This is a genomic window from Litchfieldella qijiaojingensis, assembly GCF_014651875.1.
Taxonomy (GTDB): domain Bacteria; phylum Pseudomonadota; class Gammaproteobacteria; order Pseudomonadales; family Halomonadaceae; genus Litchfieldella; species Litchfieldella qijiaojingensis.
In genome coordinates this window covers 1-57,024 of record NZ_BMXS01000023.1, presented here as the reverse complement: position 1 = coordinate 57,024, position 57,024 = coordinate 1, and the positions used below count along the sequence as shown (strand labels likewise).

The window sequence follows — 57,024 nt, the reverse complement described above, 5'->3', positions numbered from 1 at the left end:
GTCATCTCCATATCACCCGTCACCGAGGTCGTCCCTTGTCCGATCTCTGCGTAGGTAAACTCGAAACTGCCACTAGGGCGTGCCAGCGCAATGTGGAACGGTTGACCGGTAAACTCGTTGATTATTGGTCTGCCGTTGCTCCTCATGATGCCTGGTATATCCACCCTTGCAGTTCTGAGCTCCAGGTCCGCCTCGAGATCTATCGACAGGAACAATGTCTCGCAAAATTCCGAGCATGTGGTCGCGAATACAGAGAAAAGATTGCTCAATGGTTCGCATGCGCCGCCTGAGATAATTGTTTCCAGTGCAACCCGTTGAGCTTCATCCGCACGTTCGTCGATAATGATTTGGCGTTTGCCGTTTCCCTCCTTGATTTCGCCCGGCCACTTGTACAGCGCCGCCCAATTCAGCCCCGCGAGCGGCGTATCGTTGAAATGGCCTTCAACGATGTTGCCGACGAAAGCCGACTGGCAATAGCCGTGGGTGCTTGGTAAGTTGAACTGGCAACCACAATTTACAGCGCAATTGCAGTTGTCATAGGTTTCACTCTTGAAAAGCCATTCAGCACTCATTTCGTCGATTCTCCTGACAGGATGAACACCGTGATGTTCAGCGACCATTCGCTGGAACAATGTTCTGATTGATGTGGAAGAGGTTGTCCGGATCATAGGTCGCCTTCACTACCGCGAGCCGCTCGTAGTTGGCGCCATAGTTTGCCGGCGCACGGTGATTGTCGTCGCTGGACATGAAGTTGACGTAGCCCCCATCGCCGCCCGAGTGGGGATGAATGGCGGCGTAGTAGTCCTTTACCCACTTGATGTTGGCCTCGTTGTCGGCGGGGTCCGACCAGATTCCTACAACGACCGGGGCAAAGTTCTTGTCTCGATGTCCGAAGGCGGTCTCGTCGGCGCCGACCCGTTGTGCCGCACCGTTGATCGGATGGAGATGCATGCTCGAGCTGATGTGCGGTGTCTTCTTGCCATGCTCGATGTGAGCAGCGATCGCCTCGTCGGTGAGCTCGGTGATGAAGTCTGCCTTCCAGTAATGCTGCATACCTTTCGGGACGAGACCGTCGAAGGCGCTCTGCAGAGCCGGGAACGGCATGACGCCGATCTGCTCCGCCTTCACTTCGGCAGCATCGCGTAGTGGCTTAAGTACTTTCTCGGCTTCCTCGTGGGGCCCGTTCCAGCAAGTGACCAGCACACAGAACAGATCCCCGACCCGGTCCGTGGGGATAAACGGCAGGTCGGGGGCAATCTGCCAGCCGAAAAAGCATCCGAGCGGTTCGGGCGCATCCGCAATGAATTCGCGGTAACACTCCAGGACCGCCGTGGCATCGTCGAACTCGTAGAACAGCGGGCCGCCCACGATGTCACCGACCTCGTGGAGCTGAAACACGAAGCTGGTGACGACACCGAAATTGCCGCCGCCGCCGCGCAAGGCCCAGAACAAGTCTTCGTTCTGGTAATCGCTCGCGGTGACCTGCCGGCCATCGGCGAGAACGACGTCAGCCGACAGTAGGTTATCGATGGAGAGCCCGACGCCGCGGGTCAGGTAGCCGATGCCGCCGCCCAGCGTCAGGCCACCCACCCCGGTCGTCGAGATGATCCCGCCGGGCGCTGCCAGGCCGAACGGGTAGGTCGCATGGTCGACATCACCCCAGGTCGCGCCGCTGCCGACCCGGGCGATCTTCTTGACCGGGTCGACCCGCACGTTGTTCATCCTCGACAGGTCGATGACCAGACCACCATCCACCGTGCCGAATCCGGGAACGCTGTGGCCCCCACCGCGAATGGCCAGGTCGAGGCCGGCATCGCGGCCAGCCGCGACCGCGGCCATCACGTCGGCCGAATCAACGCACCGGATGACGGCGCGGGGCTTGCGGTCGTGCATGGCATTGTAGACGGCGCGAGCGTCGTCATAGTCGGGATCGGACGGGGTGATGACGCGCCCCCGCACCGCTTCGGTCAATGCCTTGATTGTGTCGCTCATTGGGTGATCCTCCGCTCCGGGTGCTCCTTTGCACCGTCTCGCAGAGGGTGCGCCCGCAGGCGTTCCGAAAGCGTTCCCGCTTAACCGGAGTCGCTCAGAAGGCGCGTTGCTGCGCGGAACGCCGGCAGATCATGACCCGACGGAAGGGTCTCGAGGAGGTCGCCAAGTTGCTCACGCAGAGTCTCATCGGCAAATCGACTGGCGAAGGCGTGGAGCGCCCGAAGCTCCAGCCAGCCCGCCCCTTGAGCGCCGGCGATCTCAACGGCACGGCGCAAGGATGCGGCGGCGGCTTCGGTTTCCCCGGTGCGGTACGCCAGCTCACCGTCGACTCGCCACAGCTCGGCCTCGAGATAGCGCTGGTTGCAGCGGTGTGACCACGAGAGCCCCTCGCGCGTGGCGGCTCGTCCCTGACGGAACTCGCCGACCATGCCGCGAGCCCGGGCGAGGAGAAGGAGTGTGTAGGTCAGATGAAGGGTCTCCCCTTCGGCACGCGAGCGTGCCACCGACCGCACGATCTTCTCGATGCCCCCAGCCGATCCCGCGCTGACGTCCAGCCAGCCCCGAAGGGCCTCCAGGACGACCATGAGGTAGCGGTCCGAAAAACGCTTCCATAGACGGTCGGCGTCCGCGAGGAGCTCGGCGAGGCGGGCGAGATCTTCGGATTCGGCCGCGATGATCGCCGCGTAAGTGATGACGTACCCCAACGTCATCAGATGATCGAGATCGACAGCCAGCTCAAGAGCTGATCGGGCGATCTCGTCGGCCCGGCCGGCATCTCCGGTCCACAGTTCGACCCAGGCCAGCCGTACGAGGCAAATTGCCTTCGGGTCCTGGGCGTATAACGCCAGATGCTCGTCGCGATGGGACAGGTCATAGGCTTCGATAGCGCCAGCGAGATAGTGGCGGGCTCTGGCCAGATCGCCCCGCCAAAACGCGCTCACGCCGAGGAGATATCGGCCCTCTGTCCTGGCGATCGCATCATGACGCTGATCGTCGAGGAGGGCCCGGGCGAGTTCATCGCAATCGTCGAAGCGGCAGCCCTGTAGCCGGGCGAGGCCGAGACCACGGAGGATCGGCGGCTCCACGGGTCTGTGAAGCTTGCGGCAAAGCGAAAGGGCTCGCTCGTAGAGTTGGTGCGCATCCTTGGAGCCGTAGCCCTCCAGGGCAACAAGGGGGGATCCGAGGGCGATCCGGATGTCGAGTTCGAGTGCATCGCGGCCGGGTGACGGTGGCAAGTCGGCGAGCAGTGCGAGCGCGCGCCGAAACAGGGTGATCGCTTCTTCGAGAGCCGACACGGCCACCGCTTGCCCCCCCGCCACGCGGTAGGCGTCGATGGCCGGTTCGACCATGCCGGCCTGGTCGTAGTGTGCGGCCAGCTGCGGGCTGGCCACGTCGATGTCCTTGTGGCGCTCGACCGCGATCGCCTCGGCGACGGCGCGGTGGAGTTGACGTCGACGAGCCGGAGTGACCATCTCCAGGGCAACCGCCCGGAGCTTGTCGTGACTGAAATCGTACCTGAGCCCCTGCTCGCGAATGATCCGACGACGCCAGAGTTCGTCGAGATGATCAACGAGCTCGTGTTCATCGGCCCCAGTGGCCGAGACCAGCAGACCGACCGAGAAGGGCCGACCGATGACAGCCGCCATCTCGGCGAGTCGCCGAGCGCCATCAGTCAGTTGGCCCAGTCGAGCGCGCAGCACCGCCCGCATCGTTGGTGTGAGCACGGCCTGACTTCCGTCAGAGGAGATCCCGGCTCGGAGCGCTTCGATCACAAAGAGTGGATTGCCTTCGGTCTCGCGCCAGAGTCGTGCCGCCAATTCCGGATCAATCCTGTCTTTACCGCGTAGCCGAGCAGCGAGTCTCGCCGTGGTGGTTTCGTCGAGTCGGTCGAGCGACAGAGTGGTCACGACCTGGTCGTGGCCCAAGGCGTCCACGAGTCCAACGAGGGGATGATGCGGTGGGATCTCCTCCCACCGGACAGTACCGACGATGAGGACCGGTGCCGTCTGTCCGGAACGGACAACGAAACCGATCAACTCGATGGTCTCGGCGTCACACCACTGCAGATCGTCGATGATCAGCAAACGCGGGCGGTCGCCAGCCACGATGGCTCGGTTTACAGCATCGAACAGCCGATGGCGCTGAGCCACGTCGCCCGACCGTTTCGGTCCAGTTGGCCGGGAAACGTCGCGCAGTTCGGGCAGGAGACGAGCGAGCTCGGCCCTCCAGACCGTGTCGAGCGTGTCGATGTGGCTTCGGATCGCATCCGATCGGAGCAGGTCGACGACGGGCCCCCACGGCAGTCTGCCCGCCGCCTCGTAGGCGCGAGCGGATGCCACCACCTGTCCCTCGGCTCGAACGCGGCGGCCGAGTTCCAGTGCAAGACGGGTCTTGCCGATCCCCGGTTCCCCGGTCACCAAAAAGAGATGTGCCTTACCCTTCCGCGTGGTGTTCCATGCCTCATTGAGTTGCTTCCATTCAAGGTCGCGGCCGACGAAAGGCGATTCGGCAACGGCGACCAAGTGCTTGCCCTGCACTTCGTCGCGGTGGAATGTGCCGGCCCGGAGCTGTTGGTACAGGGCCCTCATCGCCTCGCTCGGTGCCACTGCGAGGTCGCGCTCAAGCACTTCTGCGCACCGGTGGTAGGTGCGCAGCGCCGCGGCTCTATCACCAAGCGCGAGAAGGGCTTCCATCTGCATTCGAACGGCGGCTTCATCGGTCGGCTCAAGGTCGATGATGCGTTGGGTATACCTGAGCGTGGCTTTGTGGTCGCCGCACCCCGCAGCCTCTTCTGTCAGCCGCACGAGGGCCCCATGCACCTGCGCTCGAAGTTTCGCTCGCTCGTCCAGGACCCAGTCGTCATAACAAGCTGGAAGGAAATCGCCCGAATAGAGGCGCGCAGCGAGCTCGAAATCACCCGCGGCCATGGCATCCTGGAACCTCAGCACGTCGACCTCGCTCGGCCCGGTCGCAATCCACCGCACAATCTCGTTGTCGATCTCGACGAACTCACCGATGTCGGGAAGGGAATGACGGAAGTCGTGGAGCAACTTTCTGAGGTTGGTGCGCGCCTGCGGTTCGTCGGAGTCGGGCCAAAGCTCGAACGCGAGTCGTGAGCGGTGCTGCGGATCTTTCCGTAACGCGATCAACACCAGAAACCGTTGCAATCGAAGAGCGTTGAAGGCGCGAAGACGCCGGCCGTCCAGGATTATCTCGACTCCACCAAGGAGTCGGACCTCCAACCGCGCTGGCGGTTGGCCACCGCCCCCGCCCGTGTCACTCGGCATACGGTTGCCCTACTGCCCTGGTTGCGGTCCAGGTCTGAAAGTCCGCTGTCTGCCTTCGACTGTGTCGATAACAAGCCGATCGGTAGGTTGGTGAGTGTCGACTCCGAGTCTCCGGGCCGGAACGTGTGGTGGTGACACCCACATGCCTAGGTATCACTGTAGCTCGTTCCCGCGACCGTTGCCGGGTCGGGGCCAGGGATCCAGCCTGTTGCGTGGACGGCGCCCATTCCACCGATCGACAGAGCGCCGACGCTGGTCCAGCCGCTAACGGTTTGTCTCACGGGCGAGTGCGACGCCCATCTCACCACGCCCACGTGAGCCAAGAACCCACCGTCTCTGCGCCTTGACGACATTCCTGCGCTTTTCCCCAAAAGCGGACATGCAGGTCTGGCTCCTCGGACGATGCGCGAATGACAACTAAGGGTCGATTTCTGCCTGTCAATCGCGGCTAAAGCCGCTCCAAGTGCGCCCGTGAAGGCGTGTACGCAGTGCGGTGAAAGTCCGCATCGGGGGTAAGCCATGGCCCCGTAGCCGAAGTGAGGAGCAAGACCCGCCGGACGGAAGGGAAGAGCCTCCGGCAGATCATCGCCGCCCTGACCCCGATCCTGCGAGACTGGTTCGGCTACTTCAAGCACGCCTATCGGACGACATTCAGATCACCGGATGGCTTCATCAGACGCCGACTGCGCGCAATTCTGCGACGCTAGGAGAAACGTCCTGGCCGTGGTAACACGCGGGCAGATACGCGACGCTGGCCAAATGCAACCTTCGCTGCTGCTGGGCTCTTCACCCTGGCAGAGGCCTGGCAGCGGGCGAGCCAATCACGATGCTGAAACCATCGACTGGAGAGCCGTGTGCGGGAGAACCGCACGCACGGTTCGGAGGGCAGGGAGGCTATGCCTTCCCGACCCCTATCCACAGTACAATCGCAAGGGTCGTGATTTCCATCAAAAACGATAGAGCAGGAAACGGCCGAGTCTTTGGAAGGCGGGAACGAATTGGCACCAGAGGATTGTCAGGCGGGTGGGCCAGGTCATTCTGATAATCTGTGCTGGATCATCGAGCCCGGATAGTTCCTTGACGAGTTTGAGCCTGGGAACTTGGCGTTCGAGTTCGCGAGGATCGTCGATACCCCAGTGCAGGGAGGCGCCGGTTGCCCTGACCGGTGGGGCGAACCTGAGCAGGCTCACGCCGAGCCGGCTGTAGCCGTCGAATGCCAGTTCGCCACTCGGGAAGTATGCGGTGAGCGTATCGAGGAGGCGGAGCACTTCGTGCTTGCGCAGATAGGGGAGGAGCCCTTCGGCGATCACCATTACCGGATGTTCCGCTGGCACATCGCGCAGCCAGTCCGGGTCGGTGACGGATGCCCCGATCAGGTGACATCCATCGCGTTCCGGGTACAAGCGGCGGCGCAGCTCGATCACCTTCGGGAAGTCGATATCGAACCAGTGCACGCTGGTGGGCGGCTCCAGCCGGAATACCCGGCTGTCCAATCCACAGCCAAGGTGCAGTACCGTCGCGATGGGGGTGTGGTCGATGAATTCACGAGTCCAGTCATCAAGGATCTTGGCCCTCAACGCCAGGCCGATCATGGGGTCGTGCGGGACATTCAGTTTCGTGAAATCGTAATCGATCCGGCGAATCGCTTCTGCAGCGAACTCGTCCTTGAGCAGCGAGCCCGGCATGCGGCTTTCCATGGCCTTGGCATAGAGCGTGATGAGGAACGTTTCCTGCTTTCCGCTCAGGGTGATCTTCTCGGCTGGCATCCGCGTCTCCCGATCCATAAGCACAGTGTAAGTAAGTGCTTACTGGGGTGACTAAGAAAAATCCGAGAAGCGTGACAAGCCTGCGGCCGTTCGGGGTAGAGGGGCGAAGTGAGGGCTCGCTCCACCTTGGAGTGATGCAAGTGCTTGGTTTCGTGGATTTTCTGTGACTTATGCGGGGGGCAGCGATCCGCTACTATGCTGACGACATGTGGCCAGAGGCGGATGTGATGGTGTTCGACGAAAGAAAGAAGAACAGGAAAATCGTGTGGGTGGGGATGCTGATGGTAGCGGCGCTGATTGCCCTGACTACGAGCGAGACACGGGCCGAGACTGAGCCTTATGTGGCGACGATCGACAGCGACGGTGTGCAACGTGTCCGCCTCGTTGGTAGGAGTTATTTCTTCGAGTCTGAGCGTATCCAGGTAAAGGCCGGGGTGCCGGTGGAACTGGTAGCCAGCATGGAGCCTGGTCTCGCACCGCACAGCCTGGTGATTCAGTCAGAGGTGATGGGGCTGGATATCAAGGAGGAACTGGAGCGCGAGGAAAAGGTCATCCGCTTTACCCCCGAGGTACCGGGTCGGTTGGTTTTCTATTGCGACAAAAAGTTGCTGTTCTTCCCTAGCCACCGCGACAGGGGAATGTACGGTGTGCTGGAGGTGGTGGAGTGAGATATGTTGCCGGAGCTCTTGCTGATGGTGTCGCTGAGCCTGGATTCCGATCCGGTGGCGGCGGCATTGGCACGCTTCGAGCTGGTCAATGCCTACCAGCTGACACTGCACAGCCGGGGCAAACGCGGCGAGGAGATTTTGCATTACACCTACCAGCGCCCGGGCTTCGTGCGCATGGACATGGTCAAGCCCTTCCGCGGCGCGGTGTTGATCTACGATCCCCATACCCATCAGGTACGCCTCTGGCCGTTCGGTTCCCCCGAGCGCCGCGCCGGAATGACGTTGAGCCCCAATAACCGTCTGGTGCGCAGCGCGCGCGGGCACCGGATCGACGAGTCGGACGTGGGTACGATGCTGCGTAACGTGCAGCGCCTGCAACAACAGGGAGAACTGCGGCACCTGGGTGAGGAGTCCCTCAATGGCCACCCGGTGCATCATCTGGAAGTGGAGGGCAACCAGGGGCAGACGGTGGGCCCAGTGGCACGCTTCGAGTTCTGGCTCGACGACCGGACGCTGTTCCCGCGCAAGGTGATCGGTTACGACCGACATGGGGACCGGGTCGAGACCGTGCTGATGGAGGACATCGTCATCGATCCCGTTCTGCCCTCCAACGTCTTTTCCCCCTGAGACGGGCGCGGGGTCAGCGGCATGGCGGAATACCGTTACGTCACCACCTGGTGGCTGCAGGCCCCTATCGATGATGTCTATCAGGCGCTCAGCCAGTCGCTGGAATGGCCGCGCTGGTGGAAGGGACTGCTCAAGGTGGAGGAACTGGCCGCCGGTGACGCGGAAGGCATTGGGCGGGTTTATCGCTACACCTGGAAGAGCCGCCTGGGCTATCGCCTGTGCTTCGATATTCGCGTGACGGACGTGCACGCCCCCCGCTTGATCGCCGGCGAGGCGAGTGGCGATGTGGAAGGCACCGGTTGCTGGCGACTGTCTCAGGAAGGCCGTGTGACGCGGGTGCGCTACGAGTGGCAGGTGCGTAGCACCCGGCGCTGGATGAATCTGCTGGCTCCCGTTGCCCGACCGTTGTTCGCTTGGAGCCACCACGACGTGATGCAGGATGGCGCCGTCGGTTTGTCGCGATGGCTGGATGCGCGCCTGCTGGGCACTGAACACCACTGAATGCCGAAACGCACGGCCGCCCCTTTCAGTCAAGCCAGGCCATCAACTCGCTCAACGCCGTGGAGGCGAGCAGATAGGCACGTTGTTGCACCTTGGCCCGGTTTCGGGCAACCCGGCCACTATGGTCTTCCCCTGACACCGAGCGTCAATCCTCCCCTGCTCGGGCTTGCCGCCACTGCGCCGGGGACATGCCCACGACCCGCTTGAAGGCACGGCTGAACGCAGCCTCCGATTGATAGCCCACTTCCTGCGCAACACCGTAGACCTTGCTGCTCCCAGCTGCCAGGCGATGCGCGGCAACCTGCATGCGCCAGCGGGTGTGGTACTGCATGGGCGGCTCGCCCACCAGGCGTGTGAAATGCTCGGCCAGGGTGGAGCGGGACGTGCCGGCTTCGCGGGCCAGTGTCTGTAGCGTCCAGGGGAAGGCCGGGCGCCGGTGCAAGAGGCTGAGGGCGCGACCGACCAGGGGATCGCGCAGCCCCGCGAGCCAGCCGCATTGCGGTTGCGGCGCGGAGACCAGGTAACGCCGGATGACTTCCACGAACATCAGCTCGCTGAGCCGCAGCAGCACGCAGCGGCCGCCTTCGCGTCCTTGTCCGGACTCGACCAGGGCGAAGTCGATCAACTGCGATAGCGGATCGCGGGTGCCGGGTGCGCGGGCAGGCAAGTGGATCATGCGCGGCAAGGCGCTCAACACCGGGTTGTAGGGGCGCACATCACAACCCAGGAATCCGCAGATGATGCGGTTGTGCACCGGTCCGGGCCCGCCCTCGACGACCAGCGGCGGCAGCTCGCCGGCGGCCATCAGGCGGAAGAATTCGATGGTGGGCGCCTCGTCCTCCGGACTGGACTGGCGCGGCTCGCTGGACATGACGTAGGCATCGCCGTGGGGCACGAGCAGAATGTCACCGCTCTCGAGCCGGACGGGCCGTTCGCCCGCCACACTGCCCCAGCAAGGGCCTTGGGTCACGATGTGATAGGAGACGATCCGCTCGGCGCCGGGCAGGATCAGGGATCCGAACAGGCGGTCGCTGGGCACGCCGCTGGCGAAGGGCCAGAAGGGTTGCCACTGGAAGAACAGCGCGCCGCGCAGCCGTACCGTCTCCAGTACATCGGAGAGCGGATCGTCGGCTGCGGACACATCGGACGCTGTGGCAGGCGATCCGGATGCCCTGTCATGGTGGCTGCTCATGCCCTCTCCCTAGACTGTTTCTACAGAGATGCGGGCGGCGCGCAAGCGCGTCGCGAGCGCTCCCCATGAGGATACCTCATGGACGGCCACCTCGGGTGCCTCATGCCACCTCCGCCGACGCGCTCTGGATCGACCTGCCCACCGAGGAGGAATCACGATGAACGAAATGGCGACCCAAAGGGTCAGCGACTCTCCCGCCGAAGTATATGAGGCGCGGTTCGTGCCCGCGCTGTTCCAGCAGTGGGGCGATGTGCTGGCCGACATGGCCGGTATCGGCCCGGGGCAACGCGTGCTCGACGTGGCATGCGGCACCGGCGTCGCTGCCCGCGCCGCCGCCGGGCGTGTCGGTCCGCGCGGGTCGGTAGTCGGTGTGGACCCCAATCCCGAGATGCTGGCGGTGGCGCGTCGGGTGTCGCCCGCTATCGACTGGCACCAGGGGCGTGCCGAGTCCCTGCCATTCCCGGAGGCTGGTTTCGATAGCGTGGTCAGCCAGTTCGGCCTGATGTTCTTCGATGACCGCGCCGCGGGGCTGCGCGAGATGCTGCGGATGTTGCGGCCGGGTGGGCGGCTCGCCGTGGCCGTCTGCGATGCCCTGGACCACTCCCCGGGATATGCCGTGTTCGCCGAACTGCTCCAACGACTCTTCGGCGCTTCGGTAGCGGACGCCTTCCGCGCGCCGTTTGTGTTGGGTGACCGGGAAACACTGCTGGAGCTGTGTGCGGCGGCGGGCATCGCCGACGCCGAGGTGACGCAGCGCGACGGCCGGGTGCGCTTTGCCTCCATCGCGGACCTGGTCGCCACCGAGCAAGCCTGTGCCTGGACCCTTGGCGGGCTGCTCGACCAGGACCAGTTCGCTCGCCTGGACCGGGAAGCCCGGGTATCGCTGCGGCCTTTCACGACGCCCAATGGCGACGTGGAGTTCAACATGCCGGCGCTGGTCATCACTGCGGTGAAGCCATGACGGACACGCCGGGGGCAGCGGGCCGCCCCCTGTACGGTACCTTGCCCTAGCCGGTTTCCCACTCGGGCTGGCGAGTCGGTGCCGCCGGCAGTGCGGTGGGTGTCCATAGCGGAGCGTGTGGGGCCGAGTTGGCTAGGGTGAAGCCGCCGACCACCTTGGCCAGGCGCAATGATTGCGCCTCGAGCTGTTCGGCGGCGACGCTCGACTCCTCGACCAGTGCTGCATTCTCCTGGGTCATGCGATCCAGGTCGGCGACCGCCACGTTGACCTGACCGATACCGTCGCTCTGCTCGACGGCGGCGGCGGTGATCTCGCCCAACACATCGGTGACGCGGGTCACGCTGGCGACGATTTCATTCATGGTCTCGCCGGCCTGGCGGACCAGTTCGGTGCCGCTACGAACCTTGGCGCCCGAGGTGTCGATCAACGCCTTGATCTCGCGAGCGGCCTCCGCCGAGCGGCTAGCCAACTGGCGCACTTCGCCGGCCACTACCGCGAAGCCACGACCCTGTTCTCCGGCACGCGCCGCTTCCACCGAGGCATTGAGTGCCAACAGGTTGGTCTGGAAGGCGATGCCGTCCATGACCGTGACGATCTCGGCGATCTGACGAGAGGAGTCGGTGATCTCGTCCATGGTGGCCACGACCTGGGAAACCACTTCGCCACCGCGTCCGGCGACCTCGGAGGCCGACAGCGACAGATCGTTGGCTTCGCGGGCCGATTGGGCGGTGTGTTCCACGGTGCTGGTGATCTCCTCCATCGAGGCAGAGGTCTGCTGCAGGCTGGCGGCGGCTGTTTCGGTGCGCCGCGACAGATCCTGCCCGCCGCTGGCGATCTCCTTGGCGGCAACGCGTACCGCCTCACTGCTCTCGCGCACGTCGAGCAGCACGTCATGGATCTTGTCGGCGAAGGCGTTGAACTGAATGGCCAGTTCGGCGGTTTCGTCGCGTCCCTTGACCGGCAGGCGCTGGGTCAGGTCGCCGTCGCCGGAGGCGATCTCGCGCATGCGCCCGGCCAACTCGCGTAGTGGCATGGCGATACCGTTGCCCACCAGCCAGATTGCCACCATGCCCAGGCCGGCCACCAGTAACCCCACCAGCCCCATGCCCAGCAGGCTCCGGTGGCGCTGGTTGTCCAGGGTGTGCTGGAGGGCCCCGAGCTCGGCCAGGACCACTTCCTGCGGCAGGCGGGTGACCAATATCCAAGGCGCTTGGTCAGCGCTGACGGAGAAGGGCCAATAGAGTTCGATCATGCCGTCGGCATTGCTGACATGTTGCATCTCGCCGCCGCGCTGGGCTTCGAGAATCCGTTGATGGATCCTGTCGCCCAGCACCTGGTCGGCTGCGCCACCGAGCGCGGCCGTGTCGGCGGTATAGGCCGCCACGCTGCCCCGGGAAGCGATCAGTGCCATCTCGCCGGCACCGTCGTAAAGCCCTTGGTTGGCTTCGGTGAGGAATTCCTGGGTGAAATCCACCGACAGGTCGACGCCGGCAATGCCGTGGAACTCACCGTCGACCACTATCGGCACGTTGAAGGAGGTGACCATGCGCATGGTGCCAGCGTAATCGTAGGCCGCGGGATCGATGATGCAGGGGGCCAGCGTGTCGCGTGGGCAGAGGTAATATTCGCCTTGGCGTAGCCCGTTGCCCAGAGGTGCCTCGCTTTCCATGTTGGTCTCGTTGAGTGGTTCCAGGCGCATGCTGCCATCGGCCTCGCGAACCCACCAGGGGCGGAAGCGGCCGCTGCCGTCGGCGAAGCCGGTAGCGCGATTGGCGTACAGCCTGTCGGCACCGAAGGCATCCGGCTCCCAGGCGATGTAGGCATCCAGCAGCTTAGGGTTCTCGACCACGGTGTGGCGTACCAGGTTGGAGACTTCATGGCGGCTCAAACGCAATTGGGGGCGTCCGTTTTCATCCTTGGTGCCCATCAGTGCGTTGGTATGTGCCAATTGGGAGGCAAGCGTCAGGGCTTGGTCCAGTTCGTTGCGGATACGGCCGGCTTCGGTCGCCGCCAGCGACGACAACCGCTCATCGATGCTGCTTTCGAGCAGGGTTTGGGTATGTTCGGCAACCACGTCCTGGGTGCGCGAGGCAGAGACCATCGAATAGCTGACCAGGGCTGCCGTCACTGCCAGGATGCAGGTGCCGGCCAGGGTGACGACGAGCAGTCGAAGGGAGCGGAATTGGAAGCGCATATCGGGGGACTCGTTATTATGAATGTATATGAGGTGTTGGTGCCCGGTCTTCCGACCGTTAGGGAAACACTGAATAAATGCCTGCGCTACTCAATCGCTGCGTTGCGCGGTGCGCGAAATCCTCACCTATACCCCATAGGCTCCGGTTTCTGTGCTCCGTGCGCCTTGCGCTTGACCATGCTCGTCGATTTATTCAGCGCTTCCTTGGGAAAAGGCGCCGGTCGGACAAAGACTGTTCGACCATAACGCCTTTCAAGGAAGGGATGAGATGGCTAAGGCGACTTAGTAGTGGTCATTTGCGTCAAAAGTGGGGGCGATACCCATACTTCTATTGCATATGGATGAACAGCTTCTCCTTGGGCCAGCGCACTTTCTTGAGACCGGCCATCCTGTCGTTGTCGGTATCGCGATAACCCAATGCCATGAGGACGACACTGCGCAGGTTGCGTTCCTTGAGCCCCAACAGCTTGTCTAGGCCGATGGAGTCGAAGCCTTCCATGGGGGAGGCATCCACCCGTTCCGTTGCAGCCGCCGCCAGCGCGGCACCCAGCGAAAGGTAGGCCTGCTTGGCCGCCCAGTGAAACTTGTCTTGCGCTGAGGCAAAGCCGTTTACCGTGCCCTTGATCGCACTTTCATATCCTTCCAGCTCTGCCAGCTCCACTCCGCGCTCTTCGGCGGTCAGACGGATGAACTCATCGACATGTCCCTCATGAACCGGGTCCCAGGCCGCAAACACCAGCAGGTGGGAGGATTCGGTGATCTGCGGCTGATTGAATGCCACAGGCCTGATCGCCTCGCGTAGCGCTTCATCTTCCACCACCAGAATGGAATAGGGCTGCAATCCGTAAGACGACGGCGCCAGGCGTGCGGCTTCCAGGATCCGCTCGAGTTTTTCCTGGGGGACTTTCTGCCCGTTCATGCGTTTCGTTGCGTAGCGCCAGTGAAGGGCTTCTGTGATGCTCATGCAATATCTCCAAATGAGGTAAGAGGGGATTGCCTTGGGGATGGGGTATCAGGCGGACGATATGTCGCCGCGAGCGGTAGCGGTGCGAGCACCGCGGTGAAAGAGGAGTGTGCCGAAGGCGACCAGCACGCCTGCCAGGCCGAGGTTGGGAGGCGGCGCCTCACCGAGTGCCAGCACCGCGATCAGTGTGCCGACCAGCGCTGCCACCGTGCCGATCTGACTCAGGTAGACAGGGCCGGCGAGTTTCTGCAGCACGAAATAAAAGAGGTAAAGCACCGAGAAGATGCCGACTTCCACCAGTAGGAGCCGGAGTGCCGCCGTGGACCCGGTGAGCTCCTGCAGCTGTCCTGGCTCGAACGACAATGCGAAAGGCAACAGCGTCAGCGAGCCTCCGAGCATCATCAGCGCGGCCAGGAATACCGGCGAGGCGCCCTCTGGCCAGCGCAAGGTGCGATAGATGTTGCCCAAGGCGATCACCAGCGGCATGGCCAGCACCAGGGCAGCCCAGCCCCAGGCGCCATCCGTGCCGCCGGCCTTGGCGGTGGCTAGCACCAGACCTCCGGCAAGCCCCAGCAGCACGCCCACCAAGCGCATTGCACGCAGACGCTCCAGGCTCAGCCATACGGCCAGCAACCAGGTGATCAGGATGGGGAAAGCGAAGCTGAGTGAGATGAAGCCCGCGCCGACATGGCGCACCGCGAGGAAGGCCAGCGCATTGGGCACGGCGAACAGCGCCCCGGCCACGGCGGCATATTCCAGGGTACGACGGTTGAGCGCCATCGGTTGGCGTTGCAGCGCCGCGATACCGACCAGCACGGCTGCGGCGCCCGCCATTGCCAGCATCAAGAAGGTCAGTCGTGGCGCTCCAGCGCCGTCGGCCAGTTTCGCCACCACCAGTGACAGCGCGAGAAAGGTGCCGACCAGCAGCAGGCAGCCAAACGCATACACCCCAGCCCGGTCGGTATGCTTGCGCGACAGTTCGGTATTCGCCATCATTCTGCTCCTATCACTTGCTATAAAGTATCTTCCTGTGAAGTATCTTTGTTAAAACTATCTTAGTATCAAGATAAATGGTTGGCAATGAATAGAGTGAAATGGGCTGTGACCCAATGGCAGCGTGAGCTGCCCGATCTCGATCTCCTGCCGATGGAGGTGGTCGGCTATCTGAAAACGACTCAACTGATCACCAAGGGCCAGTTGGACGCCTTCTTCAAGCAGCATGGCTTGCAGGCGGGGGAGTTCGACGTGCTGGCCACGCTGCGCCGCGCCGGCGAACCCTATGCGCTGGGTCCGACCCAGCTCTTCGAGGCACTGATGATTTCCTCGGGTGGTATGACCAACCGTCTGGACCGGCTGGAAAAGACTGGATTGATCGTCCGCGCACCCAATCCCGAGGATCGACGCGGGATACTGGTTTCACTGACGACAAAAGGGCGCGAACTGATCGATCGGCTCGTCCCGCTGCATGTGGAGAACGAGGCGCGCATGCTTTCCGTTCTCAGCCGGGAAGAGCAAGAGACGTTGAGCAAGTTGCTCGGCAAACTGCTTGACGGGTTGGACGAAGAGTAGGACGAGGCCCGGGTGGCGTCACAAGCCATAGCGTGCAGCGAACCGCTCGACGATCTCGCGAAGCGGTGCGTCGAGCTGCGCCATGGTTTCCTTCCTCAGCTCCTCGGGTAGTCCCCCATAGTAGGCCTCGGCGATGCCGCCAGCCATGCAGGCCATGGTGTCGGCGTCGCCGCCGAGCGAGATGGCGTTGCGGATGGCGGATTCCACATCGTCGGATTCCAGAAAGGCGATGATGGATGGTGGCACCGAGCCTTGGCAGGAGACGTCGAAGCGATAGCGCGGGCGGATGTCTGCCAGGGCTTTCTCCAGACGGTAGCCGAACAATTCCTCTATCCGGGCCTTGATGTCGGCCTTGTCGGCGCCGTGACGAGCCAGGTAGATGGCTGCGGCGATCGCTTGCGCGCCGCGAATGCCTTCGGGGTGATCGTGGGTGACCGCGGCGCTGCGCCTGGCTTCCTCCACGGCTTCGTCTAGCGATTGGGCGGCGAAGCCGACGGGGCTGACACGCATGGCGGAGCCGTTGCCCCAACTGTTGTAGGGTTCGCGGTCGCGGCTGGTGGCCCAGCCGCGAAAGTAGCCGCCGAAACCGGCATCCGGGTAGCGGTGGAAGTAGTCGTGGAAAAGGTCGACGTAGTCGCCGCCGTGCAGCAGGGCATCGGCCACCGCCACTGTCAGCACACTGTCATCGGTAAACGTGCTGGCGGCGACGAAGAGAGGAAAGTCACGGGTCTTGGTGCCGGCACCTTCATGGACGGAGCCGATGATGTCACCGGCGATGGCACCGAGCATGGCGGCCTCCTGTTATATGCCTGCATGGTGTATGCCTTCAGACTAGTCGCTATGGAGAGCGGCCGGCATCGCCTTTGTGCGATCCGGCCGCTCCGCGCACTCGGCCATCATTGCCGCAGCGCTTTACGGCGTTGTTCCCGGCGCTCCAGGATCGCCTGGGTGGCATCCACTCGTAGCGGCAGTCGTGAGGCCCATAGGATTTCCTCGCGATCGTGCCCCATGTCCTCGAGGATGTGGTCGTCGTAGTCGAGCAGGGACAGGAAGCGCCGCCGGAACCGCCAGCGGCGAACCAGAGTGCGAATTCCGTTCTCCACCGCGGTGATCAGGCCCAGTGGCGGCATGGCGGGCATGTAGAAGTCCGGCATGGGCGGGTGGGTCGGTTTTTGCCGATCGCTATCGGTGTGCGGCAAGCGTTCGGTGTGTGGCAAGCGCTGGTTGAGATTGGACATGACGACGCCTCCTCTGGGTGGCTATTGGCTGACGGTGGCCACCGAATCGGTTTCGGAAAAATGAGTAAGGGTCGCGACCTCAGGGACAAGCATGGCGGGCAAGGTTTGTTAAATCCAACGAAAAGATCTACATTTCGTTTTAAGAAAATCTGAAAGGTTGATGCCATGACACTTCCTGCCTTGTCATCTCAATCCGCCGCACTGCCGCTGCTGGATACCGATGTGCTGCGGACCTTCGTGGCAATAGCGGAAAGCGGCAGTTTCACGCGTGCGGCACGCCAAGTCTTCCGTACCCCCTCGGCCTTGAGCATGCAGATCAAACGGCTGGAGGAGACCCTCGGACATCCGTTGTTCGTGCGCGAGGCGCGTCGGGTACGGCTTACCCCGGAAGGAGAAGTGTTGCTGGGGTATGGGCGGCGCCTGCTCAAGCTCAACGAGGAGGCTGTCTCCCAGTTCCTTGCGCCGTCGCTGGAAGGGACAGTGCGTTTCGGCACACCCGACGATGTTGGTACCCGCATCCTGCCCGGTGTGCTGACGCAGTTCGCCCGTTCACACCCGGCGGTACAGGTCGATGTCGTGGTGGGGCGCAGTATCGAGATGCTGCAGCGCCTGGATGACGGTGAGCTCGATCTGGTGCTGGTGACCGCTGGCAACCAGGGCCAGGAGGCGGAGCGCGGTGAGATCGTGCATACCGAGCCGCTGGTCTGGGCGTGTCGTGAAGGCGGGGTCGCACCGCGTCGCTCTCCGCTTCCGGTGTCGCTGGCCAATCATGGCTGTGCCTGGCGCGCGATGGCGCTTACGGCTCTCGATTGTGCCGGCATTAGCTACCGTATCGCCTATACCAGCGAGCATTGCGCCGGCCAGGAGGCCGCCATGCTGGCCGATCTTGCCGTGGCACCGTTCCCCTTGAGCCTGGTGCGAGCACCGTTGCGCAAGGTGGAGCCGGATGCCGGGTTGCCGCCGCTCGGCGAATATCAGGTCGTATTGCTCCGCAGGGAAGGAATCGGCGCGGCCAGCGAGGCATTGGCTGGGCATGTGGCGGACGTGTTCCGTGATCTGCGGCACTAAGGCTTGTCAGAAAAGTGGTCGAGCGCAGGCAGTTTTCGGATCAAGCCTAAGGCTGGCGGCGGTCCACGAACAGGCAATTGCCAGGCCATTTCTTGGCCTGGGTCTTGAGTTCGGATAGTTGGCCGGCGATATCCAGCGGGTTGTAGTGTGCCCCGGCAGGGACTGGCAGGGCGGCGATCGAGAGACTGACCAGCGGGTAGAAGGTCTCGACGCCCTGGCGGTTCTCGATGCGTATGCCGCCGGCGCGACGATGCTCGAGGTCGTAAAAACTGGGGGCAAGGTGTTCGAAGGCGGTGAGGATACTTTGGCAGATGCCACGCCAGTCCTTGGAAACCAGCACCATCATGAAGTCGTCGCCGCCGATATGTCCGACGAAATCATCGCGACAGCCGATCTGCTCTTGCAGGATGCGCGACAGGGCGACGATGACCTTGTCGCCTCGGGCGTAGCCGTAGGTGTCGTTATAGGCCTTGAAGTTGTCCAGGTCGCAATAGACGGTCACGAACGGTTGGGCATCGTTCAAGCGTGCCGCCAAGGTGTCGTTGATCAGGACATTGCCGGGCAGGCCGGTCAGGGGGTTGGCGTGCCGGGCACTGCGAACCTGGATGGCGGTGATCTCGCGCAGCAGGTCCAGAAGGCGACCCATGCCTCGATAATGGCCTTGCTCGTCGACGATCACCACGTCTTCCTGCATGGTGTCGTTGGCATCGGTGATCTGCTGGCTGAGTTGCTCCAGAGGCGTGTCGTGACGCGCCATGAGCCAGCGCTTTTCGATGAGTTCTTCCACCTGGCGCTTGGCATAGAGGGAATGACTGAAGGGGTTGGTGAACAGGGTCAGGAACTCGTGACGACGGATGATCCCTACCGGCACCCGTTGTCGTACCACCGCCACGCAGCGCAGATCGGATTGGGCGCGGAAACGCTGGGCCAGGCTCAGTACCGGCGTATCGATCTCGACCGGCTCGATGGGACGGCAGATGCTGGCAGCGATTCCCGCGACCTGGCCGGCATGGGGGGTGTTGGCCGGCAACATGTGCTCGATGGCCTGGGGAGGATTCTCGCTGGGGCGCGAGAAGTAGTAGCCCTGCAGGAAACTCCAGTTGAGCCCCCACAGGCAACGATATTCCCCCGTGGTTTCGATGCCTTCGGCGATGACCTGGCAGCCTAGGTGGCGCGAGACATCGAGGATCGACTGCAGGAATTGTCGCTTGAGCGGATCCTGGTCGATGTTGTTGATGAAGTGGCGATCGATCTTGACGAAGTCGGGACGTAGTTCGGCCCAATGACGCAGCCCCGAGTAGCCGGCTCCCAGGTCGTCGAGTGCGACCAGGAAGCCCATGCGGCGATAGTGGTCGACGGCCTGGCGCATCAGGGCGTAGTCGTGGATCGGCGTATGCTCGGTCAACTCGATGACGACCCGCTCCGGCGCCAGGCCCACCTGGTCGAGATACTGCAGCGTGAGCCCTTCGCGGAAGTCGCGCTCGACGATGGTGGTGGGCAGCACGTTGAGGAACAGCCGTCCCGGCAGACCGAGGCGAGTGAAACGCTGGATCGCCAGGCGGCGGCACAGCAGGTCGAGATCGACCAGCCGGCCCAGCCTCGAGGCGGTATCGAAGAGTGTCAGCGGGGAATGCAGCGGCGAGTCGGAGGGGCCGCGTATCAAGGCCTCATAGCCGAAGATGGCTTGATTGCCGGCATCCACGATGGGCTGGAACAAGGGGGTGAGGTTCTCGGTTTCGAAGATGTCGTCCAGCCACTGCGCGTCGGTTCGCTGCATGTATCGTTATCGTTCCCTGCTGAGCGAATAGGCTCTCGTGGCGATACTGCGACAGAAATGTTGCGTTTCCATGACTCAACTCAGGCGACCGTTTTTGCCAAGTCTTGATGGATCACCGACAATTTGCGCATGATATTATGATTTGACCGATTGGTCAGTATTCGTGGTGGCAGTTCTTTATTCTTGCTGGTTGAGCATGTTGCTGATGAAAAAAACATCGTGCTGGCTGTTGTTGGGAACGCTGTTGATTAGCCTATCTGGTCTTGCCAAGGCCGAGACGCCAACGGTGGCGGCAGCTTCTTCACTGCAGTTTGCATTGTCCGAAATAACCACTCGTTTCCAGGCCGAGTCGGGCCAGCAGGTTCGCCTCAACTTCGGTTCCTCGGGCAATTTTCGTCGTCAGATCGCCCAGGGGGCACCCTTCGAAGTGTTTCTTTCCGCGGATGACATCAATGCGCTGGCCTTGCATGAGGATGGACTGACCGAAAGCGAGGGCATCGTTTATGCCTATGGGCGGCTGGTGTGGTTGCAGCGTGCCGAGCGCGATGACCTGCCAGGTGAAGGCGACCCCTTGGCGGCCGTCGAGCGGGCACTCGAAGAATATCGAGAAACCGGGCGCAGGTCGCGAATCGCCCTGGCCAATCCGGAGCATGCACCCTATGGCGTGGCCGCTCGACACGTGCTGGAGCGCGTCGGTCTGTGGGATGAGATTCAGCCGCTCAAGGTGATGGGAGAGAATGTCTCGCAGGCAGCGCAGTTCGCGCTTTCCGCCGATGCTCGTGGCGGCCTGGTGGCCTACTCCCTGGCACTGGCTCCCACGTTGGCCGAACGTAGCGACTATGTATTGATTCCCGAGGACTGGCACGCACCGCTCAACCAGCGCATGGTGTTGGTGAAAGGGGCAGGGGAGACCGCGCATCGCTTCTATGACTATCTGCAGGGGGATGAAGCTCGCGAGATATTGGCACGCTATGGATTCGGCCTGCCCGCTGAGCCACTGCAAGAGGAGCCCTGATGGACTGGACGGCGCTCGCGGTTTCGCTGCGTCTGGCGGTGTTCACCTGCCTGCTGCTGTTGCCGTTTGGCTTATGGTTGGGACGCACCCTGGCGGTGACACGCTTTCGGGGGCGGGTGCTGTGCGAGGCGTTGGTGGCGCTGCCGTTGGTGATGCCTCCCACGGTGCTGGGCTTCTACCTGATGCTGTCGTTCGGCGCCGACTCGCCATTGGGAGGGCTATGGCAGCGGCTGACCGGCGAAGGGCTCAATTTTACCTTCAGTGGTATCCTGTTGGCCTCGCTGGTGGTCAACCTGCCCTTCGCCGTGCAGCCGATTCAGCGTGCCTTCGAGAACGTACCCGCCCACTTGCGCGAAGCGGCCTGGTGCAGTGGCCTGTCGCCTTGGCAAACCTTGCTGCGCATTGAACTGCCGTTGGCCTGGCCAGGGTTGGTGTCGGCCATGGCCTTGACCTTCGCTCATACCCTGGGCGAGTTCGGAGTGATCCTGATGGTCGGCGGGTCGATCGACGGCGAGACCCGCACTTTGGCCATTTCCATCTATGACCGCGTGCAGGCCTTCGACGAAAGCGGTGCCAGCCAGATGTCGGCGATGTTGCTGCTGGTGTCGTTCGTCACCATCGGCGTGGTCTATGCCCTGGCGCGTCGAAACAGGGGGATAGGTGTCTAGCACGATGTCGATCGAGCCCGCGCTGGCCGAGCTGGCGCTGTCGCTGCATCAGGCGGGGCCGATCCCGTTGGCGGCCGATTTCCGTTGTTCCCCTGGAGAGCTGCTGGCGCTGGTGGGCCCATCCGGAAGCGGCAAGACCACCTTGCTACGGGCCATCGCCGGGCTCTATCGGCCGGCCGGTGGGCGGATTCAGTGCGCTGGTGAGACTTGGTTCGACGCCGCTGCCGGGGTGTGTCTGAGTGCCCAGCGGCGACGCATCGGCTTCGTCTTCCAGGATTATGCCCTCTTCCCGCATCTCACGGCGCTGGACAACGTAATGACTGCCATGGAGCACGTGCCGCGCGGCGAGCGTCGCGCCAGGGCGGCCGGCTGGCTATCCCGGGTGCGCTTGCAGGGGCTGGAGGATCGCTACCCTGCGCAACTGTCGGGCGGACAGCGTCAGCGGGTGGCGGTGGCTCGGGCTTTGGCGCGCGAGCCCCGTGTGCTGTTGCTCGACGAACCCTTCTCGGCGGTGGATCAGGTCACGCGCCGGCGTTTGCAGCGCGAGCTGGCCTTGCTGCGCGAGGAGATCGATATTCCCATTCTGCTGGTTACCCACGACCTGGAAGAGGCGAGTGCCCTGGCCGACCGCTTATGCGTATTGCATGGCGGGCGCACCCTGCAGAGCGGGCCGCCGGAGAGTCTGTTCCGACGGCCGGTGTCGGCGGAGGTCGCGCGCTTGCTCGACAAGCACAACGTTTTCCAAGGTCGCAAGGTGGTGGAGCATGGCGAGGCCCGGTTGGCCTGGGGGCCCTACCGGCTCGAGGTGGCCCAGGGGTTGGAAGACCTCGACAAGGGGAGCGAGGTGCACTGGTATGTGCCGCCTTCCGACGTGGTGCTGCATCGTCGCGGGCGGCCTTCGCGGGGCGAGCGTGAGAACCCGGTGACGGGAAGGGTCTGCGAGATGATCGTGCTGGGGGGGATGGCGCTGATCACCCTGTCCTTCGAACACACCGAGGATACGTTGCGTTTCGAGATCGCCACCCATGCGGCACGTCGCAATGGCCTGGCCCACGGAGCGGAAGCCAGCGTTTCGCTATTGGCGCAGGGAATCCACTTGATGTCTCGCGGAACCTGTTGAGAGTCATCGAAAAACAGGGTATGAGGAATGCCATCACATCGTCATTATGTAAATGGTCCGGGGGATCGCATGATGGCATATCGTCGATGTCATCGAGGAGATCGAATATGAGAATGTCGCGTCGCGAGGTACTGGTCGCCTGTTCCTCCCTATTGGTTGCGAGCTTTCTGCCGATTGCGGGGCTCGCTGCCTCGCCGACGGACTCGATGTCCGAGCGGGAGCGTGAGACGCTTTCCATTCACAGCGATCAGGGGCCACATAAGCTACAGGTGGAAATTGCGCGGACACTGCCCGAGCGTGGCCGAGGTCTGATGGAGCGCGATAGCCTCGCCCCGGATGCCGGCATGCTGTTTCTCTATGACCGTCCCCAGCCGGCGCGCACCGGGTTCTGGATGTATCGCACCCGCATTCCGCTGGATATCGCCTTCATCGGGGAAGATGGCCGTATCCTGAGCATGGCCAGCATGACCCCCTGCACCTCCCAGGATCCGAGCGGCTGCCCGGTGACCCGGGCCGGGGGCACCTACGTGGCGGCACTCGAGGTCAATGCCGGTTACTTCGCCGAGCGGGGCATCGAGGTGGGCGACTGCGTGACGGCACAGGGATTGGAGGGGCAATGCGTCCCTAGCCGTGGGGCTTCTGGTGAGGAGTTCCCTCAGGCTTCGGGCGTGGTCGAAAACGCAGAATGATCAGCGCGATCCCCGTCACCACCAGCGCGCCACCGGCAAGCTTGTGGATGCCGAGGCCATCGCCGAGCAGTATCACACCGAGCAGCACCGCCAGCACCGGCACCAGCAGGGTCATAGGCACGACGCGATTGACCGGGTGACGTCGCAACAGGCCGTACCACAAGCCATAGGCGACGATGGACGACATGACAGCGGTATACAGCACCGCGCCCCAACCGGCCCAGCCGGCATTGACCATGGCGTTCATGTGGTCGTGCTCGAACAGCAGCGAGCCCAGCGCGACCTGGGGCACGGCGAACAACGCCACCCAGCCTGCCAGCGCCAGTGGAGGAATGTTCGGTCCACGCTTGATCAGCAGTTGCGAGACTGCCCAACCCAACGCACTTAGCAACAGCAGGGCCAGCGGTAGTGCCGAGGGTAGGGTCGGGCCACCGGCCAGCACAATTACCCCGGCAAACGACAGGATCAGGCCAACCAGGCGCTTCGGCCCCAAGCGTTCCTTGAGAAAGATTACTGCCAGCAGCGTGGCGAATGGCGTTCCCATTTGCACCAGAAGTGCGCCGGTACCGGCTTCGGCTTGCTCCAGGCCAATGAACAGCAAGGCGAAGTGCAGGGTGCCGAAGGTCGCCGACAGCAACAGCAGGAAAGGAAATTGGTGTGGTGCAACGGGATTGAACGGCACCAGCAGCGCCGCCACCAGCATGAAGCGCAGGGTCGTCATCAGCAGTGGGGGCATGTCCGCCACTCCTACCTTGATGACGATGATGTTCAGCGCCCAGATGGCGATGACGGTAAAACCCAGCAGAAGGTCGCGTAACGGCACGCTCACTGTCCTGATAATGAGTGAGCTAAGCACTCTAGCATAACCAGAGCTGTCGACCAGGGGAGTGGCCGCCTGTTGGTGATGGTGTTGGGGCTTGGAAAGCGCGGCGGTGTCATGGACATACCCCGCCGCAGCATGGACGCTATCGAGATGTGCGGGCTTAGAAGGTCCAGCGTACCATCAACTGGGGAGTCGACTCATCGGTACCAGCGAGGCCGAACTTGTTCTCCCAGTACTGGTACTCGACTCCGATACCCAGATGGGGGGTCGCATGCCAGACCAGTTGAGGTTGGGTGAGCAGTTGAGATTCGAGGTCGCCTTCTTCGGTGATGTAATCAAGAAAGCCTTCGAAGGTGAAGTCGGCAGACCCGATGCTGAACGGTGCATTCCAGACCAGGGTGTATTGCTCTGAGCTACCGCGGGCCGCGGCACTCTCATCATTGCGGTACATGGTATGCAGCTTGACGAAGCGGAAACCAGGCACATCGAAATCGAAACTCAGGCCGGTCAGATGCGTGGTCTTCCGCGTGGCCGAGTTGCGATCGATATCCAGCTGGCCGATGGCATAGATACCGTTAACCGGGCCAAAGGAGAGATCGAGACCACTTAGTGAACCCAGGTTGCCGCGCAGGCTCCATTCCGCATGGGCGCTGCCGGCTCTGTTCTCGTCGCTGCTGCCCTGATCCAGGTTGGTGAAATCGACGAAGAAGAAGCTGTCGCCATAAGTCCAGCCGGTGGCATTGGCGAAGGTGAGGATGGCGTGCTCTTCATTGTCGATGGAGAAACCGGCACCGGCGCGATCCTCATAGTCCCAGCCATACAGCGCCTCGACCGTGGTTGTGCTGTAGAGGGCAGCGGAAGCGGTTTGGCTGAGCACCAGGGTTGAGGCGGCAGCGGCAAGGGCGAGTTTCTTGTGATTGTACATCATTAGCTCCAGTCCTAGGTCTTGTCTTGAGAGTCATAAGCCTTGGCTTGTGGCACTCCCTTATATGCGTGGTAGCTAGTCTCGAAGTTGTAGACATTTTGCCGAGCATATGAGCAACACTCGGTGTATACACTTATAAGGAAGCTAATGAGGGATCACAATCTGCAACAGGCCATAGCCCGTATCACGCTTATTGATATCCGCCTGAGGCGAAGTAATGACAGCCTTCGGCGAATGGAGCCGTATCAGCAGTTGCGACACCACCCAGATGGCGATGACGGTGAGGCCTAGAAGCAGGTTGCGTAGTGGGACGGGGCATCCTTGAGCGGTGTGACGTGGAGATGATCGTCAGGAGTAGCTTATTCAGCTTTTGGATAATGGCTCTTTCTTTCGATGCCTAGCGCTTTACAATGAGTCGTTCATACGACACTGAAATGGTGTCATATGGTCTGCCATGAGCAGCCATCTCTCTCCAATACCCAATACCAATAATGTGCCTGGCGTTTCATGACCAGGCCAACGCATTCAAGGACACGCCATGACTGCATTTCGCTGTTCCCGTCTGACCACCGTTCTGGCTGGTGCCGCCCTGTTGTGCACGGCCGTGACCGCTCAGGCGCGCGAATTCTCCGTTTCCACCGTGCTTTCCGATGCCTTCCCTTGGGGTCAGGCCGCCGAGAAGTGGGCCGAACTGGTGGAGGAACGCTCCGAGGGGCGCATCACCCTGCGCGTCTATCCCAATTCTCAACTGGTTGCAGGCGACCAGACCCGTGAATTCTCGGCCATGCGCCAGGGGCTGATCGACATGGCGATCGGCTCGACCATCAACTGGTCGCCCCAGGTGCCGGAACTCAACCTGTTCTCGCTGCCGTTCTTCATGCCGGACAACGCGGCGGTGGACGCTGTCACCGGCGGCGAGGCCGGCGAGATGATCTTCGACGCTATCGAATCGCGCGGTGTGGTACCGCTGGCCTGGGGCGAGAATGGCTTCCGCCAGCTTTCCAACTCCAAGGGGCCGATCGACGAGCCGGCCGATCTGGACGGGCTGAAGATCCGCGTGGTGGGGTCGCCGCTGTTCCAGGACACTTTCACCGCACTCGGTGCCAACCCCACGCAGATGAGTTGGGCCGATGCCAAGCCGGCGTTGACCACTGGCGCGGTGGACGGTCAGGAGAATCCGCTGTCGGTGTTCGACGTGGCCCGTATCGATCAGGTCGGTCAGCAGCACCTGACGCTGTGGAATTACATGAACGACCCGTTGATCTTCGCCGTCAACGAGCGCGTGTGGAGCACGTTGCCCGAGGAAGACCAGGAACTGCTGCGTCAGGCGGCCATCGATGCCGGCGAGTGGGAAATCGCCATGACCCGCGAGGAGGAAAGCGAGCGTCTGGCGGCGATCCAGGAGCGCGGGGTGCAGGTCGTCGAACTGAATGGCGAGCAGCACCAGGCCTTCGTCGAGGCGACTCAGAGCGTCTACGAGCAGTGGGTGCCGCAGATTGGCGAGGATCTGGTCGATACGGCGCGCGACGCGATCGAGGCGCGCTGATTCCCGTTACTCTTTTGATGTCTTGTCCTGCGTGCCGACCCGTTTTCCCGGGTCGGCACCGTCGTGAGAGGAGCCATGCAAGTGCGACCCGATGCCCGGTTGGAGCGGGTGCTTGCGACGCTGGCGCTGACGATCATCGCCGTGATCAGTCTGGCCAATGTCGTGGTGCGCTATGTCACCAATGCGTCTTTCGCGTTCACCGAGGAGTTTTCGGTCTTCCTGCTGGTGGTGTTGACCTTCGCAGGCGCTTCGGTGGCACTGCGCCGCAACGGCCATATCCGTATCGGACTGCTGGAGAGAGCGTTGCCTTGGGGGCCGCGTCGGGCGCTGATCGTCTTTCAGTGGCTGTGCGGGGCCGTGGTGCTGTCATTGATCGTGTGGTTCGGTGGCAAGCTGACCTGGGATGAGTACCAGTGGGGCTCGTTGTCGCCGGGGTTGGGTTTGCCGCAGTGGTGGTACCTTGCCTGGTTGCCGTTGCTTTCGGCATTGATGCTGCTGCGGTTGACACAACAGACCTTCGACCGCTTGCGCGGGGGGCTCGACGATGAGTCCTGATCTATGGATGATCCTGAGCTTTCTGGGGCTGCTGGTTGCCGGGGTTCCGGTGGCTTTTTCCTTGGGGCTGGCAGGCGCGGTGGGGATCGTCACCGGCCTGTCGCCGACGATGCTGGCCACACTTGGCACCAACACCTACAACAGCATCGCCAAGTACCCATTGATCGCCATTCCGCTGTTCATTCTTACCGGATTGATCTTCGAACGTGCCGGGGTGGCGGCGCGCCTGGTGCATTTCGCCCAGGCGCTGATCGGTCCTCGCCACGGCGGCCTGGGTTTGGTCGCTGTGCTGGTGTGTATGATCATGGGCGGCATGAGTGGCTCGGGGCCGGCGGATGCCGCAGCGGTGGCCATGGTGATGCTGCCGAGCATGACCAAGGCCGGCTATCCGAAACCTTTTTCGGCGACCTTGATCGCCGCTTCGGCGTCCACGGCCATTCTGATACCGCCTTCGGTGGCGCTGATTCTGTATTCCATCGTGGTGCCGGGGGTCGACCTGCGTGCGCTATTTGCCGCCGGCCTATTCCCCGGCATCCTCGCCGGCTTGGCGCTGCTGGTACCGGCCTTCTGGCTGTCGCGTCTCCATCGATGGGAGGCCCCGGAAACCACTGAACGCCCGCCTCTTGGCGAGAGCTTCAAGCAGGCGCTGCCGGCTTTGTTCGCTCCAGTCTTGATCCTCGGGGGCCTCCGCAGCGGGTTGTTTACGCCTACCGAGGCTGCGGTCGCGGCTGTAGCCTACGGTGTGGTGGTGGGCATCTTCATTACCCGCGAGTTGGGCTTGCGCGATTTGTGGAAACTGTTCGGCGAGGCGGCGGTGATTTCTGGAGTGGTCATGCTGATCATCGCCTTGGCCGGTATCTTCGCCTGGGCAGGCACCATGCTTGGCACCTTCCGCGAACTGGCTGAATGGATCATCGGCCTGTCCGACAATGGGACGCTGTTGCTGGTACTGATCATGCTAGCGGTGCTCGCCGCTGGCATGCTGCTCGATGCCATCTCCATCTACTTGATTATGATGCCGATCCTGATCCCGGTGATGCAGCACTTCGGTTGGAATCCGGTATGGTTCGGCATCCTGCTGGCGATGAACATCGCCATCGGCCAGTTCACGCCGCCAGTGGCGGTCAACTTGATGGTGACCACCGAGGTGGCCAGGATTCGGCTGGAACAGACCATCGGCTGGGCATTGGTATTCGTCGTTGCAATGGCCGCGGCGTTGGCACTGGTGGCAATCTTCCCGGATATTGCGTTATGGCTTCCTGGTGTTCTCGGCTATAACGTCTAGCCTGATATTCTGAATGAATGAGGCAACACTGCGGCATGCTGGCGATGCCCACCAAGGATGGGGCTCCAGGAAATGGAAGCAAGCCAATGAACCGATGCAGATGGTGGGCTGGCCTGGTGCTGGCTTTCGGCCTGGGCGACGTGGCGCACGCCCAGGCACCACTCTACTCCTGGCAGGATGCCGACGGCGGACGGCGTGTTTCGGATCGCCCCCCGCCCCCTGAAGTCGTGCTGGAACTCGAGATCGATCGTTACGACCTACCCGCCCTGACTCCCAGGCAGCCACCCGGCGAGTCGCCTTATCGCCCACTTACCCCTGAGGTGCCAAGAGAGCCCGCGCAACCAGCGCGTCCGCCCAGCCCGGACATGGTCCCGTCGCCGAGCTGCGTCGTTATCGATCGCCGCCTGGTATATATCCAGCGGCTCCTTCGCGCTGGTGACACCGAGCCAGAGGGCAATCGACTGCGCGCCGAGCGTCGCGAGTTGGAGAAGCGTTACCGCCTGGATTGCCGCTAGCCCTGTCGCTGCAAGTCTTCCAGTGTCTGGCGGTGCAGGTCCGTGGCGTTGTCGTCGAACAGCACGAAGCGTATCAGCCGCAAGTACTGGCAATTCCGACTGGCGTCGATCACCGTGCTCAATGCGATGCGCGTGGCTTCTTTCATGGGATAACCGAACGCACCGGTAGAGAGCGAGGGAAACGCCACGGACGTCAGTTCGTGTTCCTCAGCCAGGATCAGGGCATTGCGGTAGCAGGCGGCAAGCAACTCGTCCGAAGGCTCGTCGACTCCATATACCGGCCCCAGGCAGTGGATCACATGCCGGTTGGGCAGGTTGTGGGCGCCGCTGATCACCGCCTGACCCGGCTTGATCGGCGCCAGCGGCCGGCATTCTTCTGCCAGTCCTGGGCCAGCGGCACGGTGCAGGGCCCCGGCCACGCCACCGCCGGTGCGTAGCTGGGCGTTGGCGGCATTGACCACGGCATCGATGTCCGGTTGGTTAGCGATGTCGCCCTTGACGCATTCGATCGTGACTTGTGTTGGCGCCATGACAACCTCCTTTGGAAGCTTTCTGGCATCAATCGACATTCATCAGCCTAACGCATGCCAGTCGAGTTGGCAGGGTGTCGTTAGCGCTGGCGTTGGCTGACTGAATCGTCTCGTTTTCGCAGGTTTTTCGAGACATTCGTTACAAAAGGCCGCAAGACTTGCAACTATTCTCTCGAGTCTGTACCAATGGCCGTCCCCGAATGACCACCATGCAGTGCGTCGGCCGTGCCCCATCGGTCGAGAAGTGCCGTGTCCGACCATGCGCTGCATGATGACCAAGAGGAGATGGCATGAATCAGCGTGTGAATATCGAACTGGGAGATCCGCGGGCCGAGGCCTTCGAGGCGCGTCAGTTCAAGGTCTATACCCATCGCCAACTGGACAAGATCGAGGCTATACAGAAGCTGTCTGAAGGCCTGCGCTTCGACATGCGGGTGGTCAGCCAGGTGTTGCCGTTCCGCGTCAATCAGTACGTGATCGATGAGTTGATCGACTGGGACAAGGTGCCGGACGATCCCGTCTTCCAATTGACCTTTCCCCAGCGGGGCATGCTGTTGCCGGATCACTTCGACGAGGTTGCCGAGCTGTTGAAGCGCGACGCCTCCATGGAAGAGCTCAAGCCGGTGGTCGAACGCATACGCGGCGAACTCAATCCCCATCCGGCGGGGCAGATGGATCTCAACCTACCGCTGCTCGATGGCGAGCCGTTGCCGGGCATGCAGCACAAGTACCAGGAAACGGTGCTGTTCTTCCCCAGCCAAGGCCAGGTTTGCCATAGTTACTGCACCTTCTGTTTCCGCTGGGCGCAGTTCGTCGGTGATAAGGATCTCAAGTTCGCTTCCAACGAGGCCGATTCGCTGCATCGTTACCTGGCCGAGCACACCGAGGTCACCGACCTGCTGATGACCGGCGGCGATCCCATGGTGATGAAGGCCAAGCACTTGCGCATGTACCTGGAAGGATTGACGAAGCCGGAACTCGATCATGTCCAGGACATACGCATCGGCTCCAAGAGCCTGACCTTCTGGCCGTATCGCTTCGTCACCGACCCCGATGCGGAGGATATTCTGGCACTGTTCCGCGAGTTGGTTCAGGCGGGCAAGCACGTCGCCTTCATGGCCCACTTCAACCACTGGCGCGAGATGGAAACCCCCATCTGCCGCGAGGCGATCCGTCGTATCCGTGCCACTGGCGCCGAGATTCGCACCCAGGCACCGCTGCTCAATCACATCAACGCCGATGCTGACGTCTGGGCGCGGATGTGGACCACTCAGGTACGGCTGGGGATGATTCCCTATTACATGTTCGTCGAGCGCGATACCGGCGCGCGGCATTACTTCGAAGTGCCTCTGGTCCGGGCCTTCGAGATCTACCGCGAGGCCATGAAACGGGTACCGGGGCTGGCGCGTACCGCTCGTGGACCTTCGATGTCCGCCGATCCGGGCAAGGTGGAAATCCAGGGGATCACCGAAGTGGCCGGCGAGAAGGTCTTCGTGCTGCGTTTCATCCAAGGACGCAGTGCCGACTGGGTACAGCGACCTTTCTTTGCCAAGTATGACGAGAGCGCTACCTGGCTCCACCATCTCCAGCCAGCTCTGGGCGAAAAGCGGTTCTTTCATGAAGACGAATTCGAGGCGATGAAGTCGCGTAAACAGGCCCTTATCCACAAAGTCTCGTAGTGAACGACATTCGAAGAAAAGTTAACGGTCCGTAAACGCTGATGACGACTAGGATTAGCATTAAGTGAAAAGCACTCAAAAGATGGTATGTTTTACGCTAAAGTAGTGCGTGGTGATATCCGCGGTCGGCCATGGCGATAGGGCGTGTCGTTGGCCCTGCGTAGGGTTTGCGGCTATAACTCTTCCAAGCCCTTCAACTAGCGCGAAAGGCTTGATTAGCATCGGCTCCGCGCGACGGGAAGGCGAGGCCTGTCGCATGGGCGCGGCTCGGGTGCGCTACCAGCATGCCGTACGAGCCAGGCCAGACGTGGCCAGGTGAGATTGCGACAAGTAAGGAAACAACGAGGCGGCAAGTCCGTCGGCAATGGTGCCAACAACGTCAAGAGGTGTCTTCATGAAACGCCACGCTTTCACCGCTGCAGCCTTTTCGAGTGCGCTTCTCGGGGCGGCAATGATCTCGTCACCGGCGGTTGCGCAGGAACGCTTCATCACGATCGGGACCGGCGGCCAGACGGGGGTCTATTACGTGGTCGGGCAGTCGGTCTGCCGTCTGATCAATCGCGGCTCCGACGAGCACAACATTCGTTGTAACGCGCCTTCGACGGGCGGTTCCGTGGCCAACGTCAACGGCATTCGTGCCGGCGAACTGGACATGGGCGTCGTTCAGTCCGACGTGCAGTATCAAGCCTACAATGGCACTGGCAACTTCGAGGATAATGCCTACGACGATCTGCGCGCCGTGTTCAAGATCCATGGTGAGCCGCTTACCGTGGTGGCGCGTACCGACTCGGGTATCGAGCATTTCAGCGATTTCCCCGGCAAGCGCGTCAATATCGGCAACCCAGGGTCCGGCCAGCGCAACACCATGGAGGTGGTCATGAATGCCATGGGCTGGACCGAGGACACCTTCTCTCTGGCGTCGCAACTCGATGCCGCCGAGCAGGCTTCTGCCCTGGCCGATAACAACATCGACGCCATGGTCTATGTGGTCGGCCATCCCAACGGTTCCATCCAGGAGGCCACCACCACCGTCGACGCTCGATTGATTCCGGTAACGGGTCCCGAAATCGATGGCTTGGTCGAGGAATACCCCTATTACGCCAAGGCGGTAATTCCGGGAGGCATGTATCGTGGCAACGGGGAAGATGTCGAAACCTTCGGCGTGGCGGCCACTTTCGTGACCTCGGCCGATACCGACCCCGACATTGTCTACGAGGCCGTCAAGGCGGTGTTCGAGAACTTCGATCGCTTCAAACGCTTGCATCCGGCCTTCGAAAACCTCAACGAGGAGGAGATGATCTCCCAGGGGCTTTCCGCGCCGTTGCATGAAGGGGCCAAGCGCTACTACGTGGAACGTGGCTGGATCGAGGAATAATCTAGTCTGTAAGGAGTGATAGGCTCCACGAATGATGCGCGGTCATCCAGTAGGAGGCCGCGCATCGTGGTTTCTGTGCTCCGTTCTATCCCGTCGACTGATTATGAGCAGGGCAAGCTTATGAGCAATGACAAAAAGACATCCTCGAGCACGGATGTGGATCTGGAGGACTTGGTAGCTTCCAGTGACTCCGGGGCTCGCAAGCCCCTGGGAACTCCTGGCAAACTGCTGGTTGGCATCGCGGCGGCTTGGTCGTTGTTTCAGTTATGGATCGCTTCCCCGCTATCGTTCATGCTCGGCTTTGGGGTATTCAACGCCACCGAAGCCCGCTCGATACACTTGGCCTTCGCGCTCTTTCTGGCTTTCATGGCTTACCCGGCGTTGAAGCGTTCGCCTCGTGACAGGATTCCGTTACAGGATTGGATCATGGCTGCCGCCGCGGCCTTCTGCGGCGCGTACATGTTCCTGTTCTACGAGGATCTTGCTCAACGCCCCGGTGCGCCGATTCTGCAGGACGTGATCGTCGGGGTGGCGGGGATCCTGCTACTGCTCGAAGCTACGCGCCGCGCGTTGGGGCCACCGCTGATGATCGTGGCCTCGGTGTTCATCGTCTACTCACTGGCTGGTCCCTACATGCCGGGCATCCTGGCTCACCGAGGTGTCAGCCTCTATGGCTTGATCAATCACCAATGGCTGACCACTCAAGGGGTTTTCGGTATCGCCTTGGGCGTATCGACCAGCTTCGTGTTCCTGTTCGTGTTGTTCGGTGCTCTACTCGACAAGGCTGGGGCCGGCAACTATTTCATCAAGGTCGCTTTCTCCCTGCTTGGCCATTACAAGGGCGGTCCGGCCAAGGCAGCGGTCGTTGCCTCGGGCATGACCGGCCTGATTTCGGGCTCGTCGATCGCCAACGTGGTGACCACGGGAACCTTTACCGTACCGATGATGAAACGGGTCGGCTTTTCTGCGGAAAAAGCGGGGGCCGTGGAAGTGGCTTCCTCGGTGAATGGCCAGATCATGCCGCCGGTGATGGGGGCTGCCGCTTTCCTGATGGTCGAGTACGTTGGCATTCCCTATATCGAAGTCATCAAGCATGCCTTCCTGCCAGCACTGATTTCATATATCGCGCTGGTTTACATCGTTCACCTCGAAGCCCTAAAGGCCAATCTCAAGGGCTTGCCATCGAGCAATCCCGTTCGTCCATTGCTACACAAGGTGGTCGGCTTCCTGGCTGGGCTGTTGCTGCTGATGGGGCTGTCGTTTGCCGTCTATTACGGCCTGGGCTGGTTGAAACCGGTACTTGGCGGTGCCACGCCTTGGGTAGTGTCCGTGGTTCTGGCGGTGGTTTATGTCGCCCTCCTCAAACTGGGAGCCGGCTATCCCGAATTGGAACTCGACGATCCCGATTCGGAGATTGTCTCCTTGCCGCAGACTCGGCCAACGGTACTGGTCGGGTTGCACTATATCCTGCCAGTGATCTTGCTGGTGTGGTGCCTGATGGTCGAACGCCTGTCCCCGGGGCTTTCGGCCTTCTGGGCCACGGTGTTCATGATCTTCATCATCGTCACGCAGCGGCCGATAACGGCCATGTTCCGCCACCGCAGTAATCTGGGCGAGGATATCAAGGAAGGTTGCGTCGACCTGTGGGACGGCCTGGTGACCGGGGCACGCAACATGATCGGCATCGGTATTGCCACTGCCACGGCGGGCATCATCGTGGGGGCGGTATCGCAGACCGGGGTCGGCCTGGTGCTGGCGGATGTGGTCGAGATCCTTTCCATGGGCAACCTGTTGCTGATCCTGCTGCTTACTGCGGTGCTTAGCCTGATCCTGGGCATGGGGCTGCCGACTACCGCCAACTATATCGTGGTGTCGGCATTGCTGGCGCCGGTGATCGTCCAGCTCGGGGAACAGAGCGGGCTGCTCGTACCGTTGATCGCCGTGCACCTGTTCGTGTTCTATTTCGGCATCATGGCCGATGTCACGCCACCGGTAGGACTGGCATCCTTCGCTGCGGCGGCCGTGTCGGGTGGCGATCCGATCCGCACCGGCTTCCAGGCGTTCTATTACAGCCTGCGTACCGCCGCCTTGCCGTTCCTCTTCATCTTCAATACCGATCTGTTGCTGATCGACGTATCCTTCTTGCAAGGCATCGTGATTTTCGTGGTCGCCACCATCGCCATGCTGATCTTCGCCGCGGCGACCCAAGGGTTCTTAATTGCCCGCAGCCGCTGGTACGAGAGCATCCTGCTGTTGCTGGTGGCCTTCACCCTGTTCCGGCCGGGCTTCTGGATGGACATGATCCATGATCCCTACGAGTCGATTCCCCCCGGTCAGTTCGTTCAGGCGCTTGGCGATGTCGATGAGGACAGCACGCTGCGGCTGCAAGTGCGCGGTGAGGATGCCTTCGGTGATCCGTTGACGACATACATGATCTTGCCGGTACCGGAGGGAGATAGCGGTGAGGAGCGTTTGGAGAATCTGGGCCTGGAGCTGCTGATCGAGGACGGTCGCGCCATTGTCGACATGGTCACCTTCGGCAGCAGGGCTGAACAGTTGGGCCTCGATTTCGATCAGGAAATCATCGAGGTCCTGGCACCGGTGGACCGCTGGACGAAGGAGTGGATGTGGATACCGGCATTCCTGGTCTTTGCGTTGATCGTCTTGCTGCAGCGACGTCGACGTCATGACCAAGTGTTGGCGGCAACCGCCTGAGGAGGGGAGCCATGTACACCAAGATATTGTTGCCGGTGGATCTCAACGAAGAGGCATCCTGGTCGAAGGCCTTGCCTACCGCGCTGACGTTGTGCCGAACCTTTGGGGCATCGTTGCATGTGGTCACGGTGCTGCCGGATTATCGCATGCCCTTGGTCGGTTCCTACTTCCCGGAGGGGTTCGCCGAGAAAGTCCACCAGAGTGCCTCGGAGGCGCAACACGAGTTCGTCAAGCAGCATGTACCCGACGATATTCCGGTGCAGTGCGTGCTCGTCGATGGTTCACCTTGGGAGGCGATCATCAAGACCGCCAAGAAACTCGAGGTCGACTTGATCGTGATGGCATCGCACAGCAATCGCAAGTTCGCCGACTACGTGCTGGGCCCCAATGCCGAGCATGTGGTGCATCACACCAAGATCTCGGTGATGATCGTGCGTTAGTTCTGTGCGCCTTATGGCGTAGCGACGCCCCGGTTGATATCGCTTGTTGATTCATTCAACGCTTCTTTAGGGAAACAACGCCTCCGGTTCGCCGGGGGCGTTTTGGTTGGCATTGCCGCCGGGGCGTGGTTGGTGGCACACAGTTTGGGCGTTGAAGCAGAGTCCCGGCGGGTCCGCTGGCAGTCGTCTACATTTAGGATGAGCTAAGGCATCTTGCCTTGTGTTGGCCACTTTGCTCTCGGGGCCAACGGAATCGGCCCGAGTGCGTTCGCTCTCCGCTCGCGGGATAAGGGGTTACGCTATGAATGCTGCTGATACCAACAAGCACAAGCCGTCGGATGCCAAGATAGTCACGATCGTGATCAACAAGGTGGGAATGGATAAGCCACGAACCTGGCTGGTGGCTGGCTTTCGCGACTTTCGCCAGGCTGCAGCGGTCAGTCTGGCCTACGGGTTGTTCTGGGTCGGCCTGAGTATCGCCGTGACCGCTGGGGCCTTCGTGATGGGGCTATGGCATTGGTTGTTGCCGTTGGTGGCGGGGTTCATGTTCCTGGGTCCGCTGGTGGCGGTCGGCTCCTACGGGATCAGTCGCAAGCTCGAGGCTGGCAAGGCGCCGAACCTGGGCGATGCGTTTGGTGCCTGGACCGCGCATACCGGTCAGCTCGCGATGATGGGCGTGATGATGATGATCTTCTTTCTCGCCTGGATTCGGTTGGCCACGTTGCTGTTTGCGCTGTTCTTCGGCTTCGAGGTGCCGAGCCCGGAGACTCTCTATACGGCGCTACTGACGACCCCGGAAGGCCTGGGTATGCTGGCCGTGGGTACGGCGGTCGGGGCCGTGCTGGCTTTCGGCGCCTTCACGATCAGCGTGGTGGCTATCCCGACCCTGATGGATCAGGATCTGACCTTCATGGAAGGCATTGAAGCCAGTATTCGTTCCGTGGCGAACAATTTCCGTCCCATGTTGCTGTGGGCTGTGATCCTCACCGGCTGTGTGCTGGTTGGTGTAATGACCTTCTACATCGGCTTGGCGGTGATCCTGCCGGTACTGGGGCACGCAAGCTGGCATGCCTATGAAGACCTGGTGCGTATCGAGGGTGGCAAGTCATCCTGAGCTGGCTGGTCATCCATGGGGCAACCGGCTAGTCTGTGGGGGCGAATGATCGCCCCCTTTATATTACTGGCCAGGAACGCCTCCCATGTCCATCGACACTCCGACTCTTTCGGGCCTCTATCGCTATCCCATCAAATCCACTGCAGGCGAGCCTGTGCAACAGGCGTTGGTCGGCGAGGAAGGCCTGCTGGGTGACCGTCGTTTTATGGTGGCCAAACCCGATGGCACCTTCATCACGGCGCGTTCGCACCCGCAGTTGCAACGAGTCGCTACCACGCTGCACGACAACGGCCTGGTGCTTCACCATCCCGAATTACCCGATCTGCCGCTCGAGCAAGAGTCCTTCGAGGTCGCACCCTTCACCACTCAGGTATGGGGCGACAGTTTTGCTGGCCTTACGACCACTGGACGTGCCGATGAGTGGATGGGGCAGGTAGTGGGTGAACCGGCGAAATTACTGTGGCTGGGCGAGCGCTCGCCGCGTTATCGCCAGGCCATCGGCAAGCGGGTCAGTTTTGCCGACGGTTATCCGCTGATGCTGATTGGCCAGGCGTCGCTGGATGATCTCAACACGCGCCTGTCGACGACGCATCGGATGGCGCAGTTCCGGCCCAATCTGGTGGTATCGGGCAGTTTGCCCTATGCCGAGGACGATTGGCGCTTGCTGCGTATCGGCGAGGTGGAACTGGCCGTGGACAAGCCCTGCTCACGCTGTGCCATGGTGACGGTGGACCCTTCTACGGGAGGTTTTATTCCCGAGCGTGAACCATTGCGCACCCTGGCTCGTTATCGTCAAGGTGTCGATGGCAAGGTCTATTTCGGTCAGAACCTGATCGTGATCAAAGGAGGAACGCTGGAGGTAGGGAGCCCGGTGGAACTCATTAGCTGACAGCCGAAGAACGACAGGAGCACGCCCATGAACCACATGACACTGCCGTATTCTCTTGCCCTGGCGGTCGGGTTCCTGGTCGGTTGGACACCGCTCGGCATGGCTCAGGATGAAGATACGGCCTCTACACCCGAGGCTAGTCATCCCATCGAGTACCAGGCCGATAGCTGCATGGAGGAGGGCGGCTGGACGACCCAGGCGATGCGTGAATGCGCGGCCCAGGCCCATGACGACTGGGAGGCCGAGATCCAACGGCTGACAACGATGCTGAAACGGGTACTGGGCAGCGAGGCGCGTGAAGCGCTGGCTGTCTCTCAGGAAGCATGGGAGGCCAGTCGCGACGCCGACTTCGCATTCATCGCCGCATATCATGTCGAACTCTATCGCGCTGAGTTGGGCAGTGGCAGCTTGGGGCCGCTGGGCGAACAACTTCATCGCAACGCCGTATTGAAGGATCGGGCGCTACAGTTGCAACGCTACCTCGATGGGCTCGAGGAGTTGGAAGCACCGCCCGAAGATGAATGACCGCATGGTGTCGATTACGATTCCGTCCCTCATGACTTTATCGTTTAAGACATGTTGTCGAGCGGGGCCTGACCTCGACGCATGGATCGCGTAGTCTAGACAGGGCATCCACGGTTCTGGATATCCGCTATGCCGAAGCGTTCCTTCCTTGTCTCCTTGTTGACGCTGGTCATGCCCATGTTGTTGGCGCCGCCAGCCATGGCCGAACACCTTCCTCCCCCTCAGGGGAAAGTCATTCTTACGGTATCCGGCGATATCGAATACACCAATGTCGGTGATGAAGCCCAATTCGATTACGACATGCTGATGTCGATGTCGCCGTATGCACTGAAAACCAGTACCCCTTGGACAGAGGGGAGCAGTCTTTTCGAAGGCCCTCTGGGCAGGGAGGTGATGGCGGCGGTCGGTGCTCGCGGAGACATGATGCGCATCAAGGCGCTCAACAACTTCGTCGCCGATGTTCCACTGTCGGACTTTTATGACTACGACGTGATCCTGGCTCTCAAGCGTGATGGGGTGCCCATGGAAGTTCGCGATTTCGGGCCGATCTTCGTGCTCTATCCCTTCGATGACCACCCCCAGCAGTTACTTAATGAAACCATCCGTTTCCGCTCGGTATGGCAGGTAGCGAGCATTCATGTCTACGAATGATGTCGCTGCATTTGTAACGAGGAGCCCGCTTTCGCGATGCATCGCTACCCCATACGCCTGAAGCTTGGAGCCTTCGCTGCGGTGTTGTTCTTTGCCGCCGCCATGCTGGTGGTAGGGCTGGTGCTGTGGCGTCAGGAGAGTTTGGCTCAGAGCGTGGGAGGGGATGCCGCCTGGTTCGCTTATAAGCTGGATCGCGAAGCGATCCTGATGCGAAATCAGTTGGTGACCGCGGGCTCGACAGAGTCCCTGGATGGGCTTCGCCTGCGTTTCGACTTGATGTACAGCCGCGTGAACCTGCTGCAGAAAGGGGACATCGCCGAGCTGTTTCGCACGATTCCCGCGACCGCCAAGCTAATGCCTGAGATCGTGGCGCGAGTGGAAGCGCTGGATGAAACCATGCAACGGCTCGTGGAACTCGATGAGGAGAGTCGCACCGACCTCATTCAGCAACTCGAAGCGCTGGCCCCCCATACCGAGCAACTGATCATAGCCATCAACGCGTACTTGGCCGATTCCGCGACCCAGGAACGTGAAACCCTGCAGTGGCTCTATCGCTTGCTGTTGGGGCTGATTCTGTCGATGAGCGTGGCGACGCTGCTGGTCGTGGGATTCCTGTTCCGTGAATCGCGCGAAAATGCCAGCGCGCGCCTGTCCATGGAAGCATTGAGCAACGAATTGAAGGTAACGGCACGCGAAGCCGAGTCGGCGAGTCAGGCCAAGTCCGAGTTCCTGGCCACGGTCAGCCATGAGATTCGCACACCGCTCAACGGTGTGATCGGCATGAGTGACTTGCTGCTGGACCAGCCGCTGGATGGTCAGTCACGGCGTTATGCCAGCACCATTCACGACAGTGCCGGACAGTTGTTGGAGATGATCAACGACATTCTCGACTTCTCCAAGATCGAGGCCGGTCGCCTGGAGCTCGAGCATACTTCCTTCTCGTTACGCGAATTGATGAAGGCGGCGGTTGCCTTGTTCACTCCGCGTGCCGCCGACAAAGGGCTTGCCCTGACATACGAGGTTGCCCCGGAACTGATCGACCGCCGAATAGGGGATCCCGGACGCTTGCGCCAGGTGATTCTCAACTTGTTGTCCAATGCCATCAAGTTCACGGCGAAAGGCGAAGTTCGGCTGGTGGTATTCTGGGCGCCCTCGCAACGTCTGCGCATCGAGGTCATCGATAGTGGTTGCGGGATTCCCGCTGCCTACCGGGGACATCTCTTCGAGCCATTCCGTCAGGGCGATGCCACCACGGCAAGGCAGTACGGCGGCACTGGGCTGGGGCTTGCCATCTGCAAACGGTTGGTGGAAGCCATGCACGGCGAGATTGGCGTCAATACTCGCGAAGGGCAGGGCAGCCGTTTCTGGTTCGAGGTGTCGCTACCCACCCAGGCCGACCCCGCGTTGCCGCCTGCACCGCAAAGATCCCCAGGAATGGGACACTATACGGCCCGCTTGCTGCTGGTCGAGGATAACCCGGTCAATCAGCAGGTGGCGGTCGCCATGCTCGAGCGCCTGGGATGCCGGGTCGAAGTGGCCGCCAATGGTGGCGAGGCGCTGCGGATGGCTCCGAACGGTGATTATGCATTGATCTTTATGGATGTGCAGATGCCCGACATGGACGGTCTGGAGGTCACCCGACGCTTGCGGGCCATGGGGGGGCGGATGGCCGAGGTGCCGATCGTTGCGATGACGGCTGGTGCCATGGGCGGGGAGCGCGACCGCTGCCTGGCTGTCGGTATGCAGGACTATCTGACCAAGCCGTTATTTCATGACACCTTGGCAAGCATGTTGTCGTGCTACCTGGACGACATGTCGTTTCCGCTGCGCGGGAATGACACACCACGAGCTGCCATGTTCGCTGGGCCGAAGGATCTGCTGGATGATGCCACTCTGAATGAGTTGCAACATACGTTGGGCATGACTGGCGTCGAATCGCTGATCTCATTGTTCCGACAGCAGTTGGCGGTACGGCTCGAAGCGCTGGATACCGCCATCGCGGAGAGACGAAGTAACGACGTCATGCAGGCATCACACCTGCTCAAGGGAGAGGCGTCGAGCCTGGGGCTGGTGCTGGTCGCCGCGCGTGCGCAAGCGCTGGAGCATGCGGCTTGCCACCGGGAAACCGAGCATTGGTCGACCCTGCGGAAAGCGTTGGCCGAGAGCCTCGAGTCATCCTTGGTGGCTCTCGAGGCCTGGATAAGCCATTATCCTTCCAGCACCGCCTGATTCTGAGGCCTGCGCCGCTTCAGGGAGCGCTCGACCAGCGTTTGACCTGGGTGGTAATCGCCGCGGGAAGCCGCCAGGGCCCGATCCAGGGTCAGTTCGGCGATGCGCTGATGATCCTGGGGTAGGGAGTTGACCGCCAGGGGCAGGAAATCGAGCAGTCGATCGTCACCGAACGTCGCCATTCGCAGGGACTCTGGAAGGCCGCCATTGTCCAGCAGCACATCAAGGACGCCGTCAAGCAGGGTATAGGAAGCCGTGACCAGCGCATCGGGGATGCCGTGTTCGTCGAGCAGCTCACGCATCAGGAGAGCGCCTTCGGCGCGATCGTAGCGAGCGCCACTTTTCATGATCGCCTGTGCCGAGCTATCGGCCAGGGCTCGGCGAAAGCCGGCGCGACGCTCAACGCTTATCGACAGTTCCGGCACGGCGTCGAACCAGGCGATACGCTGGATGTCGGGCGACATCACCGACCGGGTCAAGGCCTCCGCAGCGACCTCGTTGTTACTGACGACGCTCATGAAACGGTCTGGTTCGAGCGCACGGTCGATGGCGATCACCGGTAGGCCGGAATCCATCACCTCGCCATAGAAAGGGTCGTCCATGGCCAGGCAACTGGCGACGATCAGTACCTCGCAGCGCTGCGCGCGCAGGGCGCGGGCGAGTTCCCGCTCGCTGTCGGGATCGTCGTCGGAACCGACGATCAGCATCTGGTAGCCTCGTTCCCGGGCGCCACGTTCGAGCAGCTTGGCCAGCCGCGCATAACTGGCGTTTTCCAGGTCAGGGATGATCAGGCCCAGGGTACGGCTGGCACCGCGGCGCAAGGCGGCCGCCTGGGCATCCACGCGGTAGTGATGGTGTTCGACCACAGCCATCACCTTATCGACGGTATTCTGACTGATACGGCGCTCACGGGCCTTGCCGTTGATGACATAACTGGCGGTGGTGCGTGAGACCCCGGCTAGTCGGGCGATTTCAGCGAGTGTCATGCGAGAATCCTTATACTGGCTCTTCGCCGCGAGCGGGTATCGGCGAGAGTGTCGACCATTCTACGCCAGGAGGTGGAGGTCCTACCCCCTGCTAAGGTCGTATACGATGCGACTTGATAAAAGTGGTGTCACGATTCAGCATTGAGTTTAAATGTTGGTGACACGATTCAGCCAGGGTTTTGTTACTGGAATCCCGGCACAGGAGAACACCCATATGCTCACCCTCGGCCACAATGACATCATGCTTGGCTGTCGCGCCAGCGATTGGCGTGCCGCCCTGGACCAGGCCGCCGCCGCACTGGGCGAGGCGGGACTGGTGACCCCCGGCTATCGCGATGGCCTGTTCGACCGCGAGGCCCAATCTTCCACTTTCCTGGGCAATGCCATCGCCATCCCGCATGGCACGCCCGCAAGTCGTGAACACGTCAAGCGTACCGGCGTGCGTGTCCTGCAGTTTCCGGATGGAATCGAGTGGCACGATGGCAACCGCGTCCACGTGCTGGTGACCATCGCTGCGCAGAGCGATGAGCATCTCGATATTCTGCGCCAATTGACCCATGTATTGGATCGCGAGGGCGTGGCCGACGGGCTGGCCTCGGCCGACTCGCGTACGGCCGTGGCATCGCTGCTGTCAAAGGCACCGGTCGAGGCGCGCCTGGATGCCGATACTCTGTGCCTGAAATTTCCCGCTCGCGATCATCTCGAACTGGCCCTGGCCGGGGCCGCACGGCTACGTCAAGCGGGTTGCGTGGATGCCGCCTTCGTTGCCGCGATGGCCGAACAACCGCCGCAGGCCTTGGGGCAGGGGCTATGGTTCACCAGCAGCGCGACTGGGGTAAATACACCGGCGTTGGCGCTGGCGACTCCCGAGAGCTCATTGGATGGAAGCCACGGCCCGGTTCAGGGAGTGTTCTGTCTGGCCGCCCAGGGTGACGCGCATCGTGGCCTGCTGGAGCGGCTGGCGACTCTGCTCGACAATGGCGGTGGCGAGGCATTGTTCGATGCCGATGTCGCCACCGTGCTGGCGCGTCTCTCAGGCGAATCCGCCAGTGCCCGGACGGTGCGCGCCCGAGTGCTCAATGCCCATGGGATGCATGCCCGCCCGGCCAAGCAACTGGTGCAAGTGGCGCGCCAACAACCGGTGCCGATCAAGGTGCGTTTGCTCGAAGGTGGTGGTGAAGCCGTATCGGCCGCCAGCCTGACCAAGGTCATCGGTCTGGGTGCCCGCCGCGGTCAGGTATTGGTGTTCTCCGCCGAGGGCGAAGGCGCCGATACAGCCCTGGAGGCGGTCGTCGCAGCCGTAGGCGAGGGACTCGGCGAGAAGGTGCTGCCCTTCGAGGAGGGGCGCGACCATACCCAGGATACGCCACGCGAGATGCCGCTCGAGCCGTTGCCCGAGGATACACCGCACCAGGCGGTGGCGGCTTCCCCTGGGTTGACGATCGCCCCGGCCTTCGTGATGCGTATACCACGCTTCGAGTACGCCGAACGGGCCGGTGATGCCGCACATCAGACACAACGGTTGGAACACGCTATCGAGGCGGGCATCGGGCAACTCGAAGCGCTGGTACGCAGTGCCCCGGGCGGTGAAGTGTCGGAGATTCTGTCGATGCATGAGGAAATGCTCGACGATCCGGAACTGCATCAGGCCGCGCGCGAGGGCATCGAGGAGGGCATGAGCGCCGAGGCCGCCTGGTGGGCCGCCATCGACACCGCCGCCCGTGCCCAGGAGATGCTCGCCGACCGCCTGCTGGCCGAGCGAGCCGCCGACTTGCGGGACGTGGGCCGCCGTGTACTGGGCATTCTGTGTGGTGTCGAGCTGCCGACCCCGCCGGACGAGCCTTACATCCTGGTGATGGACGACGTGGGGCCGTCGGACGTCGCTCAGCTCGATACGCAGAAGGTTCGTGGCTTGCTCACCGCGCGCGGCGGGGCTACCTCGCACAGTGCGATCCTGGCTCGTGCCTTGGGCATTCCCGCCGTGGTCGGCGCCGGTGAACGCGTGCTGGGTCTGGAAAACGGTGTCGAGTTGATTCTTGACGGCGAGCGCGGCCGGGTGGTGCCGGCTCCGTCCATCGAACGTCGCCAGCGTGCTGAACTGAGTCTCAAGGAGCTTGAGCGGCTCGAACGCGAGGCCTACGCCGCACGCTTCGAGGAGGGCCGCACGCGTGATGGCCATCGTGTCGAGGTTGCCGCCAACCTGGGCAATACCGCCCACACCGCGGATGCCGTGGAGCGTGGTGCCGAGGGCGTTGGTCTGCTGCGCACCGAATTCATCTTCATGGCCCACGCCCAGGCGCCGGATCTCGACACCCAGGTCGCCGAGTATCGGCAGGCCATCGAGGCACTGGACGGCCGCCCACTGGTGGCGCGCACTCTCGACGTGGGCGGCGACAAGCCGTTGCCCTACTGGCCGGTACCCCAGGAGGACAACCCCTTCCTCGGCCTGCGTGGTATCCGCTTGGCGCTGACCCAGCCGGAAGTGCTGGAGACCCAGTTCCGCGCGCTGCTCGTAGCCGCCGTCGGCAAGCCGCTGCGCATCATGCTGCCGATGGTCAAGGACATCGCCGAGTTCCGCGCCGCCAAGACCATCTTCGATCGTCTGCTGGCGGAGATCCCTGAAGCCGAACGCGCCACCGACGTGCAGCTCGGGGTGATGATCGAGGTGCCATCCTGTGCGCTGCTGGCGCCGAGCCTTGCCAAGGAAGTCGACTTCTTCTCCATCGGCACCAACGATTTGACCCAGTACACCCTGGCCATCGACCGCGGTCATCCGGAACTTTCGGCCCAGGCCGATGGCTTGCATCCGGCGGTGCTGCGCCTGATCCAGATGACGGTCGACGCCGCTCACACCCATGGCAAATGGGTCGGGGTGTGCGGCGAGCTGGGTAGCGACACCCAGGCCATACCGGTGCTGGTGGGACTTGGCGTCGACGAGCTGTCGGTGGCCGCGCGCCAGGTACCGTTGGTCAAGGCGCGACTGCGCGCATTCGATCTCGCCGAGGCACGCCGTCAGGCCGAACTGGCCTTGGCTCAATCCACCAGTGAAGCGGTACGCGACGTCCTGGAGGGGTGCTGATGGCTCATGTACTGACGCTCAGCCTCAATCCGGCGTTGGATCTGGCGATTCGCCTGCCGCGTCTGGTCTTGGGAACGGTCAACCGCACCGATGAAACGCATCTCGAGGCGGCCGGCAAGGGGGTCAACGTGGCGCGGGTAATGGTGTCACTGGGCCACCGGGTGACGGTATCGGGATTCCTCGGTGCTGCCAACGATGGCCCTTTCCTGCGAGCCTTCGAGGCACTGGGAGTGACCGATGCCTTCATCCGCGTGCCGGGCGAGACTCGCATCAATGCCAAGGTCGCCGAGGGTGACGGCCGGGTCACCGATATCAACGGCCCCGGATTGGCTATCGTCCCCGAGGCTTGGACGCGCCTGATCGAGTGGCTCGATGCCATCGCCGCCGATACCGAACGCCGCCCGGACGCGGTGGTGATTGCCGGCAGCCTGCCGCCGGGCATCTCGTCCGCCGATCAGGCCGCCCTGATCCGGCGCCTGCGTGAACATGAATTGCCGGTGTGGGTCGATACCAGCGGCCAGGCCTTGGCTGTCGCTATCGATGCTCGGCCCACTGCGGTCAAACCCAACGAACAGGAGCTGGCCGGTTGGGCCGGAAACGTGCTGGACAACGATGCTCAGCGCCTTGACGCGGCTCGGCGTCTGCACAGCGCCGGGGTCGAGGAGGCACTGATCTCGGCCGGGCCGCACGGTGTGCTTTGGGTCAGTCGACGCGGTGCCTGGCTGGCCACTCCGCCATCGATGACGGTGGAAAGCACCGTGGGTGCCGGCGATACCCTGGTGGCCGGCATGCTACATGGCGTGCTCGAAGGCCATTCGACCGAGAGGACGCTCGGCTTCGCCACGGCACTGTCCGCCGAATCCGTTCGTCACGTTGGCGTGGGCGATCCCCACGCCGAGGATTTTTCCCAACTCCAACAACAGACTCGCGTACGTCGCCTCGATGACGTCGACGCGGAGGGAGTGCTCGCATGAACATCATCCTGATCACTGCCTGCCCCAGCGGCATGGCCACCACCTTCCTCGCTGCTCGCCGCCTGGAGCAAGCCGCCCGTCGTCGCAATTGGCAGGTCACCGTGGAAATGCACGGTGAGCTAGAGCCGGTCTCCCCGGTATCCGCCGAAGCTATCGAGGCCGCCGACTTGGTGATCGTCGCCGCCGATCATGTGCCCGCACCGCAACGCTTCGAGGGCAAGCGGTTGTTCCAGGCGCCGATCGATCGGGCGCTACCTGACCCGGACGCCTTTCTCGAGCGGGCCAGTCGTGAAGCCGAATCCTACCAGCCAAGCGATGAGTCACCGGCTGCTGCCGCCCCGGTTACGGCTTCCGGTGCCCGCAAGATCGTCGCCGTGACTGCCTGCCCGACGGGGGTGGCGCATACTTTCATGGCCGCCGAGGCGTTGGCGGAAGCGGGTCGCGCGCTGGGACATCAGGTTCGCGTCGAGACCCAAGGCTCGGTCGGGGCCCAGGACCAACTCTCCGATGAGGAAATTCGTGACGCCGATTTGGTGATCCTGGCCTGCGATATCGAGGTCGATCCGACCCGTTTTGCTGGCAAGCGAGTGTGGTACACCTCCACCGGCAATGCCCTGAAGAAGCCGCGGCCAACCATCGAAGAGGCGTTGGCCAATGCCGAGGTACTGGAGGGCGCATCGGGCGCCGTCAGTGGCGAGCGCAAGCAGAGCTTCAAGGAGAAAGGTGTCTATAAGCACTTGCTGACCGGGGTTTCCTTCATGCTGCCGATGGTGGTGGCTGGGGGGCTGCTGATCGCGCTGTCGTTCGTATTCGGCATCGAAGCCTTCAAGGAAGAGGGAACGCTTGCCGCAGCGCTGATGCAGATAGGCGGCGGCACTGCCTTTGCCTTGATGGTCCCGGTGCTGGCTGGTTACATCGCTTATTCGATCGCCGACCGGCCAGGTATCGCGCCGGGCATGATCGGCGGCATGCTTGCCTCCGAGATCGGTGCCGGCTTCATTGGTGGGATTCTCGCCGGCTTCCTGGCCGGCTACGTGGCCAAGGCCGTGGCCCAGAACGTCAAGCTGCCGTCGAGCATCGAGTCGCTCAAGCCGATCCTGATCATTCCTCTGGTTGCCAGCTTGATCACCGGCCTGGTGATGATCTATATCGTCGGCGAGCCGGTGGCAGGGATTCTCTCGGCATTGACTACCTTCCTCGAGAACATGGGCTCGGCCAACGCCGTGCTGCTGGGTATCCTGCTTGGCGCCATGATGTGCTTCGACCTGGGCGGGCCGGTCAACAAGGCTGCCTACACCTTTGGCGTTGGCCTGCTGGCCTCCGAGACCTATGCGCCCATGGCGGCGATCATGGCCGCCGGCATGGTTCCGGCGATCGGCATGGGTATCGCCAGTTTCGTCGCCAAATCGAAGTTCTCCGAACCCGAACGCGAGGCTGGCAAGGCTTCCTTCGTGCTGGGCCTGTGCTTCATCAGTGAGGGCGCCATTCCCTTCGCCGCCAAGGACCCGCTGCGGGTGATCCCGGTGTGCATGGTCGGTGGCGCAATCACCGGTGCCATTTCCATGCTGGTCGGTGCCAAGCTGATGGCCCCCCACGGCGGTATCTTCGTGCTGCTGATCCCCAACGCCATCACTCCGGTGCTGTTCTATCTGGCAGCGATCGTCATCGGCTCGCTGATCACCGGCCTGGGCTACGCGGCGATCAAGCGCGGTGGTCAGGAAGTTGCCGTCGGCGCCAGCGCCTGAGCCAGACTCGCTCGTCGCCTCGGTCCCAGCACCCTGCCTAGGGTGCTGGGATTTTTTTTGCCGGTCGGCTCGGTCGAGCCAGCAAGGTGACGAAAGTTAACATGCACTGCCTTGCTTATCCGGAAACGACTTCTATCTTTCTATTTGCGACATTGCTATTTGCGAGCGGATTACCTGCATCGATTCCCGAAAGCCGGGAAGCAAGTGGGCTGTTTTCATCGGAAACCAAATATATCGGAAAGAATTCCACGACGAGAGTGGGTAGGAACGGATTGCACGCTCGTTACCCGCCACGGAGCGGGTCATCCAGGCGTCTCCTGCCCACCTGAGGGGCAGCGAATGAAAGTATCATCATGGCAGAAACAGGATTTCGGTCCCGACCCTGTCGCCTGTCGGGAGACAGGGCACTATCAGCGAGAATACATAGAGGCCTTCGTCAACAAGTGGGACGAGCTCATCGATTGGGAGAGCCGGGCACGTGGCGAGGGGGATTTTTTCATCGACATGTTGCGCGAGCATGGCGCAAAGAGCGTGCTCGATGCGGCCACGGGCACCGGCTTTCACTCGACGCGCCTGATCGAGGCCGGCTTCGAGGTCGTGAGTTGTGACGGTAGCCCCGCCATGCTGGCCAAAGCATTCGCCAATGGCTGCGCGCGTGGCCACATACTGCGTACCGTTCAGGTGGATTGGCGCTGGCTCAATCGCGATATCCACAACCACTATGACGCCATCATCTGTCTCGGCAACTCATTCACCCACCTATTCTCGGAACACGACCGCCGCAAGGCACTCGCCGAGTTCTATGCCACCCTCAAGCACGACGGGCTGCTGATCATCGACCAGCGTAACTACGACGCCATCCTCGATGTCGGCTATTCCAGCAACCACACCTACTACTATTGCGGCGCCAATGTCTCCGTCTGCCCCGAGTACGTGGACGAGGGCCTGGCCCGTTTTCGCTACACCTTCCCGGATTACTCCACCTATCACTTGAACATGTTTCCTCTGCGCAAGGACTACACCCGGCGCCTTCTGCGTGAAGTCGGGTTCCAGCAAGTGGACACCTACGGCGACTTTCAGGAGACCTACCGGGATGTGGAGCCGGATTTCTTCATCCACGTGGCGCAGAAGCGTTATCGGAGGGCAGAAGATGAATAAGGTATTGGACAGAGCGTACACGCCCGCGGTGGAGATTGCCCGCGAATACTACAACAGCGACGATGCCGACAACTTCTATTTCCTGGTGTGGGGTGGTGAGGACATCCATGTCGGGCTCTACCGCCACCCGCATGAGCCGGTCTATGACGCCAGTCGCCGCACCGTCGCCGAGATGGCGGCACGCCTGCCGGAGCTCGAGGCCAATACCCGCGTGTTGGACATCGGCGCCGGCTACGCCGGCTCCGCACGCTATCTCGCTCGTGAGTTTGGCTGCCCGGTGACCGCGCTCAACATCAGTGAGAAGGAAAACGAGCGCGGGCGGCAGAAGAACCGCGAGCAGGGCGTGGACGGGCTGGTAGAGATCATTGACGGCAGCTACGAGGACCTGCCCTTCGAGGATGAAGATTTCGACGTGGTGTGGTCGCAGGATGCCATCCTGCATAGCGGCGACCGCCGACGAGTGCTGGAAGAGGTAGTGCGGGTGCTGCGGCCTGGGGGTCACTTCATCTTCACCGACCCGATGCAGGACGACGACTGTCCGCCCGAGGCTCTGGAGCCGATCCTTGCCCGTATTCATCTGGATACCTTGGGCTCGCCGGGCTTCTACGAGGAGACGCTGGCCGAACTCGGTCTCGTGGAACTGGCCTTCGATGAGGCCTCGGAGATGATCGCTACCCATTACGGACGCATTCGCGAAGTGCTCATCGAGCATGAGGACGACGTTGCCCGAGTGGTCAGCCGTGACTATATCGAACGCATGAAGCGCGGTCTCCAACACTGGGTCGAGGGTGGTCGCAACGGTCACCTGCGTTGGGGCATCTTCCTGTTCCACAAGCCGAGCGGTGCGTCGACCTGACGACCGCCTTGCGCTTGATCGGCACGGGGTTGTCACCTGGCCGTCCCGGGCGGCATACCCCCTGCCAACGCTGTACCGACACTGACCAAACAACCGCACGAAGGGGACACAATGACCAGACAATACCTGTTCACCTCAGAGTCGGTTTCCGAGGGACATCCGGACAAGGTCGCCGATCAGATCTCGGATGCCGTCCTGGACGCCATCATCGACCAGGATCCGCGGGCGCGGGTGGCTTGCGAGACGCTGGTCAAGACAGGGATGGTGATCGTCGCTGGCGAGATCACCACCTCAGCCTGGGTCGATCTCGAGGAACTCACGCGGCGGACCGTCACCGACATCGGTTACGACAGCGCCGAAGTGGGGTTCGACGGTGCCACCTGTGCCGTACTCAATGCCATCGGTAAGCAGAGTGCGGATATCGCCCAAGGCGTCGACCGCGATACCGAGGAAGACCAGGGCGCCGGTGACCAGGGCATGATGTTTGGCTATGCCTGCAACGAGACCGACGTGCTGATGCCCGCCCCCATCACTTATGCGCATCGCCTGATGATGCGCCACAGCGAGGTACGCCGGCGCGGCGTCCTGCCGTGGCTGCGTCCGGACGCCAAGAGCCAGATCACCTTTGTGTACGAGGACGGCGTGCCGGTGGCTGTGGACACCGTGGTCCTATCCACCCAGCATGCGGAAAGCATCGCCCAGAATGACCTCAAGGAAGCGGTCATGGAGGAGATCATCAAGCCCGTGCTGCCCGAGGAGTGGATCAGCAATCGCACCCGTTACCTCATCAACCCCACGGGCAATTTCGTCATCGGCGGCCCGGTGGGCGACTGCGGCCTCACGGGACGCAAGATTATCGTCGACACTTACGGTGGCATGGCGCGCCACGGCGGTGGGGCGTTTTCGGGCAAGGATCCTTCCAAGGTGGACCGCTCTGGGGCCTACGCTTGCCGGTACGTTGCCAAGAATATCGTCGCCGCGGGGCTGGCGGACAAGTGCGAGATCCAGGTCTCCTATGCCATTGGGGTGGGCCAGCCCACATCCATCAGCATCGAGACTTTCGGCACCGGGAAAGTCTCCGAGCAGCGGCTGGAGGAGCTGGTGCGGGAGCTGTTCGACCTGCGCCCGTTTGGCATTTTGAGGATGCTGGACCTGGTGCGCCCCATCTATCGGCCCTCTGCGGTGTACGGTCATTTCGGCCGTGAGGAGGAGAGTTTCACTTGGGAGCGCACGGACAAGGCCCAAGCCTTACGCGAGGCAGGTCTGTAGGATGGACAACTCACTCAAGAGAGGAAGGGTCCAGATGGAAAGCTTGACAAGTCGCGCGGCGCCGCCCGCCGAGCTCGTCCTGGAGGCCGTGCCACCAGAGCTTGGGCAGGGGGAAAGCGGCATCGAGACGACATTGGAGAGGATCGAAAGCCTCCATCGAGCACTTGGCCTGGACGCCGTCAATATCCCGGAGATCCACGAGGAGAGCTCGAAGAGCCGCAAGGGCGAACGGTTAAGGCCGTTCGAGCCTCGTGTCGAGCCCCGCACGCTCGCAAGGCACATCCAGGAGCGTCTGGATGTGCCCTGTATCATCAACCGGGTGGTGGTACATCTGGAGCGCAAGCGTCAACTCGACTGGTTCCGTGAAAGCTGGGAACAATACGGCATCCGTCGCTTCGTGCTCGTCGGCGGGGAGCGTAGCGACCAATCCTATCCTGGCCCGTCGGTCCCGGAAGCCAATCGCTTGTTGCGGGAGCGGCTCGATGTGCCTGGGATGCGGGTAGGGAACATATGCATCCCTACTCGCCGGGGGGAAGCCGAACGGATGATGCACAAGATCGACTCCGGTGCGGATTTCTTCACCACCCAGGTCATCTTTCACGCCGAGGAAGTCACTACTCTGCTGGATGCACTCAGCGAATGCGTGGGCGGAAGAGCCACTCCCCAAGTCCTTGTCTCGCTTGCCCCTGTTCGCTCCGAGCGCAACATACGCTTTCTGCACTGGCTGGGAGTGAGCTTGTCCAATGAACTGGAGGACTGGCTTATCGCTGGACCCGAGTCGGTGACCGAACGCTCGCTGATGCACATCCGCAGCACGTGGACCGAAATCGCCAACCATGCGGCCGCTATTGATCTACCCTTTCCTATTGGTGTCAACATCGCGCCGATCGGCCGTATCTCGGCAGCGACTACCATAGGACTTGCCCATCGGCTGCGGGAGGGCGTCATTCACTTCGCGGGTGCGTCGGACAGCATCCTGCCCTGACAATGCTGCATGAGTTCGAGTCAGAGCCAATGATGGCTGCCATCATGTAGAGTTGCTGTTGCGGCAGCACGCTGCGTGGGTAAATCGCCCCTGCGGTGCCAGCAGCGACGATACTCGAGCTCGAAGAGAAGGAGACTGTCACCATGAGTCGCGAATTGATCCAGGCACTGCAAGACCCCAAACGCTATGATCACCCGGTCACCGGTTTCGCCCTCCATGAAACCCATATTTCCTGGGTTCTGCTGACAGGCGAGTTCGCCTATAAAATCAAGAAGCCCGTGGATTTCGGCTTTCTCGATTTCTCCTCTCTGGAACAGCGCAAGCACTTCTGTGACGAAGAGGTGCGTCTGAACCGCCGTCTGGCGCCGGACTTGTATGTGGGGGTCGTGCCCATTACCGGCAGTCCGAGCGATCCTCGGCTTGGCGGCGAGGGCGAAGCCTTCGAGTACGCCGTTTGCATGCATCAGTTCGACACGCACCAGATGCTCAATGAGCTGTATGGCGAGGGACGCTTGCAAGTAGCGCATATGGACGAACTGGCCGACCAGATTGCCGATTTCCACGAGAATCTGCCCGCCACGCAAGGCGAGTTGGGAACGCCAGCGGCGGTGCGCAAGGATGCCGAGGAGAACTTCCAGCAAATCCATCCGCTGCTGGATCAAGCGGCTCAACGGGACCAGCTTGGCCGGCTGGCCACGTGGAGTCACGAGACCTTCACTCGGCTGGAACCTCACCTGAGCCGGCGTCATCAAGAAGGCCATGTGCGTGAGTGTCACGGCGATCTGCACCTGGCCAACATCACCTTGTACCAAAATCGGGTCACGGTTTTCGACTGTATCGAGTTCAATAAAGGGTTACGTTGGATAGACACTTGCAATGATCTGGCCTTTCTTCTCATGGATCTGGAGCATCGTGGTGCGCCGCAACTGGCCAACCGGGTCTTGAACCGTTATCTGCAACTCAGCGGTGATTTCGATTGCTTGCCGTTACTCGATTTCTACAAGGCTTACCGAGCTATCGTACGGGCCAAGATCGCACTTCTGACCCGGGGCAACCCGGATTTGAGCAACAAGGACAAAAAGGAGCTTCTCGACCAATACCAATCCTATGCAGACTTGGCGGAAGGATATTCGATGCCGCGTAAGCGCTATTTGCTGGTGACCAGCGGGGTATCCGGCAGTGGCAAGAGTTGGTTGAGTCAACGGCTGGCACAGTCATTGAATCTGATCTGGCTGAGATCCGATGTGGAGCGCAAGCGTTTGTTCGGCCTGAAGCCTCACATGCACAGCCACTCCCAACCCGACTCGGATATCTATACCCCTCAAGCCACTCGCGACACCTATCAACGTCTTGCCGAGCTGGCCGCCGATGTCCTGGAGGCTGGCTACCCCGTCATCGTGGACTCCACGGCTTTGCATCAGGAGGAGCGGGATCGACTCATCCAGGTTGCCGCTTCCCGGAACATTCCCTATCTGTTGCTGGATTGCAGCGCGCCCGAATCCCAGCGGCGGCAATGGTTGCGGGCCAGGGCCAAAGAAGGGGGTGATCCTTCCGAGGCTGATGAAGTCATCATGGAGCGACAGCAGGCCGTTGTAGAGCCGATTACCAAAGCGGAGCGAGCCTATAGCCTGGAGGTGGATGCCACAGCCGAGGCCGCTGCGAACGACGTGGAAAAGCGGATCCGCAAACGATTCGCTTGCTGACGATGCGCGTTGTATTCCAGCGGCTTGTCCTTGCCTTGGGGCGCAGGTTTTCTGCATGATCGGCAGGCTGCCGTCGCTCCTATAGGCTTGAGGGATGGCTACCGCTCGATGACAGGGAGTCGCCAATGACACGTGTCAAGATTTGCTGTATCGGTTCGGTTGAAGAGGCCAGGCTTGCTGTGCGCCTGGGCGCATCGGCACTGGGTCTGGTGTCCGAGATGCCAAGTGGACCAGGCGTCATTGACGAACCGTTGATCACGGAAATCACGGCCAGTGTGCCACCTCCCATTGGCACATTTCTGCTCACTAGCCGAACCGCTGTTGCGCAGATCGTGGCGCAGCAACAACGCTGTGGAGTCAATACGGTGCAGATCTGCGATCGCCTTCCTCCCGGAAGTCATGCGCAGTTGCGTCGATCACTGCCAGGAGTCTCGCTCGTCCAAGTGATCCACGTCACTGACCAAACCTCTGTGTCGGAAGCCCGGCAAGTGGCGCCCGAGGTCGACGCGCTTCTCCTCGATTCGGGGAATCAATCGCTGCCGGTCAAGGAGCTCGGTGGTACGGGGCGCACTCACGACTGGTCGCTCAGTGCCCGGATAGCCGAAGTGTCACCGGTGCCGGTCTTCCTCGCAGGCGGGCTCAATGCTGAGAACGTTGGCGAAGCGATCGCTACGGTCCGGCCGTTCGGGGTCGATATTTGCACCGGTGTTCGTAGCGACGGGAAATTGGATGAACGCAAGCTCCGTCAGTTCATGGAAGCCGTCAAGGACGCCGCAGCCTGACCGGGGACAATCGCCATTGGCCACGACGGGATTCAATCCTTCTCGCGCTGTGCCCGCGCCCAGTCGTGTCCTTGGCGACATCGCTCGTCATCGACACGGTGATAGGTGATCCAGCCCAATTCGCGGGATACGACTTCACCGGACTCCCGTTGTTTCAGGTTTTGCTGGCTCTGTACCCAGCCATGGGGAGTGACCAGAAGCGTATTGTGTCGGTCCAGGTGGTCATAGTCCTGGCGGTCGAAGCCAAAAGGAGCGTCGCGGTCGCGAAAGGGCTTTTTCGCCTTGCCGGCGTGACAGGACCAAGTGTTCTGCTGCCAAGCTGCGGTGCAGGTGTAGCGTTGCTCGCTTCTGGGGTTGCCGGGGGTATGGCTATACACTTCCTGTCGCCATGTCCCCTCTTCGGATAATGGGGTCCAGATTTCGTGGAAGTGTGGCACTACCCGCTCCTCCAGAACCGAGACATGGGTCAGTCGATAGCTTCCCCCGGGTAGCGTCTCGAGCTCCAGCCACTCGAGCAGTGCATTCGTCAGGCCATAGTCCTCCGAGAACATGTCGTGCACTCCATCCTCGGCAAACCGATAGGTCACTTCGAAGCAGCCGGAAAGCCTCTCGATCTGCTGGTGGCCGGGGGAAGTAGGGCCGTCGCTGCCTTCCGCCCAAATCATCGGTGACAGCAGCAACGTGGCGAAGAGTCCTAGACGCCGATCTCCTTTCATGGCGAGTGTTCTCAATACTGGTAGTGAGTTGAGTACTCCTAAGGCTAGCCCGGCCGTCACCCATTAGGGAAGTGCATTATCCGGCATGCCAATCGAGCGTGTCATGCAGCGTCGAGATATGCCGTACCGATCACCTCCCAGGGTGTCGGGGCCCAATTGACGAGCCGAATTCCTTCCAAAGTACTGAATCGCCTGTGCTGAGCAAGTGCTTAACTGTGATTGGCAATTGCCGATCAACTTCACACGCACAGGAGAACTGCCATGTGGACCAAACCGACCTATAACGATCTGCGTCTTGGCTTCGAGGTGACGCTCTACATTGCCAACCGCTGATGCTCCATGACCGCGCCTGGGCGGCGGGATATCGCGGTACCAGGCGCTCTCGAGTATCGAAAGCGAGGCGTCGAGAGGAGGCTAGCATGCAGATCCTGGTAGTGGGTTCGGGCGCGGGGGGCGGCTTGCCGCAGTGGAACTGCAACTGCCCGAACTGTCGCGAAGCGAGAAGGAGCAATCCTGCCGTCACACCGCGTACCCAATCGTCAATCGCCATCAGTAGCGACGGCGAGCGCTGGCTGCTGTGCAATGCATCGCCGGACATCCGTGTCCAGATCGCCGCCAACCCCGAGTTGCATCCACGTCATGGCGTTCGCGACAGTGGCATTGCCGAGGTGCTGCTGATGGATGCGCAGATCGATCACGCCAGCGGACTGCTGTCGCTGCGCGAAGGTTGTCCGCTGAATGTGTGGTGCACGCCCGCCGTGCATCGTGACCTGAGTACTGGCTTTCCGTTGTTTCCCATGCTGCACCATTGGCAGGACGGGCTGTATTGGCAGCCGATCCTGGTCGACGGCGAGCACCGTCAGGCGGCCTTCGAGGTGCCGAGTTGTCCTGGGTTGCGTTTTACTGCCGTGGTGCTGGACAGCAATGCGCCTCCCTATTCGCCACGCCGTGGCGCGCCCACGCCGGGCGACAATATCGGCCTCTATATAGAAGATGCCGTCAAAGGTAGCTCGCTGTTCTATGCCCCAGGGCTGGGGCGGTTGACCGATGCGGTACGTGGCTGGCTGGCGCGTGCCGACTGCGTATTGGTCGACGGCACGCTGTGGCATGACGATGAACTGGTACGACTGGAGGTCGGCCAGGCGACCGGCATGGAGATGGGCCACCTGGCCCTGGCCGGCGAACGGGGGATGATCCGTGAGCTCGATGCCCTGCCGGAGACCACCCGGCGCATTCTCATCCATATCAACAATACCAATCCGATTCTTGATGAGAGGTCCGCCGAACGGGCGGTGCTAGAGGGCCACGGCATCGAAGTGGCCTTTGATGGCATGCGCTTCGAGTTGTGAATCATGCCAATCGGGAGCCTGCCATGAATGCGATTGTCACCACGCTATCCGAATTCGCCCCGCTGACACCCGAGGCCTTTCGTGTTGCACTGATGGCCAAGGGCGACTACTACCACATCCATCACCCCTACCAGGTCGACATGGCCGAGGGGCGGGCCACCCCCGAGCAGATCCGCGGCTGGGTCGCCAACCGCTTCTACTACCAGGTGATGATCCCGCAGAAGGACGCCGCCTTGCTGGCCAACTGCCCGGACGCCCCCACGCGTCGGCGCTGGATCCAGCGCCTGCTCGACCACGACGGCCACGGCGACGACCCCGGCGGCATCGAGG

At 61.8% G+C, this 57,024-nt stretch carries 52 protein-coding genes (1 of these 52 only partly in view); 36 read left to right on the top strand and 16 right to left on the bottom strand.

Annotation, left to right across the window (positions count from 1 at the left end):
• The 3 genes from IE093_RS18030 to IE093_RS18020 all read right to left on the bottom strand — a co-directional run.
• Positions 1–572, bottom strand: the 5' portion of a protein-coding gene (locus tag IE093_RS18030; RefSeq protein WP_189471623.1) for a DUF1326 domain-containing protein. Its footprint begins 97 nt before the window's first position; 572 of the gene's 669 nt are visible here — the first part of the coding sequence; its start codon is at positions 570–572; its stop codon lies beyond the left edge, outside the window.
• A 37-nt stretch (positions 573–609) separates the two neighbouring features.
• The gene (locus IE093_RS18025; RefSeq protein ID WP_189471621.1) at positions 610–1,992 is read right to left on the bottom strand and encodes an FAD-binding oxidoreductase; all 1,383 of its coding nucleotides are present in this window, start codon (positions 1,990–1,992) and stop codon (positions 610–612) included.
• A gap of 80 nt (positions 1,993–2,072) precedes the next feature.
• On the bottom strand, positions 2,073–5,159 hold the full coding sequence (locus tag IE093_RS18020; protein ID WP_229803720.1) for an ATP-binding protein: 3,087 nt from the start codon (positions 5,157–5,159) through the stop codon (positions 2,073–2,075).
• A 656-nt stretch (positions 5,160–5,815) separates the two neighbouring features.
• On the opposite strand from IE093_RS18020, the gene IE093_RS22940 reads away from it, so the two are divergent.
• Positions 5,816–5,986, top strand: a complete 171-nt coding sequence (locus IE093_RS22940; RefSeq protein WP_422730995.1) for a group II intron maturase-specific domain-containing protein — start codon at positions 5,816–5,818, stop codon at positions 5,984–5,986.
• A 240-nt stretch (positions 5,987–6,226) separates the two neighbouring features.
• On the opposite strand, the gene IE093_RS18010 is transcribed toward IE093_RS22940, so the two are convergent.
• Entirely contained in the window at positions 6,227–7,045 is an 819-nt protein-coding gene (locus tag IE093_RS18010) for a class I SAM-dependent methyltransferase (protein ID WP_189471618.1), read from the bottom strand.
• A 227-nt stretch (positions 7,046–7,272) separates the two neighbouring features.
• Here IE093_RS18010 and IE093_RS18005 point away from each other — a divergent pair, with 227 nt between their 5' ends.
• Genes IE093_RS18005 through IE093_RS17995 form a run of 3 tightly spaced genes read left to right on the top strand, consistent with a single transcriptional unit; the run spans position 7,273 to position 8,841 of the window.
• Positions 7,273–7,713 carry a cupredoxin domain-containing protein gene (locus tag IE093_RS18005; RefSeq protein WP_189471615.1) on the top strand — a complete coding sequence of 147 codons (441 nt, stop codon included), beginning with the start codon at positions 7,273–7,275 and terminating at the stop codon, positions 7,711–7,713.
• 3 nt (positions 7,714–7,716) lie between these two features.
• Positions 7,717–8,340: a LolA family protein gene (locus IE093_RS18000; RefSeq protein WP_189471614.1), complete on the top strand. Its 624-nt coding sequence runs from the start codon at positions 7,717–7,719 to the stop codon at positions 8,338–8,340.
• Between the two features lie 21 nt (positions 8,341–8,361).
• On the top strand, positions 8,362–8,841 hold the full coding sequence (locus IE093_RS17995; RefSeq protein WP_189471612.1) for an SRPBCC family protein: 480 nt from the start codon (positions 8,362–8,364) through the stop codon (positions 8,839–8,841).
• Positions 8,842–8,986: 145 nt separating this feature from the next.
• Here IE093_RS17995 and IE093_RS17990 read toward each other — a convergent pair whose 3' ends face one another.
• Positions 8,987–10,033, bottom strand: coding sequence for an AraC family transcriptional regulator (locus IE093_RS17990; RefSeq protein WP_189471610.1), 1,047 nt, complete (start codon positions 10,031–10,033; stop codon positions 8,987–8,989).
• 157 nt (positions 10,034–10,190) lie between these two features.
• On the opposite strand from IE093_RS17990, the gene IE093_RS17985 reads away from it, so the two are divergent.
• Positions 10,191–10,994: a class I SAM-dependent methyltransferase gene (locus IE093_RS17985; protein ID WP_229803717.1), complete on the top strand. Its 804-nt coding sequence runs from the start codon at positions 10,191–10,193 to the stop codon at positions 10,992–10,994.
• A gap of 46 nt (positions 10,995–11,040) precedes the next feature.
• On the opposite strand, the gene IE093_RS17980 is transcribed toward IE093_RS17985, so the two are convergent.
• The 3 genes from IE093_RS17980 to IE093_RS17970 all read right to left on the bottom strand — a co-directional run bounded on the left by IE093_RS17980 (position 11,041) and on the right by IE093_RS17970 (position 15,145).
• Positions 11,041–13,188 carry a methyl-accepting chemotaxis protein gene (locus IE093_RS17980; RefSeq protein WP_189471608.1) on the bottom strand — a complete coding sequence of 716 codons (2,148 nt, stop codon included), beginning with the start codon at positions 13,186–13,188 and terminating at the stop codon, positions 11,041–11,043.
• A 328-nt stretch (positions 13,189–13,516) separates the two neighbouring features.
• A complete protein-coding gene (locus IE093_RS17975; protein WP_189471607.1) occupies positions 13,517–14,152 on the bottom strand; it encodes a nitroreductase family protein in 636 nt (211 codons plus the stop codon).
• A 48-nt stretch (positions 14,153–14,200) separates the two neighbouring features.
• Positions 14,201–15,145 (bottom strand): DMT family transporter, encoded by a 945-nt coding sequence (locus tag IE093_RS17970; RefSeq protein WP_189471606.1) that lies wholly within the window; start codon positions 15,143–15,145, stop codon positions 14,201–14,203.
• An 87-nt stretch (positions 15,146–15,232) separates the two neighbouring features.
• Here IE093_RS17970 and IE093_RS17965 point away from each other — a divergent pair, with 87 nt between their 5' ends.
• Positions 15,233–15,721: a MarR family winged helix-turn-helix transcriptional regulator gene (locus IE093_RS17965; RefSeq protein WP_189471605.1), complete on the top strand. Its 489-nt coding sequence runs from the start codon at positions 15,233–15,235 to the stop codon at positions 15,719–15,721.
• 18 nt (positions 15,722–15,739) lie between these two features.
• Here the strand turns inward: IE093_RS17965 and IE093_RS17960 are convergent, their stop codons facing one another.
• Positions 15,740–16,510, bottom strand: a complete 771-nt coding sequence (locus IE093_RS17960; RefSeq protein WP_189471604.1) for an ADP-ribosylglycohydrolase family protein — start codon at positions 16,508–16,510, stop codon at positions 15,740–15,742.
• Between the two features lie 107 nt (positions 16,511–16,617).
• Positions 16,618–16,959 (bottom strand): hypothetical protein, encoded by a 342-nt coding sequence (locus tag IE093_RS17955; RefSeq protein ID WP_189471603.1) that lies wholly within the window; start codon positions 16,957–16,959, stop codon positions 16,618–16,620.
• A 165-nt stretch (positions 16,960–17,124) separates the two neighbouring features.
• Here IE093_RS17955 and IE093_RS17950 point away from each other — a divergent pair, with 165 nt between their 5' ends.
• Entirely contained in the window at positions 17,125–18,027 is a 903-nt protein-coding gene (locus IE093_RS17950; protein ID WP_189471602.1) for a LysR family transcriptional regulator, read from the top strand.
• 46 nt (positions 18,028–18,073) lie between these two features.
• Here IE093_RS17950 and IE093_RS17945 read toward each other — a convergent pair whose 3' ends face one another.
• The gene (locus IE093_RS17945; protein ID WP_189471600.1) at positions 18,074–19,804 is read right to left on the bottom strand and encodes a bifunctional diguanylate cyclase/phosphodiesterase; all 1,731 of its coding nucleotides are present in this window, start codon (positions 19,802–19,804) and stop codon (positions 18,074–18,076) included.
• A gap of 205 nt (positions 19,805–20,009) precedes the next feature.
• Here IE093_RS17945 and modA point away from each other — a divergent pair, with 205 nt between their 5' ends.
• The 4 genes from modA to IE093_RS17925 all read left to right on the top strand — a co-directional run bounded on the left by modA (position 20,010) and on the right by IE093_RS17925 (position 23,296).
• Complete coding sequence (gene modA / locus IE093_RS17940) at positions 20,010–20,819, top strand: molybdate ABC transporter substrate-binding protein (protein WP_229803715.1); 810 nt, start codon at positions 20,010–20,012, stop codon at positions 20,817–20,819.
• The gene (gene modB, locus IE093_RS17935) at positions 20,819–21,487 is read left to right on the top strand and encodes a molybdate ABC transporter permease subunit (RefSeq protein ID WP_189471596.1); all 669 of its coding nucleotides are present in this window, start codon (positions 20,819–20,821) and stop codon (positions 21,485–21,487) included. Before modA ends, modB begins: the two co-directional genes overlap by 1 nt.
• Positions 21,488–21,491: 4 nt before the next feature.
• Positions 21,492–22,607, top strand: coding sequence for an ABC transporter ATP-binding protein (locus IE093_RS17930; RefSeq protein WP_189471594.1), 1,116 nt, complete (start codon positions 21,492–21,494; stop codon positions 22,605–22,607).
• Between the two features lie 107 nt (positions 22,608–22,714).
• Entirely contained in the window at positions 22,715–23,296 is a 582-nt protein-coding gene (locus IE093_RS17925; RefSeq protein ID WP_189471591.1) for a DUF192 domain-containing protein, read from the top strand.
• Here IE093_RS17925 and IE093_RS17920 read toward each other — a convergent pair.
• Entirely contained in the window at positions 23,232–24,119 is an 888-nt protein-coding gene (locus IE093_RS17920) for a DMT family transporter (RefSeq protein ID WP_189471589.1), read from the bottom strand. The genes IE093_RS17925 and IE093_RS17920 overlap by 65 nt on opposite strands.
• A 160-nt stretch (positions 24,120–24,279) precedes the next feature.
• Positions 24,280–25,047: an outer membrane protein OmpK gene (locus IE093_RS17915; protein ID WP_189471587.1), complete on the bottom strand. Its 768-nt coding sequence runs from the start codon at positions 25,045–25,047 to the stop codon at positions 24,280–24,282.
• A 535-nt stretch (positions 25,048–25,582) separates the two neighbouring features.
• Between IE093_RS17915 and IE093_RS17910 the strand changes: the two genes are divergently transcribed.
• The 4 genes from IE093_RS17910 to IE093_RS17895 all read left to right on the top strand — a co-directional run bounded on the left by IE093_RS17910 (position 25,583) and on the right by IE093_RS17895 (position 28,945).
• Positions 25,583–26,590, top strand: coding sequence for a DctP family TRAP transporter solute-binding subunit (locus tag IE093_RS17910; RefSeq protein ID WP_189471586.1), 1,008 nt, complete (start codon positions 25,583–25,585; stop codon positions 26,588–26,590).
• 75 nt (positions 26,591–26,665) lie between these two features.
• Positions 26,666–27,145 carry a TRAP transporter small permease gene (locus IE093_RS17905; protein WP_189471585.1) on the top strand — a complete coding sequence of 160 codons (480 nt, stop codon included), beginning with the start codon at positions 26,666–26,668 and terminating at the stop codon, positions 27,143–27,145.
• On the top strand, positions 27,135–28,430 hold the full coding sequence (locus IE093_RS17900; RefSeq protein WP_189471584.1) for a TRAP transporter large permease: 1,296 nt from the start codon (positions 27,135–27,137) through the stop codon (positions 28,428–28,430). The genes IE093_RS17905 and IE093_RS17900 overlap by 11 nt, the downstream gene beginning before the upstream one ends.
• Before the next feature lie 86 nt (positions 28,431–28,516).
• A complete protein-coding gene (locus IE093_RS17895; protein WP_189471583.1) occupies positions 28,517–28,945 on the top strand; it encodes a DUF4124 domain-containing protein in 429 nt (142 codons plus the stop codon).
• Here the strand turns inward: IE093_RS17895 and IE093_RS17890 are convergent.
• A complete protein-coding gene (locus IE093_RS17890; RefSeq protein WP_189471582.1) occupies positions 28,942–29,475 on the bottom strand; it encodes a macro domain-containing protein in 534 nt (177 codons plus the stop codon). The two genes, IE093_RS17895 and IE093_RS17890, sit on opposite strands and share 4 nt — an antisense overlap.
• A 290-nt stretch (positions 29,476–29,765) precedes the next feature.
• On the opposite strand from IE093_RS17890, the gene IE093_RS17885 reads away from it, so the two are divergent.
• The 9 genes from IE093_RS17885 to IE093_RS17845 all read left to right on the top strand — a co-directional run bounded on the left by IE093_RS17885 (position 29,766) and on the right by IE093_RS17845 (position 41,092).
• Complete coding sequence (locus IE093_RS17885) at positions 29,766–31,154, top strand: KamA family radical SAM protein (protein ID WP_189471581.1); 1,389 nt, start codon at positions 29,766–29,768, stop codon at positions 31,152–31,154.
• A 394-nt stretch (positions 31,155–31,548) separates the two neighbouring features.
• The gene (locus tag IE093_RS17880; RefSeq protein ID WP_189471579.1) at positions 31,549–32,529 is read left to right on the top strand and encodes a TAXI family TRAP transporter solute-binding subunit; all 981 of its coding nucleotides are present in this window, start codon (positions 31,549–31,551) and stop codon (positions 32,527–32,529) included.
• A gap of 120 nt (positions 32,530–32,649) precedes the next feature.
• Positions 32,650–35,244, top strand: a complete 2,595-nt coding sequence (locus tag IE093_RS17875) for a TRAP transporter permease (protein WP_189471577.1) — start codon at positions 32,650–32,652, stop codon at positions 35,242–35,244.
• An 11-nt stretch (positions 35,245–35,255) separates the two neighbouring features.
• Positions 35,256–35,684 carry a universal stress protein gene (locus tag IE093_RS17870; RefSeq protein WP_189471575.1) on the top strand — a complete coding sequence of 143 codons (429 nt, stop codon included), beginning with the start codon at positions 35,256–35,258 and terminating at the stop codon, positions 35,682–35,684.
• A gap of 301 nt (positions 35,685–35,985) precedes the next feature.
• Positions 35,986–36,798, top strand: coding sequence for a DUF2189 domain-containing protein (locus IE093_RS17865; protein ID WP_189471573.1), 813 nt, complete (start codon positions 35,986–35,988; stop codon positions 36,796–36,798).
• Positions 36,799–36,883: 85 nt separating this feature from the next.
• Positions 36,884–37,687 (top strand): MOSC domain-containing protein, encoded by an 804-nt coding sequence (locus tag IE093_RS17860; RefSeq protein WP_189471571.1) that lies wholly within the window; start codon positions 36,884–36,886, stop codon positions 37,685–37,687.
• 27 nt (positions 37,688–37,714) lie between these two features.
• Positions 37,715–38,212, top strand: a complete 498-nt coding sequence (locus tag IE093_RS17855; protein ID WP_189471569.1) for a lysozyme inhibitor LprI family protein — start codon at positions 37,715–37,717, stop codon at positions 38,210–38,212.
• A gap of 129 nt (positions 38,213–38,341) precedes the next feature.
• The gene (locus tag IE093_RS17850) at positions 38,342–38,863 is read left to right on the top strand and encodes a putative pterin-binding protein (protein WP_229803713.1); all 522 of its coding nucleotides are present in this window, start codon (positions 38,342–38,344) and stop codon (positions 38,861–38,863) included.
• A 36-nt stretch (positions 38,864–38,899) separates the two neighbouring features.
• Positions 38,900–41,092 carry an ATP-binding protein gene (locus tag IE093_RS17845; RefSeq protein ID WP_189471568.1) on the top strand — a complete coding sequence of 731 codons (2,193 nt, stop codon included), beginning with the start codon at positions 38,900–38,902 and terminating at the stop codon, positions 41,090–41,092.
• Here the strand turns inward: IE093_RS17845 and cra are convergent.
• Positions 41,071–42,078: a catabolite repressor/activator gene (cra, locus tag IE093_RS17840; protein ID WP_189471566.1), complete on the bottom strand. Its 1,008-nt coding sequence runs from the start codon at positions 42,076–42,078 to the stop codon at positions 41,071–41,073. The two genes, IE093_RS17845 and cra, sit on opposite strands and share 22 nt — an antisense overlap.
• Positions 42,079–42,292: 214 nt before the next feature.
• On the opposite strand from cra, the gene ptsP reads away from it, so the two are divergent.
• The 9 genes from ptsP (at position 42,293) to IE093_RS17795 (ending at position 54,629) form a co-directional block, all read left to right on the top strand.
• Positions 42,293–45,157: a phosphoenolpyruvate--protein phosphotransferase gene (gene ptsP / locus IE093_RS17835; RefSeq protein WP_189471564.1), complete on the top strand. Its 2,865-nt coding sequence runs from the start codon at positions 42,293–42,295 to the stop codon at positions 45,155–45,157.
• Entirely contained in the window at positions 45,157–46,131 is a 975-nt protein-coding gene (gene pfkB, locus IE093_RS17830; RefSeq protein ID WP_189471562.1) for a 1-phosphofructokinase, read from the top strand. The genes ptsP and pfkB overlap by 1 nt, the downstream gene beginning before the upstream one ends.
• Positions 46,128–47,876 (top strand): PTS fructose transporter subunit IIBC, encoded by a 1,749-nt coding sequence (gene fruA, locus IE093_RS17825; RefSeq protein WP_189471560.1) that lies wholly within the window; start codon positions 46,128–46,130, stop codon positions 47,874–47,876. Before pfkB ends, fruA begins: the two co-directional genes overlap by 4 nt.
• A gap of 339 nt (positions 47,877–48,215) precedes the next feature.
• Positions 48,216–49,034 (top strand): glycine/sarcosine N-methyltransferase, encoded by an 819-nt coding sequence (locus tag IE093_RS17820; protein ID WP_189471558.1) that lies wholly within the window; start codon positions 48,216–48,218, stop codon positions 49,032–49,034.
• Positions 49,027–49,890, top strand: coding sequence for an SAM-dependent methyltransferase (locus IE093_RS17815; RefSeq protein ID WP_229803711.1), 864 nt, complete (start codon positions 49,027–49,029; stop codon positions 49,888–49,890). Before IE093_RS17820 ends, IE093_RS17815 begins: the two co-directional genes overlap by 8 nt.
• Before the next feature lie 111 nt (positions 49,891–50,001).
• Positions 50,002–51,159: a methionine adenosyltransferase gene (metK, locus tag IE093_RS17810; RefSeq protein WP_189471556.1), complete on the top strand. Its 1,158-nt coding sequence runs from the start codon at positions 50,002–50,004 to the stop codon at positions 51,157–51,159.
• A gap of 34 nt (positions 51,160–51,193) precedes the next feature.
• A complete protein-coding gene (locus IE093_RS17805) occupies positions 51,194–52,144 on the top strand; it encodes a methylenetetrahydrofolate reductase (protein ID WP_229803709.1) in 951 nt (316 codons plus the stop codon).
• A gap of 143 nt (positions 52,145–52,287) precedes the next feature.
• Positions 52,288–53,847 carry a bifunctional aminoglycoside phosphotransferase/ATP-binding protein gene (locus tag IE093_RS17800; protein ID WP_189471553.1) on the top strand — a complete coding sequence of 520 codons (1,560 nt, stop codon included), beginning with the start codon at positions 52,288–52,290 and terminating at the stop codon, positions 53,845–53,847.
• A gap of 125 nt (positions 53,848–53,972) precedes the next feature.
• Entirely contained in the window at positions 53,973–54,629 is a 657-nt protein-coding gene (locus IE093_RS17795) for a phosphoribosylanthranilate isomerase (protein WP_189471551.1), read from the top strand.
• 32 nt (positions 54,630–54,661) lie between these two features.
• Here the strand turns inward: IE093_RS17795 and IE093_RS17790 are convergent, their stop codons facing one another.
• Positions 54,662–55,345: a DUF6607 family protein gene (locus IE093_RS17790; protein ID WP_189471549.1), complete on the bottom strand. Its 684-nt coding sequence runs from the start codon at positions 55,343–55,345 to the stop codon at positions 54,662–54,664.
• 261 nt (positions 55,346–55,606) lie between these two features.
• Here IE093_RS17790 and pqqA point away from each other — a divergent pair, with 261 nt between their 5' ends.
• From pqqA to IE093_RS17775, 3 genes are all read left to right on the top strand, one after another.
• Entirely contained in the window at positions 55,607–55,678 is a 72-nt protein-coding gene (pqqA, locus tag IE093_RS17785; protein WP_189471662.1) for a pyrroloquinoline quinone precursor peptide PqqA, read from the top strand.
• Between the two features lie 86 nt (positions 55,679–55,764).
• On the top strand, positions 55,765–56,694 hold the full coding sequence (pqqB, locus tag IE093_RS17780; RefSeq protein WP_189471547.1) for a pyrroloquinoline quinone biosynthesis protein PqqB: 930 nt from the start codon (positions 55,765–55,767) through the stop codon (positions 56,692–56,694).
• 23 nt (positions 56,695–56,717) lie between these two features.
• Positions 56,718–57,024, top strand: a 307-nt coding sequence (locus IE093_RS17775; RefSeq protein WP_479691167.1) for a thiaminase II/PqqC family protein, incomplete at its 3' end; no start/stop codon positions are given.

Bases quoted from the DNA above. Each gene is read 5' to 3' on its own strand.
- IE093_RS17970 (WP_189471606.1), bottom strand. From the start codon at position 15,145: ATGGCGAATACCGAACTGTCGCGCAAGCATACCGACCGGGCTGGGGTG.
- IE093_RS17880 (WP_189471579.1), top strand. From the start codon at position 31,549: ATGAAACGCCACGCTTTCACCGCTGCAGCCTTTTCGAGTGCGCTTCTC.
- IE093_RS17925 (WP_189471591.1), top strand. From the start codon at position 22,715: ATGAGAATGTCGCGTCGCGAGGTACTGGTCGCCTGTTCCTCCCTATTG.
- IE093_RS17910 (WP_189471586.1), top strand. From the start codon at position 25,583: ATGACTGCATTTCGCTGTTCCCGTCTGACCACCGTTCTGGCTGGTGCC.
- IE093_RS18000 (WP_189471614.1), top strand. From the start codon at position 7,717: ATGTTGCCGGAGCTCTTGCTGATGGTGTCGCTGAGCCTGGATTCCGAT.
- IE093_RS17990 (WP_189471610.1), bottom strand. From the start codon at position 10,033: ATGAGCAGCCACCATGACAGGGCATCCGGATCGCCTGCCACAGCGTCC.
- IE093_RS17845 (WP_189471568.1), top strand. From the start codon at position 38,900: ATGCATCGCTACCCCATACGCCTGAAGCTTGGAGCCTTCGCTGCGGTG.
- IE093_RS17790 (WP_189471549.1), bottom strand. From the start codon at position 55,345: ATGAAAGGAGATCGGCGTCTAGGACTCTTCGCCACGTTGCTGCTGTCA.
- pqqB (WP_189471547.1), top strand. From the start codon at position 55,765: ATGCAGATCCTGGTAGTGGGTTCGGGCGCGGGGGGCGGCTTGCCGCAG.
- IE093_RS17875 (WP_189471577.1), top strand. From the start codon at position 32,650: ATGAGCAATGACAAAAAGACATCCTCGAGCACGGATGTGGATCTGGAG.
- IE093_RS17985 (WP_229803717.1), top strand. From the start codon at position 10,191: ATGAACGAAATGGCGACCCAAAGGGTCAGCGACTCTCCCGCCGAAGTA.
- IE093_RS18005 (WP_189471615.1), top strand. From the start codon at position 7,273: ATGGTGTTCGACGAAAGAAAGAAGAACAGGAAAATCGTGTGGGTGGGG.
- IE093_RS17950 (WP_189471602.1), top strand. From the start codon at position 17,125: ATGACACTTCCTGCCTTGTCATCTCAATCCGCCGCACTGCCGCTGCTG.
- pfkB (WP_189471562.1), top strand. From the start codon at position 45,157: ATGGCTCATGTACTGACGCTCAGCCTCAATCCGGCGTTGGATCTGGCG.
- IE093_RS18025 (WP_189471621.1), bottom strand. From the start codon at position 1,992: ATGAGCGACACAATCAAGGCATTGACCGAAGCGGTGCGGGGGCGCGTC.
- IE093_RS17900 (WP_189471584.1), top strand. From the start codon at position 27,135: ATGAGTCCTGATCTATGGATGATCCTGAGCTTTCTGGGGCTGCTGGTT.
- IE093_RS17815 (WP_229803711.1), top strand. From the start codon at position 49,027: ATGAATAAGGTATTGGACAGAGCGTACACGCCCGCGGTGGAGATTGCC.
- IE093_RS17820 (WP_189471558.1), top strand. From the start codon at position 48,216: ATGAAAGTATCATCATGGCAGAAACAGGATTTCGGTCCCGACCCTGTC.
- IE093_RS17980 (WP_189471608.1), bottom strand. From the start codon at position 13,188: ATGCGCTTCCAATTCCGCTCCCTTCGACTGCTCGTCGTCACCCTGGCC.
- IE093_RS17855 (WP_189471569.1), top strand. From the start codon at position 37,715: ATGAACCACATGACACTGCCGTATTCTCTTGCCCTGGCGGTCGGGTTC.
- IE093_RS18010 (WP_189471618.1), bottom strand. From the start codon at position 7,045: ATGCCAGCCGAGAAGATCACCCTGAGCGGAAAGCAGGAAACGTTCCTC.
- IE093_RS17800 (WP_189471553.1), top strand. From the start codon at position 52,288: ATGAGTCGCGAATTGATCCAGGCACTGCAAGACCCCAAACGCTATGAT.
- IE093_RS17850 (WP_229803713.1), top strand. From the start codon at position 38,342: ATGCCGAAGCGTTCCTTCCTTGTCTCCTTGTTGACGCTGGTCATGCCC.
- IE093_RS17795 (WP_189471551.1), top strand. From the start codon at position 53,973: ATGACACGTGTCAAGATTTGCTGTATCGGTTCGGTTGAAGAGGCCAGG.
- IE093_RS17955 (WP_189471603.1), bottom strand. From the start codon at position 16,959: ATGTCCAATCTCAACCAGCGCTTGCCACACACCGAACGCTTGCCGCAC.
- IE093_RS17905 (WP_189471585.1), top strand. From the start codon at position 26,666: ATGCAAGTGCGACCCGATGCCCGGTTGGAGCGGGTGCTTGCGACGCTG.
- metK (WP_189471556.1), top strand. From the start codon at position 50,002: ATGACCAGACAATACCTGTTCACCTCAGAGTCGGTTTCCGAGGGACAT.
- IE093_RS17885 (WP_189471581.1), top strand. From the start codon at position 29,766: ATGAATCAGCGTGTGAATATCGAACTGGGAGATCCGCGGGCCGAGGCC.
- cra (WP_189471566.1), bottom strand. From the start codon at position 42,078: ATGACACTCGCTGAAATCGCCCGACTAGCCGGGGTCTCACGCACCACC.
- ptsP (WP_189471564.1), top strand. From the start codon at position 42,293: ATGCTCACCCTCGGCCACAATGACATCATGCTTGGCTGTCGCGCCAGC.
- IE093_RS17860 (WP_189471571.1), top strand. From the start codon at position 36,884: ATGTCCATCGACACTCCGACTCTTTCGGGCCTCTATCGCTATCCCATC.
- IE093_RS17870 (WP_189471575.1), top strand. From the start codon at position 35,256: ATGTACACCAAGATATTGTTGCCGGTGGATCTCAACGAAGAGGCATCC.
- IE093_RS17890 (WP_189471582.1), bottom strand. From the start codon at position 29,475: ATGGCGCCAACACAAGTCACGATCGAATGCGTCAAGGGCGACATCGCT.
- IE093_RS17945 (WP_189471600.1), bottom strand. From the start codon at position 19,804: ATGCAGCGAACCGACGCGCAGTGGCTGGACGACATCTTCGAAACCGAG.
- fruA (WP_189471560.1), top strand. From the start codon at position 46,128: ATGAACATCATCCTGATCACTGCCTGCCCCAGCGGCATGGCCACCACC.
- modA (WP_229803715.1), top strand. From the start codon at position 20,010: ATGAAAAAAACATCGTGCTGGCTGTTGTTGGGAACGCTGTTGATTAGC.
- IE093_RS17975 (WP_189471607.1), bottom strand. From the start codon at position 14,152: ATGAGCATCACAGAAGCCCTTCACTGGCGCTACGCAACGAAACGCATG.
- IE093_RS17805 (WP_229803709.1), top strand. From the start codon at position 51,194: ATGGAAAGCTTGACAAGTCGCGCGGCGCCGCCCGCCGAGCTCGTCCTG.
- IE093_RS17865 (WP_189471573.1), top strand. From the start codon at position 35,986: ATGAATGCTGCTGATACCAACAAGCACAAGCCGTCGGATGCCAAGATA.
- IE093_RS17965 (WP_189471605.1), top strand. From the start codon at position 15,233: ATGAATAGAGTGAAATGGGCTGTGACCCAATGGCAGCGTGAGCTGCCC.
- modB (WP_189471596.1), top strand. From the start codon at position 20,819: ATGGACTGGACGGCGCTCGCGGTTTCGCTGCGTCTGGCGGTGTTCACC.
- IE093_RS17895 (WP_189471583.1), top strand. From the start codon at position 28,517: ATGAACCGATGCAGATGGTGGGCTGGCCTGGTGCTGGCTTTCGGCCTG.
- IE093_RS17915 (WP_189471587.1), bottom strand. From the start codon at position 25,047: ATGATGTACAATCACAAGAAACTCGCCCTTGCCGCTGCCGCCTCAACC.
- IE093_RS17930 (WP_189471594.1), top strand. From the start codon at position 21,492: ATGTCGATCGAGCCCGCGCTGGCCGAGCTGGCGCTGTCGCTGCATCAG.
- IE093_RS17995 (WP_189471612.1), top strand. From the start codon at position 8,362: ATGGCGGAATACCGTTACGTCACCACCTGGTGGCTGCAGGCCCCTATC.
- IE093_RS17960 (WP_189471604.1), bottom strand. From the start codon at position 16,510: ATGCTCGGTGCCATCGCCGGTGACATCATCGGCTCCGTCCATGAAGGT.